The organism is Deinococcus radiopugnans ATCC 19172 (assembly GCF_006335125.1).
Lineage (GTDB): Bacteria > Deinococcota > Deinococci > Deinococcales > Deinococcaceae > Deinococcus > Deinococcus radiopugnans.
The window spans coordinates 55,332-113,002 of the sequence record NZ_VDMO01000003.1; the positions used below are offsets into that span (position 1 = coordinate 55,332).

Consider the following 57,671-nt stretch of genomic DNA (forward strand, 5'->3'; position numbering starts at 1 on the left):
GCTTGGGCCAACGGGCTGGACGGACAAAAAGCAGATGGAGTCATCTCATCACCACCGTACTTGAATAACTTCGATTATGCGGATGCAACGAGATTAGAACTCTATTTTCTTCGATATGCGAAGAGCTGGAAAGAAATGACTAATACGGTGCGTTCAAGCATGATGATTGCGACTACTCAGCAGACGAGTGGTCTGAGCGGCGTTCGACTAGAAGAGGATTTGCAAAATATTAAACCTATTCACTCAGATATCAATTTTATTGTTGAAAAGTTAGTTATAGAGCGCAAAAAGAGAGCTAAGGGGAAAGAGTATGATAGATTAGTTTATCAATACTTCAATGACATGAGCCTGATACTCGAAAATATGGCGATGAATGTTATTTCTGGTGGGAAAGTGGCTTTGGTTATAGGTGATAGCGCACCTTATGGAGTATATGTAGATACCCCAAAGCTGATTGCAATGTTGGCATCTCAGTACGGTTTTAGATTGAATAACGATCAAACGCTTAGATTACGTGGTGAACGTTGGACAGGAATCCAAACGCGACACAGTCACACTTTGTCTGAGCGACTTATTGTATTAACAGCACCTTAGCTTATTGTTAAAGCTGACGGCTTATGCTTGCTTTTAAATATTCCATGAACACATCTGCTGTTTCTGTAATCATTCGTTCTTCAATTTTTATTTTGTCTCGCAAGGCTTCCCAAGATCTTCTACGGTATTGAGTTATAAATCTCGTCACATTATCATCGATAAGTGGCGAAACCCAGTATTCAATGACTTTTTGACTGAATTGGGGGGAGTTGTACATCCTATTTAAATCAACATCACGCATGCTACAGCCAACAAAAACCCATTGGATCTTTTCACTTAGATTGAGAATTGCCTCTATAGCGTTACTCTTTTCTCTAGACAGGCCAACCTCAGTACTGCTCAATGTAGCTATAACCGATTCGAAATTATCAATGCTGCCGTGAAATTTTAGATATGGAATTTTGGCATTCGGTTGCTCCCAATACTGAGATAAATATTCGGGGAAATGCGAAAACTCTTGATCTGTCGCAAAAACCTCAAATTCATCGCTAGAGAGATGTTCAACCAGAGTGTCAAAGTTCACCCCGGCCACAATGAGTTTCTGATCGGGTGACCCGATGATATGACTTGCAATAGCTTGTAGGTTTCGTACTGCCATGCCACGAGATTGAAGGGCTTTCCGATTGTACTCCTCAAATTTCCGTAATGTAGGACTTCTGATTGGTCCTTCGCCGCGCCGATATTCCTCTGATAATACGCGCTCAAGGGTTAAAGTGCGAGCAAAATTCTGTAGATTTCCGATTGTCTCCCCGTCTTCTTCACGATTCTCCCTTAAAGCAATTAGCTCTCTGAGAAAAGCGCCAGGACGCTCTTCTGGAGACATCGTTTTACGCGGATCAATGAGCGCCTGTAATGCAATATCACGTAAGTCATTTCCCTCCATCAATTTTGATGATACAGAGAATCCAGCTCCAAGAAATAATACAATCGGTAGATCTTTTCTTAGATTTGCTAAACGGTCTATAGTTATCTTATTGACCTTAAATGAGTTTCTTTCGGATAAATATCCGGGAAATAATACAAATCGAGCTGAGTTGATGGGGTAAGTGTGTCGTGTATAGTTTAAAGCACCATCCACTATAATAAATAGCCGCTTGATATTACCCAATCCGATACTCACTAGATGTGTTACTAGAAATTGCCAAATTAAATCTTGGGCTTGATTTTCTAAAGCCGCTTCCTTATAAATTAAGCAAGCGGTGGGATAGTCAGTAGACGCAAGGAACTGTAGCGAATTTGATATTCCAGCCAATGCTTTTTCGGCTTCGCTTGAAGGTGCTGCATTTCCATTAATAAGCGTTTGCACACGCATCTGAGAATCTAACTGTACATTCAATGATAAGGTGGCAGCCAAAGGACTACTTGAAAACAATGCCTCCATGGCAGTCTTCAACTCTAGATCAACAGTTGATGCACGTCTAACTGTTGGATCGGAAGCCTCAATTAAAATGCCAGATTCAACTCTGAATATTTCTCTAAGGATTCCAATATGCTCTGCGACATCATTGATCACCAAAGGTATAACTTTGAGTGGTGATTCATCCTGTTCCTGCTCTATGGCAGCGAAAGCACCGAGTATTAAATGAATGAGCTGCTTAGTCTTCATTTTTTACTGTATTTGAAACAGCACTCTTAATTTTGTTAATAACTTTTCTTGTATTCCGCGTATCCTCAAAAAAGAATCCTAGCGCGGCAAGCGAAGATGACACATCCTGAAAATTTTTCATAAAACTGTCGAGACCATCACTGATTTCCTGATGCGTATTTTTACGTTTAGACAAATCATGAATGATGATATCTAGCACCTCCTCATCTGCTGACTCTGCAATGTATACGGACGGCTCTATTACTAGCCTCCCTCCGAGACGTCGTTTCGCTTCTGAAAGCTGCCAACCACTGTAAATAGATAGCTCCTGCCTATCTTTCTTCTCAAAGTTTTTAGATAGTGCTGAAGCAAATGCCGTGACTGGCACATCAACTAGTTTATCCATTTTCCGTCTGAATTGACTATTTTCTATGTTTTTAGGTAAAGCTCGTACAATTGAGTTGTTACGATTAATTAAAAGCCATATGAGTAGTCCTAAAGATTGAATTTGTAATGTCTTACTGCCCGAGAGATTATCTATCACTGAGACCAAGCGCTGACTATTCCATTGTTCATACCGAGAATGAAGGATACTATATGCCCATAAAAGAGTTATAGAATCCAAGATAACGTTCTCACTATTTCGATTACCAGTACTTTCAAGGATAGAAAGTGCAATTCTCCCTTCTGGGCGCAATAAATGCTTACGAGAGCTTAAATTTATGATCAATCCATCGAGAGAAAATGGTAAAGAAGGTATTTCTATGGAATTTGGCATTTTTTCCAATGCGCTTCTCAGTTTTGCACCAGTCGATATAGGATTGAAATACAATGACATCAGCGTTAGATCATCTTCTATATCTTTTGTAGGAGTTAGATAATTAGATTTCCATATAGAATCCAGAAAACGGTGTAGAATTTTAGCATCTTCCTTTCTAATGTATAATGGTAAGCCAAATAAAAGTGTTGGTGTGCTGAAGTTCATTTATTCATTCCTTTAGAAGCGGGCGGACAAAATACCCATTGACATCAATTTCCTTAACAATTCCAGTCAGTCGCTGTTTTTCATCACCATCCGCGAAAGTAAGTTGTTGATGGTAGTTTTCTGAGATCGGAAGTATAATTATAACTTGTGTGGCAATTTTATCAACTATTTTTTCTTGCAAGAACTTAGCAAGTTCTTGATACCTATCGTATTCAATAAATGCTCCGAATTCATCGAGGACAATGATACGATTTTCTACATTATCAAATTTTAAAGTTTCTAATGAAGAGAGGGTGTAGGCAAAAGCGCGCTCGCCACTGCTAAAAGCTGCAAGCGGCTTTGCAAATCTAGCTTTATTGACATCATCATAGATGATAGTCAGATTCTCAAGATCAAGCCTTTTGAAAGTGCCGTTATCGAATAAAGCCTTGCGAATCGATTGGTTCTCAAAGTTCTTCGAGAACTCGGTTTCATAATACTTAACGAAATAATCAAATGCACCTGTACGCTCTCCAGATTGTACATCTGCAAAGCCACCACGCTGCTGCTGAACATGAGCTGCAATGGTATTCAAAATACCATTAATGTTCCGCGTCGATCTTCTCATATCCTCGATGCTATCATTAGATTTTTGCAAGCGTGTGATAATGTTTGTGCATGTTCGTTGAAAGCGTTTTTGATCCAAAGAGTCAATAGTATCACTAGTATTTAAGTCTAAGATGGGTAATATCCATGGGAAATTACTACTCAAGCTGGTAAATTCATTCTTGAGTAGTTCATGATATTTCTGTTCATCAAGTTTTAAAGTACTGAGTTTACTCTCTAACTGTTCTTTTGTATCATTTAGACTTTCAACTGCAATCTGTAAAGTATGTTGCTGAGATAGCCAGGTGTTTCGATCACCCAACACTTCTTCGGCATCTTCAACTGCTTTTATCAGATCATCACGATCTCCAAAGCCTTTAAGCTGATCTATCTGCACCTGCGCTTTAGTTCTCGCAGCTAGAGCTGCATCTCGTTGAGTTGATAGAATCGCCATTTGAGATTCAAGTAACTGATACTTCTCTACCGTATTAGGTGTCAATTTATTAATGATATTTTGACTTCTTGTTGACTCTTTGAGAATTTGCGTTTTAATGCCCGATAATTCAGCAAATAGCCCCTTAATTATTGTTAGATTCTTAAGAACTTTATTTTGTATATCTATCTCGCCATTTATGCTTGAGACGTCGTCTCTCTCGGGCTGCTCAAGTAAAAAATCACGTCTATCACTTAATTGAGTTCGTATCTCTAAAAAATTCAAACTCTCATTGTTCACTGACATCGCTATTTCGCTGAGAACACCTCTAAACTGTGGCGACTTCATGGGCTCGATGACTCTATTAATCAATAAAATCACTTGAGGAGTGAGATCCAGGGCCGACAAACGAGTTTGTAGCCCAGCAATTTTCTCACGCGTCTGTATAATTATGTGTTCTAATCTGCTTTTATTAGCTCCACTAAGTCCCATAGTTGTAAGCAATTGCTCAATTCTAGCGTTGGTTTCAGTTTCACTATCCATCCTCTCATCTAATTTTTTGCGTAATCTTGCGAGATCATTTAGTAGCCTCTTCTCCTCAGTTACTTTAGACTGCAAATCTCTCATCGTTTGCTGATTCGATGTTATAGCACTTCTCAAGTCAATCAACTTTTTATCGTTATCTGATATTTCCAGCAAAAGATGTGGCAGCTCCTTGTCAATATTATTGAGTAAGATTAAATTATTTATTGAAGTATTTAAAAAGCCTAATTTGAATACCGATTTCTCCAAATCGGCTTCCAGATCCTTTTTTACCTTTTCGGAATTTCTAATTAAGTCCCGAGATGTTTCTAGAGGGGTGAAAGACATTTTTAGTAGACTAGATATAAGTGCATCGAATTTTTTAGATAAATTTGACACTCGTTCATCGATTTTCTTCTCAAGTAGTGAAATCTTTTCAGAATCCTCGTTAATAAGTGTGGATATGATTTCTGATAACGTTTGATCTCCTGCTTGACGACGAATTCCCACGATTTTTCTAACGTCATCTAATGTTGCAGGTGCACTATTAATTTCATAGCTGCCAATCCAACTTGAACGGTCAAGTTGATCTGGTTTCGCAGGCCAATCCCTAGTATTGGTGGTCCAGGTAATACTATGACCACCTCGCAATTCTGTAAATTCTACTTTTACTTCACTCATGTGATGCTTGAGTGTTCCCCATGAGCTGAGATCCGTCTCGTAAGGATTATCGCCAGTGGCAAGTTGTAGAATTTTGACAGCAAGACTCTTGCCAATCCCGTTCCGGCCCTCCAGTTTCGCTAATGATAGACCGGGGATCTTTTGAATAATTTTAATTTGTCCATCGTGTTTCGCGGTAATATTAATCATTGTTAATCAGATTTTTTATCATCTCGACGTCATCGAGGGAGTCATCCATAATAATACGTATAACTTGCCCTACGATTTCCTCTTTCGTTGCCGTACTGGCAGCAACAGCGCCAATCAGGAGTTCGAGGCGGTCATCCCGGTGGGATGTGTCTAAGGTTCTAAGCGGGGTATCACCATGCTGCATCATTCGTCTCCTACTTTACAGGGTGGGCTTGCCTGGTGTTCAGGGAAGCAACTCCCGGCGAATTCAACATGCACCTTGTCCGTTCCAGACCTGAAGTCGCGCGGTTGTAGATTGGTCAACGGTCACCACAGTGTTCCAGTTACAGGCCGCTCCACATCTTCACTCCCTTCCAGATCTGGATAGTTGACCAAAACTTTGTGTCAGGCTGAGACTATTTCCAGTTTTTTTTGTACGCCCATTTTATAGCACCAGACATACGCCCTAACCATCAACCTTGGACAGCAACAGGGCCAGAGAGACATCGAGTGCGGCTGCCAGCGCTGCCATATTGTCAATGCCGATGTTCCGGGTGCCCCGCTCCACCTGGGCGATGTAAGACCAGTTCATGTCTGCTGACTCGGCCACATCTTCGAGAGTTAGTCCTTGGGCGTGTCGCTCGGCCCTCAGCCGCTGTCCAAACAAAATGCGCTCCGCGCTGGGGGGCCGGGGTTTCGTGGGCATCCCTACAGCGTCACCAATCCTGTTGTTTGCGGTACAGTGATTATCAGAACTGTGACTATCAGAACTGGGAGGGATGTAGATGGTTAAGAGTCGGCTGAATCACATCAAGTGCGGTTGCCCAGGAGGAATGGATGGATACTGAGGCTACCTTTGTTCCGCCCATCCACATCCCGTTGCAACGTCTCCGCGTGACCTATCGCGCGCCTTTCCTGAACTTCTTGGAAGCGGCTCAGCAGGCAGCCGGTCTGTTGGCTCAGCCAAAGCAGCCCCAGTGGCAGGTGGACGGTTACAAGAGCGACACGTTGTTTCTAATCTGCCGGTATCCAACAGGTGAAGGGATGCCAGGCCAGATCACCGCCGAGTTCGAGCTGGACTTTACGGACGACACCGTGACTGTGGGCGTCTTCAGCCGCTGGGACAGCGCCCTGACGTTCTACCGCCAGTTCATCTGGCACCTCGATACGCTGCTGCCCCGGAGGCTAGCCTGATGCGTTCCCTGCCCGTCTTTTCCCTGATGCTCCCGCTGCTGCTGGGGGCCTGCAAGAACGGCCCGGACACTGGGCAGCTCACCTCGTCCGCCGAGATCTTCCTGGGCAACGGCGGTGCAAGCCTGTTCGACACGTCGGCCCGCAGTTATGGCCGTCCCTGTCTGGACGGCCTGAACCTGAACAGCACCCAGCTCGGCGGCGGTGGCCTCTTCGGGGACGACAGCAATCTGATCCGCTTCATCGAGAAGCACAAGCTGGCAAATACCTTTCATGCACCGCAGCCCAATGGCACGGACCTCGTGACCCTGATGCCCATTGCCCCCTACGAGGCCAACTGGTCCAGCGGCCAGGCGGGCTTTTCGAGCTTTTGCTTTGGCAAAATCACGTTGATCAAAGCGGAAGCTGTCCCGGATGCCAAACCCATCACAGCGGGGGCCAGTGAGCCTTACATCATCCAGGGAACCGAGGCCATTTCTACCCGGCTCACCTTCAAACTCACCGATGTACCGGCGGGGGATTTTGTGGCCGATCTGAAGGAGCGCCCCAGCCTGCTGGCGCGCGGAGCCATGAAACCCGACGACTACGGCCAGGAATTGACGGTGGTGGTTCCTTTGCCCCTCAAGCCTGAAAACTTCGTTCCAGCCGTCAATCAGAATCCATAGGAGACTTTGAAATGCGCCGACTGCTTCCCCTGCTGATCCTCCCCGTTCTGGGGGCCTGCACGCTCCTGCCTGCCCGGAGCGCTCCCCCTGCGGCTCATACGGCTCCCGTTGCCACCCGCGTGACCACCTCGGTCACGTACAACACAGGCGTTCCTAAGCTTGGTGAAGACAACCCAGTGCTGGCCGCCGTGGTGTCAATTGCCCCTACCGCTCCGGTGGCGCAGGGCCGTCAGCCGTGGCGTGCCGAGGAAATTGGAGCCAACTCGGTCGTGTTGCGATCCAATGCCACCGCTGTCGACAACGCGAGCTTTGAGACGTTCGTGGCGACGTTGCCGCTAGAGATGTCATTCGGAGCCATTCGTTCCGGCGACGCGACGACGGTGACGGCCACCTACAGCAGCGCATATGCGGCCAGCGCGCAGGACATCTTCGACAAGCTGGACAAGCGATTTGGCCGGGCAAAATGAACGTTGAAAGCTGCTTCTGACGGGCAGCGTGAACCCGTGTCCAGGGCCGAGCGCACGCGGCAACTGGCCCGCTGGATTTACCTGCACCTGCCGCTGTTGATGGGCATCGCGGCCATCGGGGCCATGCTCGAATATGCCGTGGCTGATCCGTCAACGGGCAGCGAGAACGGCCACGGCACGCCGCAGGCTGCGGTGGGCTGGATCATGTCGGGGGCTTTTGCGCTGGTCTACGCCAGTCTGGCGGCGCTGGAATCGACACTCGAACCGGAAAAGACGCCGCTGCTGGATGTGGCCCGGACGGTGTGGATGCGGCTGGCGACGGCGGTGGCCGCGCTGATACTGCCACTGCTCAGCTTGGCCCCGGTGGGGATGGCTCTGGGGCTGGAGGGCATACAAGCACTCAATGGCTGGGTGGACGTGCGGGGCTGGTTTGCCAGCGAGCATGCCGGACGCACGGACGTGCATTGACAGATCAATACAAAGGGCTTCCAGAGAAAATCTGCATATGACCTATCCTGACGGGCGATGCCCTTCCAAAGCCGCTACCGCCCCAAGGATCCATGCCCCTGCGGCAGTCAAAAACAGGCCCGTAATTGCTGCCTGAATAACAAGAAGCAGTGGAATTTAAGGCCAGCACGGCTGAATCTTGACCAGCGTGCCATCACGGACCAGCCCTATTCGCATCCGAGGTGCTACATGGCGGCGTTGGGGAGTTGCAGCGACAAGATTACACGGGAACACTACATCTCCAAAACAGTTATAGAAGCTGTGGCTGGAAACAGAAACCAAGTTATGACTCGCGGATTTCCATTTCTTCAGGATGAAGAGAAGTTGCTTTCCGAATCTGCCATGACCTCTAAAATGCTCTGCGGGAAGCACAATAATGATCTTTCGCCTTTGGATGAAACTGCTGGGCGGCTTATTCGTTTGCTCCAGAACTATCACTCTAATGCTTTGAGCGGGAGCAGTGAGAAACATATCGAGGTTATTTGTGGAGAAAATCTAGAACGATGGGCGCTCAAAACGTTATGTGGATTTCTGGCATCCGGCAGCCTCACGGATGAAGCAGATGTTTCCTACACTGCGAGTGTTCCATTATTCTGGCTTGAAATTCTCGGATCGCGCGTAAAATGGCCTCCCCATTGGGGTATTTACCTGCATTCTCAGCATGGGCAGGACAACTATGCTCATCAAGCCTTCGCTTTTCAAGGATGGTTCAACGCAGCAGGAGATGTCATGGGGGCGCGCTTCTGGCTTCATGGTATACCTTTCTATTTGGCGCTTCACACACCAGAAAATCCTGAGAGATTTGGAAGCCATTTGCCTGGCCGAATAATCTTTAGAAAAGCAGGAATAGATCAAATAGTGGAATTTAGCTGGTTGAGGCACACGACACTGGAATCACACATTTTTGAACATCAAAAAGACGGGATAGGTCTACCACCTTTAGGGCGCATAGACTCTCCTGGTGAGCGTATGTCCCGTCAAGCTGAAAAGTTGCTTCAAGAACGCGACGAAAAGATCAATAAATCCCAGTGACCACTCGTACAACTCATACAAGCGCATCAACATTCATCCCATTCAGGGCCTGACTCAAAACGCGAGAAGCTGCTGACAATACTGAGACGGCCCATTAAGGGGATGAGCGGCCCCGCCACATACTTCTTCCTAACGGCTGCTTCGTCGCTAACTGGAAAAATGATTTTCCCAAATATCCCGGCTGAAACCAAATTTTTAGGACCGTCCAGCATTGCCAATTCCGATATGTCCCACCATCCAACCGTGAATCTGAACATCTCTCGCCGCAAGGACGATTGAGACATCATCCAGCCAGTTTGTGTAAAGTGAAATACGTTGTCCAACACGCTTCCAGCGCTTGAGCGTGGCCGTCGGCATCTGGGGCCATGAAACCAGGACGACATGACCTGACGGTGGTTCTTCCTGTGTAGGCCGAATTGCCACTAAATCATGTTCAAAGATGCCCACGCCAGTCAAGCTGTCATCGCACGTCCGCAGTAGAAAGTCTCCTTCATGCAAATCCAGTGCATCGCGGAGCAGCGTGGCGTGACCCAGCACTTGGGTTTGATCATACGTGGCCTGCCCTGCCCCGACTTCACCAATAATGGGAAAGCCCAATCTCGTCTGTGTCAGTGCGTGTCCCGCTTCGGTCAGCGAAACGCTGGCCCGCTGGCGGACGCGGGCATCGTAATTGACCAGGCCCTTTTCCTGAAGAATAAGCAGGTATTGCCGGACGCTCTGGCGGGGGAGTCCCAAATCCTGAGCAAGTTTGCTGGCCGAGACAGGAACACGAGCCTGCTCCAGTTCGGCCAACCGGATCAGAACATCCGATTGTCGCGGAGCATTGTCAAGCAGGGCGGCCACGCCCTGAGTGTAGACACGCTGTAGGGCGATCACAAGGGAGGGGGAGAGGCTATGGAGACGGTTGGAGCGCGTCCATGTGCTTCCGCAGACCACGGGCATAGGTTTCAGCGTTGGCGTACTGGTGGCGGATGTGCGTGAGGTTCCAACCGTTGAATGCTTTCGGCCAGGTGCGCTGATGAACACGGGTATTCATGAGGGCATTGACCTCAGCCGCGCTGGCCTGTACGAAACCCGTTTTGTGGGCCAGAATCAGCGGGCCGTAAGGTTCGTGAACCAGCTCTTTGTCTAGGAGGTAAAGGAAGGCTGCATCCTTCTGAACTTCGATGACCAGACAGCCGATTCGCTGCCCACTGTCGCGCCGCCAGTGTTCAAAGCGGGCTTCCTGACCGCTGGGATTGTTCACGAGCAGTTCTTTGACGGTGAATTCAGCGGGGGGAAATTGCCCTACCGCTGCGCGCAACTGAACGAAATAATCCGCAAAGATGGGCGTTTCTTCTTCGCGCTGGTCATGGGCGAGAACGGCGCGTCTCAGTGGACTTGAACGGTCACTGCCAAGGCCGGTGCTGAACGCTTTGCCCGCCACGGGGGTTCGGGGCAGCAGCCGTGCGCCGCTTTGCTCTCGACTGGGCGGCAGACGCAAGACCGCTGTGAAGTCACTGAGCATGGCGGGCAACGCAGGCAGCCGGGTGGCCGTGCGGGGAGCGTGGGGTTCCTGGTTTGAATGGAGCCGGGCTTTGCTCGCATTACCTCTCCGGGTACGCGTATGTCGTGTTTGGGTGGAGTCAGTGTCCGGGGGCGGCGCATCGAATTCGATTTGAGGGGAGAGATAGACCGCGCCGAAAGGGGGAGTATCGCCTACATGCAGAACGCGGTGAACCAGATAGTGCTGGGGGTCCAGCCAACGGCCTTGCGTTGCGAAGGCCCGGAAGGGTTGACCTTCCGGTGGGCGAGCGTAGGGAAAGATGGCCCTTGGAAAGTGGTACGCCTGCCTGTTTTTTCCGGCGATAACTTGAAGGTGAACCTGCCGGGCCTGCTGGCCTGCCTGCTCATCGAGGACAAGGCGGGCCAGCAGCGGTGCGTCGGTTTCTGGGAACTCGCCTGGAACGGTCATGAAGTAATCGCGGCCTTCGAGGGTGCCGCTGGCCTTGACTTGTTCGATGACCGCGCCGATCTCGCCGGAGAGGACGGCCTGGAGAAGTCGAGAGGATGCGCCGTAACTCCAGCGGATCACTTCGAGGACAGGGGTGAGCAGCGTGCGTCCCTGATCGTCGGGCAGCGAGACGCATCCGCTGGCCGCCATCGTGGCCCAGTCTCCGGCCATCAGTGCCGTCTTTTGATCCAGTACAGGCAATTCAGTGAGCCGCAAACTCTTCTGCGCGCCGAAATCGGCGCGGAAGTGTTCAGCGGGCGTCAGGGTTTTCCGTGGCGTGACCAGCTTCCCATTGCGGAAGATCATGCCGACGCACAGCGCGGCCAGGTCACCGGAACTCAGTGCGACAGTCCTGACGCGGTGGGGACTTAGTTGATCAGGCCGTGGAAATGCCCCGTGGTTGACCTGCCGGGGTGAGCGCCGCTTAGATGGGTACAGGGTGGTCAGGTGGCAAAGCATTGCGTACTGACTGGGTGCATTCTGATCGCGGTACAGGGGACCGAGCCAGGTGAGCATCCACAGCAGATCATCCTTCGGCAATGAATCGAACTGAGTCCACCCTCGCATTTGAAGGTTGTATCACGCAGCCAGATCAACACCAGGGGTCCCGAAAACGCCAGTCGCAAATAGCATGTACGAGTCGCAATTAGTGTGTACAGTGACAGGGGCCGACGCTTCCGGCTCCGGCGCGCGGGTCAGCTCGTCCACTGTCAACCGGGGCACGCGGCACACGAGGTCCAGCCGGTCCAGCAGCGGGCCGCTGATCCTGGCCGCGTACCGCGCCCGCTCGGAGGGCGTGCAGCTGCAGCCCTTTTCCGGGTCACCCAGATGCCCACAGGGGCAGGGGTTCATCGCGGCGATCAGCTGAAAGCGGGCCGGGTACTCCACCGTGGCCCGCGCCCGGCTGATCGTGACGGTGCCGTCTTCCAGCGGCTGGCGCAGGGTTTCCAGGGCCTTGCGGCTGAACTCGGGAAACTCGTCGAGAAAAAGAATCCCCCGGTGGGCCAGACTGACCTCGCCGGGACGGGGCACGCTGCCCCCGCCAATGAGTCCGGCGTCTGAAACCGTGTGGTGCGGCGAACGGTACGGCGCGCCCAGACTCAGGCCACCGCGCAGGTTCAGCACGCCCGCCGCCGAGTGGATGCGCGTGACCTCCAGGGCCTCGGCGCGGGTCAACGGCGGCAGCAGCCCCGGCGCGCGGCGGGCCAGCATGGTCTTGCCGCTGCCCGGCGAGCCGACGAGCAGCAGGTTGTGCCCCCCGGCCAGCGAGACCTCCAGCGCCCGCCGCGCCGCCGCCTGCCCCTTCAGGTCTGCCAGATCGAGATGCAGGCCTTCGTCGTCCTCGGCCTCAGGGGCGGGAGTGGCGGGCAGTTCCGCGCGGCCACTCAGGTGCGCCACCGCTTCCAGCAGGGTCCGGGCGCCGTACACGGTCAGGCCGTCGATTAAAGCGGCCTCGGGCGCGTTGCCGGCAGGCAGCAGGGCCGGCAGCCCCAGCGAGGCGGCCAGCAGGGCCAGATTAACCGCCCCGGCGATGGGCCGCAGGCTGCCGTCCAGCGCCAGTTCGCCCGCCGCGAGCAGCCCGTCGAGCGCCCGCGCGGGCAGCAGGTCCTGGGCCGCCAGCACCCCCAGCGCGATGGGCAGGTCGTACAGCGGTCCCTCCTTGCGCAGGTCCGCCGGGGCCAGATTGACCGTGATGCGCGCCGCTGGAAACGGCAGCCCGGCGTTGCGCACCGCCGCCCGCACCCGCTCGCGCGCCTCGCTGACCGCTTGGTCCGGCAGCCCAACCACCGTGAAGGCGGGCAGGCCAGGAGACACGTCCACCTCGACTTCCACGGCGACGGCGTCCACGCCGATCAGGGCCACACTGCGGGCGCGGGCCAGCATCAGGGCCGCCTGGCGGAAAAGGGGAAGAGAGACACGGCGGCCAGCCTAATCGCGCCCATCTCACACGCCGCTTACAGCCGCAGCGCTTCGGCCCGGTAACGCTGGCCCGCCACCAAAAAGCCGCCCAGGACGGGCGGCCGATGAGCGAGGGGGGCAAAATTCTCCCGTCAGCTCTGGACCGTTTCCTTCTGCTGTTCCGGCATTTTCCCCAGCTCGACGGGCGCAGCCCCACCCTCGGCGGGCGGCGTCACGGCGGCGACGCTCATGGGCGGCGCCGACACGGCCTGGGCAGGCACCGAGGCGTGGATGGTCTGCGTGGGCGCTGCCTGTGGACCCTTGTCGTTCAGGCTGCCGTCCAGCTCGTCCTTGAGGCTCTGGGTGCTCTTGCGGAACTCGCGCAGGCCCGCGCCCAGGCTCTTGCCCAGCTCGGGCAGCTTGCGGGGGCCGAACACCACCAGGGCAACCAGTAAAATCACGATCAGTTCTGCGGGGCCGATGTTGGGCATGGGGGTCTCCTTGTGGGGCGCGTGGTTTCGGAGTGGCGTCTTGTCCGGCAGTCTAGCTCCGCGCGTTAAATGGGGGTTAGCTCCCTAAACACAGTGTGGAGAGCATGAAGGGTGGAGAGCATGAAGGCGGCGTCACCTTGCCGGCTCGTCCTCGTCCTGCCACGGTCTGTGCTCTCTGCCCGCCACCGCCGCCGCCAGATCGTGGGCCACCGCCAGTCCCAGCGTGTCGGCGTGCGGGCCGCCCAGCAGCAGGTGAACGCCGTCCGCCAGACGCTGGTGCAGCGGCAGGCCGTCGGCCCGTCCGCCCGGCAGCGCCAGCCACGCGCCGGGCACGTCGCTGATGCTGCGGCCCAGGCCCAGCGCCCCCGTGCCCAGCGGGGGCAGGGCCTCCATCAGGGCCACCAGATCCTCCAGCGTCTCGCGGCGCAGGCCCGTGGGAACCCCGGTCAGATGGCCGCCCGTCGGCGTGTAGCCGTGCGGATCGCGGTGGTGAACCGCCGGAATCAGGGTGAAGCCGCCGTTTTGCGGGCGCAGGGTCAGGCCGGCGGCTCGCAGCACCGGCGTGTCGTCGCTGCTGGGGGCATTCAGGCGCGGCGTCTGGCGGTAGGCGCGGGCGTGGGTGGTGTGAAGGCCCAGATCATGTTCCGCCGCGTGCGGGCCGTCCGCGCCCAGCGCCAGCACCAGGGTGGCGGCCCGCAGGCGGTGCGTCTCGTGAACGACGATCTGGTGGGTGTTGGTCACGCTCAGCCGTTCGATGGTCACGAGGCCGCCGCTGGCCTGCGGGGTCAGGGCGGCGTGGGCACGGGCGTTGAGCATCAGATCGGCCCCCGCCTTCACGGCCATCTGCGCGGCGGCCAGCGCCAGCGCGCCGGGGCGGTAGGTGGCGGCCCCAGAATCCACGCGGGCAAAGGGCAGGGCCGCCACGTCGACCAGCGCCAGCGCGTCCGGAAAGGGGGCCAGAGCGTCGGCGGTGGGGGACCGGTCCGGCCCGCCTGCCGCGAACAGCTCGATCAGCGGGCGGGTCTGGAAGCTGATGTCGCCGAAAGCCGTGTGCAGTTGCTCGCGCGTCCAGGTCGCCTGGGCCCGCCGATCTTGCGGCACGCCCCACGTCGTCCACACGCCGGGGGCCAGCAGCGTGGCGCCGTCCTCGTTGGGCAGGCCGCCTTCCTCCAGCAGCAGCAGGCGCAGGCGGGGGGCCAGTTGCCGCAGGTAAAAGGCCAAGACAGACCCCATGCGGCCCGCGCCCAGGATCACCACGTCGTAGTCCTGGGGCGTGAAAGCTTGTCCGACGTGGGCCCAGACTTGACCGGGGCTGGCCTGACCGGGGCCGGCGGGCGGCGCGGCGCTGTTTGCGGCGGTGTGCATGCCTGCCATGATGCCGCGTGCCGCGCGCCTTAACCGGGGGCTTCTCACGCCGCTGTGAGAAGGGCGCACATGCGGGATGTTTATACTCGGCCCCAACGATGTCCCAGTCCTTCCCCTCTCTGCTGACCGCCCTGCTGGCTTTGCCGACAGGGCCGCGGACGCGGCCTGGACGGCCCGTGTGGCTGGGCCCCAATGCCGCACTGGGTGCCGCGCTGTGCGGCGCGCTGGTCTGCGCTGCCCCCGCCTCTGCCCTGAACGTGCGCGTGCTGGTGGCCGCCGCGCCGCAGCTGACCGTGCGCGTGCCGGTGGCGCCGGCCCAGCCTGGCGCGGTGCGCGACGCCCTGACGCCGCCGGGTCTGCCCGCCGCGCCGCCGCAGATGACGGTGTGGACCGTGGGGGTGTCCGGCGGGCAACTCACGCTGAACGGGCAGGCGGCGGGCAACCCCACGCTGTACCTGCCGCCCAGTCCCGGCAGTGTGGTGGAGATTGCGGGCAAACCGTACCGGGGCGGCGTGCTGCTGCGCGTGCAGGACGGCGGCGTGCAGGGCGTGAACGTGGTGGATGTGGAGGATTACCTGCGCGGCGTGGTGCCTGCCGAGATGCCCGCCTCGTGGCCCGCCGCCGCGCTCGCGGCCCAGGCGGTGATCGCCCGGACCTATGTGGCGGCGCGCATCAACCCGGCGGCCCCTTTCGACACCTGCGCCACCGAGAGCTGTCAGGTCTACCCTGGCCTGAAGGCCGAGAAGCCCGAGGCCAGCGCGGCCATCGACGCCACCCGCGCGCAGGTCGTGGCCTACGCGGGACGGCCCGCCAGCACCTATTTCAGCAGCGATTCGGGAGGCTTCACGGCCTCCAGCGCGGAGGTCTGGGGCAAGGAGCTGCCGTACCTGCGCGCCCAGGCCGATCCGTACTCGGCCGGCAGTCCGCGCGCCGGGTGGCGGGTGGAGGTCACGGCGGCGCAGGTGCAGACGGTGGCGGCCCGCTACGGCGCGCGCGTCGGGAGCCTGCGGGCGGTGAGCGTCACGCGCCTCAGTCCCTCGGGAAGGCCCGCCGAGATCACGGTCAGCGGCGATGGCGGCACGGCCCGCATCACGGGCGCGAATGCGGGCGGCTTCGTGCGTTCGCTGGGTGCCCCGGGCACGCGGATCAGCCTGAGTGGCCTGAACCCGCTGGTCATCAGCGGCAGCGGCGCGGGGCACGGCGTGGGGCTGTCGCAGTACGGCGCGCTGGGACTGGCACGGGCGGGGCAGGATCACCTGAAGATTCTGGGCTTCTACTACCCCGGCACCAGCCTGAGCGTGCTGGCGGGCCAGCGGAACGGGGGAGGGGCGGTGCTGGCCGGTTCATTCCCGCTGCCCTCGGCCGCGCAGACCCTGGCGCTGGCCCTTCACTCCAGGGGGGAGGTCCAGTGAGCTTCGGCAGCCGGCGGGGGCGGGCCGGGGCGCGACAGCCCGTCAAGAATCAGCCGTCCAGGAAGGGGAAACTGCGCACCCTGGCCCGCAACACGGTCCTCACCCTGGGCCTGCTGGGAACCGCCGTGCTGGGCGGCGCCGAGGCCCGCACGGTCAAGATCGTCTCGGCGGATACGCTGGAACTGCGGCAGGTGGACGGCCAGGAACTGGTGATCATCAGCGGCGCGAACGTGGAACTGCGCGTGGACGACGACGTGGTGCGGGCCAGACGCGTGGAATACAACCGCACCCGCCGCACCCTGACGCTGGTGGGCGCGGCCAGTTACCGCAGCGCCAGGGACGGCCAGGACCTCAGCGGCGAGAACCTGGTGGTGGAGCTGGGCGACGAGCAGATCACCGGGCAGGACGTGCTGATCAGCGACGCCGATCTGGAGATTCAGGGGCAGGAGGTCGAGCGCATTCCGGGGCAGCTGCGTGCCACGGGGGGCTACTTCACCACCTGCGCCAAGTGCGGGCGCACGCCCAACGACTACGCCTTCCGCGCCGAACGGCTGATCGTCTACCCCGGTGACCGGCTGGTGGCCTACCGCGCGCAGCTGCTGCTGGCCGACGTGCCGGTGCTGTTCCTGCCGGTGATCGTGATTCCCCTGAACGACCCCGAACGCCAGCCCCGCGTGCTGATCGGGCAGGACTCGGCCGACGGCTACACCGTGGAGGCCGACTTGCCGTTCTCGGTGGGCAGCAGCACGCTGGGCACCACGCTGCTGCGCTTCTACCAGAACCGCAGCCCCAGCGTGGGGGCGGGCGTGGCGCTGCGCTCGTACGCGCCGCTGCCCTTCGTGGACCGCGCCGACCTGTACACGCTGGCGGACCCCAAACCGCTGAATCCGGACGGCAGCGCCAACCCCGGCTACGACGTGGACCTCAATTTCGGCGTGACCGGCCGGGTGCCGCTGTCGCTGGCAACGCGCGATCTGGACTACCGCCTGAACGTGACCCGCAAGGACATCGGCCTGAGCGAGACGGCGGCCGAGCGCGGCGTGACGCGGGTGGATTTCGGGGCGAAGGTGGAATACCCGCTGTTCTCGGCGGAATTCGCCTACCTGAACCGCTTCGGCCCGGAGCCGACGACCGGGATCTACACGCCGTACCGCAAGACCGAGGCGGTGCTGGACCCCAGGCCGTACACCAACGGCACCTTCAGCGCCGACACGCGCCTGACGGCGGGGCGCTACACCGCCCAGAGCAATCCGCTGTCGCCCAGCGCCACCGCGCAGGGGCCGAACATCAGCACCACCCGCCTCGAAGAGCAGCACGCCCTGGCGTACACCGCTCAGCCGTGGAAGGACGCCGATCTGGCGCTGGGCAACACCTTTACGGGGCGCTATTACGGCACCGGGGCCAGAACCGTGGACCTGAACCTGAACGCCGGGCTGACCCAGCGTTTCAACACCACCAACACCGTGACCTTCGGGGTGGGCTACCTGCGGCGCGAGGGCACCAGCCCCTTCGCCTTCGACGCCCTGGGGGGCCGCCTGTTGAGCGCGCCGCTGAGCCTGAACCTCAGCACCGTGCCGGTCCCGGACGTGCGGTTCGGCGTCTCGCTCAAGCGCGACCTGTTCCTGGCCCCGGACCTGCAGGACCCCGCCGTCTTCACGGTCAGCGTCAACCGCCTGCCGCTGAACCTGAACGCGCAACTGGGCTACCAGCCGTTTACCAAGGAGCTGGAAACCTTCTCGTACAACGCGACGGTGGGCGACCCCGGCTCCGGCACGCTGACCCCGGTGGACGCCCAGCCGGCCCGCCTGGCCACCGAGTACGGCCCCGCCGTGCCGGCCCGGCCCGCGTACCTGCGCCGCAGCAGCGCGTGGCCCGCGCCGGACCTGACGCTGAGCGCCTCGGGCGGCTACTCGCGCGTGACCGGTTACTCGCCTTTCACGCTGCGGGCCACCGTCACCGGGGCCACACGCGCGGACTCGATCAGCGTCTACGCCACCCACAACATCGAAAAGCCGCAGATCGACGAGGTGGGCGCCACCATCAACGCCACCGTGGGGCGCGACGCGGTCCTCAACCCCCTGACCTTCTCGGCCCGCGAGACGCTGTACCCGCCCACCGGACGAATCTCCGGCAACGCCACCCTGACGTGGCGGGCGCGCTATCAGCTGTCGACCACCCATGACCTGCTGCTGAACCGCGTGGTGGAGGACAACCCAGCGCCCGGCAGTGCCCCGAACAGCGGCACGCTGACTTTCAGCGTCGGCACGGTGAACGGCAGCGCCAACGACTGGCAGCTGACCTACGGCGGCCCCTACGATCTGGTGCGCGGCGGCTGGACCCGCCCCACTGCTTCCGGCAGCCTGAGCGTGACCCGGCCTGGCCAGCGGCTGGCGCTGTCGGCCACGGTGGCCACCCCGGGTCTGGACCAGTTCCGCACCGAGCTGACGCGGGCGGACCTGGACGCCAACATCGGGTTCGGCAGCCGCGCGGCGCTGTCGGGCCGGGTACAGTACTACCGCACCCGCAGCGGCTTTTACCCGGACGACACGGCCACCGACTACCTCAGCATCGATCCGCTGCGCGTCAGCGTGGGCATCGGACGTAAAGGGCAGGTGCCCGGCGCGTACCTGACGGGCAGCCTGCGCCAGACCTTCGTCTGGAAAGACGGCGTGCGCCAGGATCCCGCGCCGCTGTCCCCAGTGATCGGGCTGACCATCGACCGCTGCTGCTGGGCCGTCCAGGCCGAGGCCGACCTAGTGCAGCGCCGCTACCGCCTGTCGGTGGGCCTGCCCGGCCAGAGCCAGTACCCCCTCTTTGACCTGACGCCGGACGGAACCAAAGTGCCGCTGCTGAACCCCGACTCGCCCTGAGCCGTGGGCGTTGCGTTCGCCGCGCTGTGTCCGCCGCCCGCTCCCCCCTGTTGACCGTCCGAGGAGGCCCATGACCCCCCAGCCCAACCCACAACGACTCAGACCACAGCCCAGACCCCTGGCCCGCCTGTCTGCCCTGGTTCTGCTGCCTGCCCTTCTGGCGGCCTGCACCGGCACCGAGGAGCCACAGGTGGCCCTGCGCGTGGCGCTGCTGACCGATGGCGGCGCGACGCTGCGCACCGTGACCCCCAACGCCGACAGCAACTCCGCGCCGGTCAACGCCGACAAGACCGTGGCCGTGACCGACGGCGTGACCCTGAATTCGCTGTCCGGTGGCCAGCGGCTGGCCCTGACGCTCAGCACCGGAATCGAAAGCCGCGACAGTGATCTGGCCGACGTCCAGCCGTTTGCGGCGCTGCCCTTCGCGCAGACCTGTCTGGTCCAGACGGCCAGCAGCGCCTCGCGGGACCGTCTGCTGGCCCTGAGTCAGTGCCCCAACGGGCCGCAGCAACTGGCGCTGTACAACGCCAGCGGCTCCCTGGTCTGGACCGCCCTGCTGAGGGCCTACCTGCCGCCCACGCCGGGGCAGGACGTGCCTCCGGTCAGCCTGGCGGTGCTCGGGGACGTGGGGCTGGTGGCCCGCCCGCGCGTGGGCGGCGGCAGCGAGGTGCTGCGCGCCGCACCGAGGAATTCAGGCGACACGGTGGCCGAGGTCAGTGACCCGCTGCCGACCCCGGCCATCCGCGCCCTGGTGGCCTACAACCAGGGCATCCTGGCCGCCACCGACGGCGGAGTGCAGAAGGTGGACGCGGCGGGAGTTCCGGACGGCACGGCGCTGGCCGCCTTCGGCGCGCGGCGTTTCGACCGGTTGTGGAGCGGCACCGCCGGCAGCCAGAACCTGCTGGCCGCGTGGCGCAGCAACGTTCTGAGCAACCAGAGTGCCCAGCCGTTGCTGGTCTGGGACGGCAACACCAGCCGCACGGCCGCCACCGTCGCGTCCGTCTCGGACCTGCGCGACCTGACCCTGGCCCCCGACGGCAACCTGTACACCCTGACTGCCAGCACCCTGACCCGTTACAACACCGCCCTGGGCCTGCAATCCGGCAACTTCACCCCTCGTGTGCTGCTGACCGGTCTGAATGATGCCCGCGCGGTGGTCTGGCTGGTGCCCCCCGTCACGGCCACGGCAGACTGAGACTGCGCTTGCTCCCTATTCCAGCGCGGAGTGAATTTAGGCTGAATTTATCCTCAGCGCGGCGGGGTGCGGGGGCGGGCGCAGAGCCACGCCCCCACCTGTCACGGCACCGGCACGGCCCGCCGCCTGGCATTCGGCAGGTCGGTGGCGCGTCAGGGCGTTATAAACAACGTCCTGCATGAAAATGCACCCCACTGTATGGTGATTCCATGAAGGCTCGCCCACGCCGGGCGGGACTGTCATGACCAGACAGGAGCGTGCCTATGCCGAACAACACCAGCCGGAATCTTCCGGGCCTGCCTCAGCCCCAGAGACAAATGCAGACTCCTCCCCAGGGCGTGCCTCCCTCCCGGCCGCCCTCGCGCGGAGAGGTCGAGGCGGCGCGGCAGCACGGCTTGTACGCGGGCCGCGAGCATGACGCCTGCGGCGTGGGCTTCGTGGCGCACATCAAGGGGCTTAAACAGCACTCGATCATCACACAGGGCCTGAAGATTCTGGAAAATCTCGATCACCGGGGCGCGGTGGGGGCTGATCCTTTGATGGGCGACGGCGCGGGATTGCTGATCCAGATCCCCGACGCCTTCTACCGCGCGCAGATGGCGCTTCAGGACGTGACCCTGCCTCCCGCCGGGGATTACGGCGTGGGCATGATCTTCCTGCCCAAGGAAATCGCCTCGCGCCGCGCCTGCGAGCAGGAGCTGGAGCGGGCGGTGGTGGCCGAGGGCCAGCTCGTGCTGGGCTGGCGCGATGTTCCCGTCAACCGCGAGATGCCGATGAGTCCCACCGTGCGCGAGAAAGAGCCGGTCATTCGGCAAATTTTCATCGGGGCCGGGCCAGACACCCTCGTCCCAGACGCGCTGGAGCGCAAGCTGTACGTGATCCGCCGCCGCGCCAGCAATGCCATCCGCGCCCTGAATTTCACGCACGGGGCGGAGTATTACGTTCCCAGCATGTCGTGCCGCACGGTGATCTATAAGGGACTGCTGCTGGCGACGCAGGTGGGCGAGTATTACCTGGATTTGCAGGATCAATCTGTCGTTTCGGCGCTGGCCCTCGTTCACCAGCGCTTTTCCACCAACACTTTCCCCGAATGGCAACTGGCGCACCCGTACCGCATGGTGGCCCACAACGGCGAGATCAACACCGTCAAGGGCAACTTCAACTGGATGCGGGCGCGCGAGGGCGTGATGTCCTCTCCGGTGCTGGGCGACGACCTGAAAAAGATCTACCCGGTGTCCTTCGAGGGCGAGTCCGACACCGCCACCTTCGACAACGCGCTGGAACTGCTGACCCTGGCGGGCTACCCGATGGCCCACGCCGCGATGATGATGATTCCCGAGGCGTGGGAGGACAACCCCCTGCTGGATGACCGCCGCCGCGCGTTTTACGAGTACCACGCGGCCCTGATGGAGCCGTGGGACGGCCCCGCCGCGATGGTCTTCACCGACGGGCGGCAGGTGGGCGCGATGCTGGATCGCAACGGCCTGCGCCCCGCGCGCTATGTCCAGACCCGCGACGATCTGGTGATCCTGGCCTCCGAATCCGGGGTGCTGCCGATTCCCGAGAGCCGCATTGTTAAGAAATGGCGGCTCCAGCCGGGCAAGATGTTCATGGTGGATCTGGAGGCCGGGCGCATCGTGGAGGACGCCGAGCTGAAAAACCAGTACGCCTCGGCCAAGCCGTACCGCCAGTGGGTGGACAACACCCGCGTTCCGCTGGCCGACGCCGGGGACACCGGCACCGTGGGCCAGTTCTCCGAAACGCTGCTCGACCGGCAGCAGGCCTTCGGCTACAGCCAGGAAGACCTCAAATTCCTCATGGGGCCAATGGCGAAGTCCGGCGAGGAGGGCCTGGGTTCGATGGGCAACGACTCGCCGTTGGCCGTGCTGTCGGCGCGCAGCAAGCCGCTGTACTCGTACTTCCGGCAGCTGTTCGCGCAGGTCACCAACCCGCCGATTGACCCGATCCGCGAATCGGTGGTCATGAGCCTGCGCTCCTTCGTCGGGCCGCGCCCCAACCTGCTGGACATCAACGCCGTCAATCCGCAGATGCGTCTGGAAGTCTCGCAGCCGATTCTGGACTTCGACGACATGGCCCGCGTCCGTTCCATCAGCGAGCACACGCGCGGCAAGTTCAGCGCCTACGAGCTGGACATCACCTACCCCGCCGAGTGGGGCGCGCGCGGCATCGAGGCCAAGCTCGCCACCATCAACGCCTGGGCGGTGGACGCCATCGACAACGGCCACAACATCATCATCATCAGTGACCGCCGGGTGGACCGGGAGCGTGTGGCGATTCCGGCGCTGCTGGCGCTGTCCAGCGTGCATCACCATCTGGTGAAAGCTGGATTACGGATGAAAGTCGGGCTGGTGGTGGAAACGGGCGACGCCCGCGAGGTGCATCACTTCGCCGCGCTGGCGGGCTACGGGGCGGAGGCGATTCATCCGTATCTGGCCCTGGAAACCCTGATTGACCTGCACGCCGAAATCCCCGGCATGCCCAACCTGAGCGACATCGGCCCCGCCAAGGCCATGCGCAACTACATCAAGGCGGTCGGCAAGGGCCTGAGCAAGATCATGTCCAAGATGGGCGTCAGCACCTACATGTCGTACTGCGGCGCGCAACTGTTCGAGGCGATGGGCCTGCAAACCGACTTCGTGGAGAAGTATTTCCGGGGCACCGCCACGCAGATCGGCGGCATCGGCATCTTCGAGGTGGCCGAGGAAGCGTTGCGGACGCACGCGGCGGCTTACGGCGCAGACCCGCTGCTGGCGCGCGGGCTGGACGCGGGCGGCGAGTACGCCTGGCGCGTGCGCGGCGAGGAACACATGTGGACGCCCGACGCCATCGCCAAGCTGCAACACGCCACCCGCAGCGGTTCGGCCAGCACCTACGAGGAATACGCCCGCATCATCAACGATCAGAGCAAGCGCCACATGACCCTGCGCGGCCTGTTTGAGTTCAGGATGGATGGCGCGACGCCCATTCCTATCGAGGAAGTCGAACCTGCCGCCGAGATCGTCAAACGCTTCGCCACCGGGGCAATGAGCCTCGGATCCATCTCCACCGAGGCGCACACCACGCTGGCCGTCGCCATGAACCGGATTGGCGGCAAGTCCAACACGGGGGAAGGCGGCGAAGACCCAGCCCGCTACGAGCGCGAACTGCGCGGCGAAAGCATCGGCGAGGGCGAAACCCTGGCCGGAATCCTGGGGGCCAGCCGCGTCGAAGTGGATTACCCGCTGGAACCCAGCGATTCGCTGCGTTCCAGGATCAAGCAGGTGGCCTCCGGGCGCTTCGGCGTCACCACCGGCTACCTGGGCAGCGCCGATCAAATCCAGATCAAGATGGCGCAGGGGGCCAAGCCCGGCGAGGGCGGGCAGCTTCCCGGCGGCAAGGTCAGCGAGTACATCGGCTACCTGCGCCACAGCGTCCCCGGTGTGGGCTTGATCAGCCCGCCGCCGCACCACGACATCTATTCCATCGAGGACCTCAAGCAACTGATCCACGATCTCAAGAACGTCAACCCGCGCGCAGACATCTCGGTCAAGCTGGTCTCAGAGGTGGGCGTCGGCACCATTGCCGCCGGGGTTGCCAAGTGCAAGGCCGATCACATCGTGATCGCGGGGCATGACGGCGGCACTGGGGCGTCCCCCTGGAGCAGCATCAAGCACGCCGGGACGCCGTGGGAAATGGGGCTGGCCGAGACACAGCAAACCCTCGTGCTGAACCGCCTGCGGGACCGCGTGCGCGTGCAGACCGACGGGCAGCTCAAGACCGGGCGCGACGTGGTGGTGGCGGCGCTGCTGGGCGCGGACGAGTTCGGCTTTGCCACCGCGCCGCTGGTGGTGCAGGGCTGCATCATGATGCGCAAATGCCACCTGAACACCTGTCCGGTGGGCGTGGCGACGCAGGACCCGGTGCTGCGCGCCCGCTTCACCGGCAAGCCAGAACACGTCATCAACTACTTCTTCTTCGTGGCCGAGGAAGTGCGCGCCATCATGGCCTCGCTGGGCCTGCGCACCTTCGACGAGCTGATCGGGCGCTCGGATCTGCTCGACACCCGCGCGGGCGTGGCGCACTGGAAGGCGCAGGGCCTGGACTTCAGCCGCCTGTTCTTCCGCGCTGACCTCCCCGGCGTGGGCCACCGCCACACCGGGACGCAGGATCACGGTTTGGAGGGTGCCCTAGATCGCGTGCTGATCGAGAAGTGCCGCCCCGCCATCGAGAAGGGCGAGCGGGTGCATTTCCTTCAGGACGTGCGAAACGTGAACCGCTCGGTGGGCGCGATGCTGTCCGGCGAGCTGATCCGCGTGCGCCCGGAAGGGCTGCCCGATCAGACCGTGTTCATCCAGATGGAAGGCACCGGGGGCCAGAGCTTCGGCGCGTTCCTGGCTCCGGGCCTGACCCTGTACCTGATCGGCGACGCCAACGACTACGCGGGCAAAGGCCTCAGCGGCGGGCGCGTGGTGGTGCGGCCCAGCATCGAATTCCGGGGCGACGCGCGGCAGAACATCATCACCGGCAACACCGCCCTGTACGGCGCAACGGCGGGCGAGGCGTTCCTGCGCGGCGTGGCCGGCGAGCGCTTCGCCGTGCGCCTCAGCGGGGCGCGGGCCGTGGTGGAAGGCACCGGAGACCACGGCTGCGAGTACATGACCGGCGGCACCGTGGTGGTGCTGGGCCAGACCGGACGCAATTTCGCGGCGGGCATGAGCGGCGGCGTCGCCTATGTCTACGACGAGGACGGCAGCTTCGAGAAGAAATGCAACCTCAGCATGGTCAGCCTGCACCGCGTTCAGCCCGCCGACGAGCAGATGCAGAGCGCTGACGCCCGCAGCCTGCACGGCGGCCAGGCCGACGAAACCCAGCTCCGCGAGCTGATCGAGAGCCACCACCGCTGGACGGGTTCGGCCATCGCCAGCGACATCCTCGACGACTGGGACAGCGCCCGCAAGCGTTTCGTCAAGGTCTTCCCGCTGGAGTACCAGCGCGCGTTGAAGGAGCAAGCAGCCCGTCAGCCCGCGCCCGGCACGGTGGAGGCCGCCGACACGACGAGCATGGAGGCCGGGCCGGGCCGCAAAGGTGGGCAGGGGACGTTGACGACGTAGATGGGCGATGGTTGATGGAGAGGGCCAGGGTAACTTGCTTGAGTTTTGGCCTGCCCGGTGGCCCCCTCTGCTCCGCAGCTTTGCAAGTCACCCCCGCCGCTGCGCGGCTCCACCCTCTGCTTCGCAGCTCTACGAGTCACACACAGGGGGAGAGGGGAGAAGAGCGCAGAAGCCTTTCAAACTTCGTGCAAATCCCAGAAACATGGGCATTTAGCCCCTCCTCCCTTGCGGGGGAGGCCGGGACTGGGACAGCTCCGCAGGAGAGGGGGGAACGCAAACGCCCTCCCAGCGCGGCCCGGACGAAACATCCCCCCTCTTTTCCCGCGCACCGCGTACCGCCTCCCGCCCACCCCTCTTTTCCCACACGCCACAAGCCACATCCCGCTCGGAGGCCCTCCATGTCCAAAATCACCGGCTTTCTCGAACAGCCCCGCGTCAAAGAGAAGTCCCAGCCCGTCGATACTCGCCTCAAGAATTACGCCGAGTTCGTGCTGCCGCTGGCGAATGAGGCGGCGCAGAAACAGGCGGTGCGCTGCATGGACTGCGGCATTCCGTTTTGCAACAACGGCTGCCCGGTGGGCAATATCATCCCCGATTTCAACAATCTGGTGTACGAGAACGACTGGCTCTCGGCCATTGAAACGCTGCACAGCACGAATAATTTTCCCGAGTTCACGGGCCGCATCTGCCCCGCGCCGTGCGAGGCGGCCTGCACGCTGAACATCAACGACGATCCGGTGGGCATCAAGTCCATTGAGCTGGCGATCATCGAGCGGGCGTGGCAGGAGGGCTGGGTCAGGCCGCAGCCGCCGCAGGTGAAGACGGGCAAAACCGTGGCCGTGATCGGCAGCGGCCCGGCGGGACTGGCAGCAGCGCAGCAACTGGCCCGCGCCGGACACGCCGTGACGGTCTTTGAGAAAAATGACCGCGTGGGCGGCCTGCTGCGCTACGGCATCCCCGATTTCAAGATGGAAAAGCACCACATTGACCGCCGTGTCCAGCAGATGGAAGCCGAGGGCGTGACCTTCAGAACCGGCGTGCTGGTGGGCACGTGGGACAGGAAAAGCACGGTGACCAACCTCGCCAAGTCCGCTGTAACGCCCGACGAGCTGCGCGCCGAATTCGACGCCGTGCTGCTGTGCGGCGGCGCGGAGCAGCCCCGCGACTTGCCGGTGCCGGGGCGCGAGCTGGACGGCGTGCATTTCGCGATGGAATTCCTGCCGGGGCAGAACCGCGTGAATGCGGGCGACAGGCTCAAAAAGCAACTGCGTGCCGATGGCAAACACGTCGTCGTGATCGGCGGCGGCGACACCGGCAGCGATTGCGTCGGCACCAGCAACCGCCACGGCGCCGTCTCGGTGACCCAGTTCGAGGTGATGCCCCAGCCGCCCGAACACGAGAACAAGCCGCTGGTCTGGCCGTACTGGCCCCTCAAGCTTCGCACCAGCTCCAGCCACGAGGAGGGGGTGACCCGCGAATTTGCGATTGCCACCAAGGAATTCATCGGCGAGGGTGGCAAGGTCACCGGGGTCAAGACCGTGCGTATCGAGCTGGTAGACGGCCACCTTAAGGAAATCGAGGGCAGCGAGGAAATCCATCCGGCGGAACTGGTGCTGCTGGCGATGGGCTTCGTCAGCCCGGTGGGCAGCGTCCTGGATGCCTTCGGCATCGAAAAGGACACGCGCGGCAACGCTTTGGCGGGAACGGAGGAGGAGGGCGGTTACGTGACCAATCTCCCCGGCGTCTTTGCGGCAGGCGATATGCGCCGGGGGCAGAGCCTGGTGGTCTGGGCCATCCGTGAGGGGCGGCAGGCGGCGCGGGCGCTGGATCAGTATTTGATGGGCACGAGCGTCTTGCCGAGGTAGAGAGGGCGCGGACGGTGAGGAGGGGAGGCCTGAGCTGTCCCTTCCCATCATGCAGATGACACCACGCTTCCGGCCATTATGCAGACGTTTTCATGATTCGGGCTGAATTTCTGAACACGAAAAAACCCCGTCCAGGACGGGGTTCTCACTTGGCTGGTGCGGATGCCCAGACTTGAACTGGGGACCTCACGCTTATCAGGCGTGCGCTCTAACCAACTGAGCTACACCCGCGCACCATTTGACTTCGCGCGTCCGCAACCGGACAGGCGGCAGTCAATGTAGCAAGGGGGCGGCGGGGTGTCAATGCACGCCATATAGCCCACGATAGACAGCGGGTCTGCCCAACGGCACACATATAAAGCAAAAACCCCCGCCGAAGCGGAGGTTAAAGTTGGTGACCCCAACGGGATTCGAACCCGTATCGCTACCTTGAAAGGGTAGTGTCCTAACCGTTAGACGATGGGGCCACACCCTCAGCATTCACTTTTTTCAGTGTGTCCGCCGCCCTTTCAAGGGGTGCTTTTCAGCACGGCGTGAATCATAGCCCAGCACAGGTGATACGTCAATGGGCAACCCTGCGGACGGCGCACCGGGCTGCCCTGCCGCTGCCGGAGTCCTGTCAGACCCATCCTGCTACGCTGTGGCCCGGAGACTCCTGACATGCCCATTCAATTCGGAACAGACGGCTGGCGCGACATTATCGCCGATGACTTTACCTACGCCAACGTGCGAATGGTGGCGCAGGCCCATGCCCAGGCGCTGCGTCAGGCGGGGGGCGGCTCGGTGGTGGTGGGCTTCGATCCCCGATTTCAGGGCGCGAACTTTGCCCGCGTGGTGGCCGAGACGATGGCCGAGGGCGGGCTGGACGTGTGGCTGGCGGGCGAGTATCTGCCCACCCCGGCGCTGTCTTTCGCGGTGGTCCACCACGGCGCGGCCGGGGGCGTGATGGTCACGGCCAGCCACAACCCGCCCCAGTACAGCGGCTACAAGCTCAAGGGCCATTACGGCGGCAGCGCCACCCCGGCCCTGGTGGCCCAGGTGGAAGCGGCGCTGGCCGTGCCCGAACCCTACAACGGGCCGCGCGGCACGGTACGGCCTCTGGACATCCGGCAGGCGTACTACGAGCAGCTGGACCGCCAACTGGACCTGGAGGTGCTGCGCGCCTACCGGGGCCGTGTGATCCATGATCCGATGGGCGGCGCGGCCTGCGGCTGGCTGACTGGTTACGCCGCGCACGCTGGCTTGAAGCTGCAGCTGAGCGAGCTGCATGGACGCCCCGATCCGCTGTTTCACGGCGTCAATCCGGAACCCGTCCCGGCCAGCCTGGGCGAACTGATGGGGCTGCTGGCCGGAGAAGAAGGGCAGACCCTGGGCGCGGTCACCGACGGCGACGCCGACCGGGTGGGCGCGGTCACGGCGGGCGGGCAGTTTTTCAACAGTCACCAGATCTTCGCCGTGCTGACCGCGCACCTGTACCGCGTGCGCGGCCTGCGCGGGCGGGTGGTCAAGACGGTGTCGGGCAGCCGCGTGATCGAACTGCTGGCCCGCAGGCTGGGCCTGGAGGTGCTGGAGACGCCGGTGGGCTTCAAGTACATCACCGACGCCTTTCTAGAGGGGCAGGAGGACGAATCAAAGGCTGTGCTGATCGGCGGCGAGGAATCCGGCGGGCTGTCCTCGCGCGGGCACATTCCGGAGCGCGACGGTCTGCTCAACAGCCTGCTGATGATCGAGGCGATGGCCGCCAGCGGCAAGAGCCTGCCGGAACTGTTCGCCGACATTGAGCGGGAGGTGGGCTTCCGGCACCACTATGACCGCGCCGACCTGCACCTGAGTGAACAGTTCGACAAGGCGGCGCTGCTGGCCGAGGCCCAGGCTTTTGCCGAGGTGGCGGGCCGGGTGGTGGAGGGGGCCAACACCCGCGACGGTGTCAAGCTGTCGCTGGCGGGCGGTGCGTCGGCGATGTTCCGCGCGTCGGGCACCGAGCCGGTGGTGCGCGTGTACGTGGAGGCCCAGAGCGAGGAAGACCTGCGGGCCATTCTGGACGAGGCCACCCGGCGGGTCTACCGCCACGATCCGGCCCACCGCCCTGGCTGAAGCGCCGCGTCCATGCTCTGGCTACCGCCGCCCGCTGCCCCTGGGGCGGAGGGCGGTTTTCTCATCCTCGGGGCAGTTACAAAGTGAGGTCAATCGCTGCCGAACAATCGCTTCCCGCCCATACGCCGACAGGAGGACAGATCCATGCCGCTCCCGAATCCACGCGTTCCACACGTCCTGTTTCTCGTTGCCCTGACCCTGCCAGCCTGGGCGGAGGCCGCCACGCCCCGTTACGCGGGGGTGAACTGGAAAGACCCCGCCGGCATGAAGGCTTCAGCGCTGTCCGGGAATTGCCCCGGCCGCTGCGTGGTCTACGAGGGCCAGGACCAGCCGTATCCGCTGCTGCGCGTGCATGAAGCGGTGGTGGGCCGCGCTCCGCAGACCCTGAAAACGCTGCTGGCCTGGATGAAAGACAGCCAGGGCGAAACGGTCAGGGTGATCGAGAACGCCTTCAAGGAGGACGTGATCAGGGACGGCGCCACCACCGCCTATCTGTACCTGCTGGAGCGGGGCGACAGTCCCAAAGACAGCCGCCCGGACGTGTCGTTCTTGGTGCTGCTGGAGCAGGGCGGCGTGACCCTGCCGCTGGAACAGTTCGGCCGCAGCCGGGAGCAACTGGAAGACCACCTGAAAACCATGCTGGCGGTGGTCAATTCGGTCAACCTTGATCCGGCAGCGGTCAAGAAGGAACTTGCGGCCCGCGACACCGCATTCACGCAGGCCGCCCAGGCGATCAAGAACGGGTACGCGCGCGGCGAGCGGGTCAGGCTGTACCTCTGGTCTGAGTCGGGGGTGAGGAACGTCTACACCCCCAGTGGGCTGCAACTTCAGGCCTTCACCCACACGGATGCCCTGGCCTTTTTACCCGGCGGCGTCTTTCTGAAGAATGCCAGGACGAATTACCGCATCCCAAATCTGAGGGCCATCGGGGGGGGCGAGTTGCCCGCGCGCTGGAAGAACGTCGGGAGCAACTTCCAGGTGACCTCTGCGGACGGGAAGACCACGCTGTATTCCGTTCAGAAACTCAGTGGGGGCCAGACCCGCATCGCGGTGGGAGGCCGGACCTACTATGAGATTCCCGCGCTGACCGCCGCGGACGTGATCGGCACCTTCAGCACCAAATACGCCCGCACGTCCGGAACCGGCGACACGACGGTTAATTCCAGCGGCAGCAAGGATCTGCGGCTGCTGCCGAACGGGCGCTACGAGGACACCGGGCAGAGTTTTACCGCCCTGACCAGTCCCAACATCACGGCAGGCTCGGGGGGCAAGCAGGCGACGGGTGGCACGTGGAGCTACGACGCGGCCTCGTACACGCTGACCCTGAAGCCGGACAGTGGCGGCAGCCGCAGCGGCCCCACCTACACCCAGGTGTTCAGTCCGGCCAACCGGCAGATCCGGGGGGACAAGAGTGTGGACTGGCTGCTGCTGGGGGCCGACAGCTGGTGGAAGAGCAAATAGGGCGCGTGGCCTGTGCGCGTCAGTCCAGCACCACCACGGACTTCCCCCTGGCGTGCCGGGTTTCGGTCTTTTTCAGGGCGGCCAATGCTTCGGCAAATGGGTACTCGTTCTCGATTACCAGCCCAATGTCACCGCTGGCGATGCTGTTCACCAGCTCGGCGAATTTCGCCTGGGTGGCCGGGCTGTGGCCGATCTGCTGCACCGTGCTGCCCCGCTCGGGCGTGACCTGGGCGCTGTCCCCGGAAACGGTCACCACCCGGCCGCCGTCCCGCACGGTTTTCAGGCTGTCGCTGCCCGTTCCCGGCTGAATCGCCAGCGCGGCGTCCAACCCGCCCCCGGCCCAGGCGCGCACCTGCTGCGGCCACTCGGCCTCGTGGTAGTCGACGGCGAGTTCCAGTCCCAGCCCCCGCATGTAGGCGTGGTTGCCCGCCGACGCCGAACCGGCCACCCGGACGCCCTGGGCCGCCGCCAACCCAATCACCAGACTGCCAATCGCGCCGGAGGCCCCGGCCACGAACAGGGTCTGGCCCCGCCGCAGCCCCAGCGCGTTCAGGCTCTCCAGGGCGGCCTTGCCCGCCACCGGCAGCGCTGCCCCCTGGGCGAAGGTCAGTCCGGCGGGCAGCGGCACCAGCGCGTCGCTGCGGACGGCGGCGTACTCGGCCCACGCGCCGCCCTGCGGCTGCAGGCTGGTGGTGAACATCACCCGGTCACCCACGGCCACGCCCGTGACCTGGGGGCCGAGTTCCGCCACCGTGCCGGCACCCTCCGTGCCGATGGGATACGGGAACGCCACGCCCCGCGGAATGAAGGAGCGGTCATGAATGCCCACCCCGAAGGCGTGCACCTGAACCCGCACCTCATCCCGGCCGATGTTCGGGAGCGGCACATCCAGCAGCCTGACCTCGCCGCTGTCGGCGGCGGTTCGCGCGTAGGCTTTCATCATCGTCATCACAAACCTCCTGTCTGAAGTTCCTGAGCGTCCGGAACGCTGTTCAGGCCTCCGGATGTGTTCGTCTGCCGCCGGGTTGAGTACGGGCCGTGTTCACTCCGGCAAGCTGGAGCGCAGCAGCTCAAAGTCGCCGGACAGCCCGTAAGCGCCCACGGCGGCGGGCAGCAGCAGCGACTCGAACTGGCCCAGGGTGTGTCGCTCGCCGCCCGCTTCCACCTGCGCCTCGCCCCGCGTCACCGTCAGGACGTGGAAACTCTGCCCGGCGGTGTCGCCTGCCAGCGTGCCGCCGCCGCTGCCCAGGCGCTCCAGCACGAAGTAATCGCAGCGGGTCAGCTGCTGCACGGCGGCCCCAGCGGCTGGTGGGGGCGAGGCCGGTGCGGGCCAGGGCCGGGCCACCGCCGCACTTTTTTCAAGATGCAGGGCGCGGCCAGCGGCGGCGGGGCGGTCCCAGTCGTGGATGCGGTAGGTCAGATCGCTGGTCTGCTGGACCTCGTACAGGAAGACCCCTGGCCCCAGCGCGTGCACGGTGCCGGCGGGAATCAGGAAGGTGTCCCTGGCGTGAACCGGGGTGTACGCCACATGCTCCATCACTTTTCCGTCCAGAATTGCCGCGCGGAGAGTGTCCTGCGGGGTGCCCTCGCGGATGCCCGCGATGATCTGCGCGCCCCCATCGGCGTCCAGCACCTGCCACGCCTCGGTCTTGCCCAGAAAACCCGCGCCCTCCAGTTCGCGGGCCTGCGCGTCGTCCGGGTGCACCTGCACGCTCAGCCACTCGGCGCAGTCCAGCAGCTTGATCAGCAGCGGAAAGCGGGCAGAGGTGGCGCGGCGCCCCAGCAACTCTTCCGGAAACTGCGCCGAGAGTTCGGCCAGCGTCTGTCCGGTGTGCGGGCCACCCGACACTCGGTTGTCCTCGCCCACCACCCACGCCTCGCCGATCTTCCTGCTGGTGTCGCCGCCCGCTGGAATCAGGCGCGTGCCGCCCCACACGCGCTCGACGAGCCTGGACTCCAGCGGCAGGGGAGAGGTGAGGGTCTGGGTCATGCCCGCATGATAGGAGACGGGGGCCAGACCGCGCGGCCTGCCCCCCGTCCCTGAACGCTTGCCCAGGTTTATACGGATTCCGTCTGTTTCGTTGACAAACCGGGACAGCGCCGGTTTGCCAACTCCACGCCCGGAAGCCGTTCTCCTCCTTCTCGCGTCCGCTCGGATGTCCATCGTTTTCGCAAACGATTCCATCGGAGTCCGTATTACATGTGCAAGGCGCGCTTGTCGGCGGCCAGCGCCGCTTCCTTGACCACTTCGCTGAGGGTGGGGTGGGCGTGGATGGTGCGCGCCAGGTCTTCACTGCTGCCGCCGAATTCCATGATCGCCACCGTCTCGCCGATCAGCTCGGACACGTTGGGGCCGACCATGTGGACGCCCAGCAGCTTGTCGGTGTCGGCGTCGGCCACCACCTTCACGAAGCCGCGCGGATCGCCGTGGCCCAGCGCGCGCCCGTTGGCGCTGAAGGGGAACTGCCCGGTCTTGACCTTGTGCCCCGCGTCCTTGGCGGCCTTCTCGGTCAGCCCCGCCCAGGCGATCTCAGGGCTGGTGTAGATCACCCAGGGAATCACGTCGTAGTTGACGTGCCCGGCCTGCCCCGCCAGCATCTCGGCCAGAGCCACGCCTTCCTCTTCCGCCTTGTGCGCCAGCATCGCGCCGCCAATCACGTCGCCGATGGCGTAGATGCCCTTCAGGTTGGTGCGGTAGTGACTTTCCACCTTGACGTAACCGCGCTCGTCCAGGCCCAGCCCCACCGCGTCCGCGCCCAGGCCCGCCGTATGCGGCACGCGCCCGATGCTCACGATCAGTTTGTCGAACTGCGCGGTCACCTCTTTTTCTTTCTCGGTATAGGTGACGGTCACACCTGCGTCATTTTGCTCGACTTTAGTGATATTCACGCCGAAGTGGAAGTCCAGCCCCTGCTTCTTGAACTGCTTGAGGGCCTCCTTGGAGACGGCGTCGTCGGCGGACATCAGGAAGCCAGGCAGGGCTTCCAGGATGGTCACGTCCGCGCCCAGGCGACGCCACACGCTGCCCAACTCCACGCCGATCACGCCCGCGCCGACCACGCCCAGCTTTTTGGGGACTTCCGTGAAGTTCAGCGCGCCGCTGTTCTCCACCACGTGCCCGCCGAAGGGGGCCAGCGGCAGCTCGCGGGGGCTGCTGCCCGTCGCCACGATCACGTTTTTGGCCTTCACCTCGGTGCCGGCGGCGTCCACGATCCATTCGTCGCCGTCCTGCCGCACCAGCTTGCCCAGACCGGAAATCGAGGTGATCTTGTTCTTCTTGAACAGGTAGGCGATGCCGCCGGTCAGCTTGTCCACCACGCCGATCTTGCGCGACAGCATCTTGCCCACGTCCATGTTCAGGCCGTCCACCGCGATGCCGTGATCGGCGGCGTCGTGCTGGATCATCTCGAACTTCTCGGAGGAGTCCAGCAGCGCCTTGCTGGGAATGCAGCCCACGTTCAGGCAGGTGCCGCCCAAGGAGGGCTTGCCGTCGCGCGTGAAATCGTCCACGCAGGCGGTTTTGAAGCCCAGTTGCGCCGCACGAATGGCGGCCACGTAGCCTGCCGGGCCGCCGCCAATGACCAACACGTCATAAGAATCCATATCGCCCCTGAGCGTAGCACCGCCCGCCAAAACGGATGGTGGCGCGTTCCTGCCCTGGAGACAGTGGGGCCGATCCGCCATATTGAAGGCCATGAACCCCGCATTTGATCTGGACTACACCCTGGATGTTCTCGTGCGCCTGCTGGACACCCCCAGCCCCACCGGCTTCACGGACGCCGCCGTCGCGCTGATCGAGAAGGAAGTTCAGGCGCTGGGCCTCACGCCTCAGCGCACCCGCAAGGGCGCCCTCACCTGGGAGGTGCCGGGCACGGGGGAGGGCCACGTGACCTTCAGCGGCCACACCGACACGCTGGGGGCGATGGTCAAGGGCATCAAGCCGGGCGGCCGCCTGCTGCTGTCCATGCTGGGCGGCTACGACTGGGCCACCGTGGAAGGCGAGGACGTGCGCGTGCACACCCAGAGCGGGCGCGTCATCACCGGCACGGTGGTCAACATCCGCCAGAGCACTCACGTTCACGGCGCGGCCCTGCGTGACCTGAAGCGTGAGGCCGCCGTGATGGAGGTGCGGCTGGACGAGCAGACGACCAGCGCCGCCGAGACCCGCAGCCTGGGCGTCGGCGTCGGTGATTTCGTCAGCTTCGACGCGCGGCCGCGCGTGACGGCGGCCGGGTACATCAAATCGCGCCACCTGGACAACAAGGCGGCGGTGGCGATTTTCCTGGCCGTGACGAAGACACTGGTGAAAAACCCGCCTGCGAAAACGGTGGCCTTTCACGTCACCACCTACGAGGAAGTGGGCCACGGCGCGGCCACCGGCATTCCGCCCCACACCGACGAACTGATCGCCGTGGACATGGCGGCGGTGGGCGAGGGCCAGACCAGCAGCGAGCACGGCGTGACCCTGTGCGTGGCCGACAGCGGCGGCCCCTACGATCACGCGCTGGGCAACCGGCTGCGGGCGGCGGCGGCGGCGGCGGGCCTGGACCTGCGGGTGGACCTGTACCCGTATTACGCCTCGGACGGCACGGCGGCGTGGCGGGCCGGCGGCGACTACCCGGTGGCTTTGATCGGCCCTGGCGTGGACGCCAGCCACTCCTACGAGCGCATGCACACCGATGCCCTGCGCGATACGGCGGCGCTGATGCTGACGTACGTGAAGTAACTTTCCTGCCGTCAGGCGTCATGGCAGGCGCGTGCGGGACTGGAGGCGTCTGGGGGCCAGTCTCAATCTCCAGTGAAGCCCCCCACACATTTACTTTCTGACCCTTGTCCGCGTAAGCTGGACAGGTGCTGTCCCTCCAAAAAGCGGCGAACATCCTGTCGGCCTTCAGCGCCGAGCAGCCTGAGTGGGGCGTGCGCGCCCTGGCGGCGCATCTGGGCGTGCCACGCGCCACCGCCCACGCCTACCTGGCAGGCCTGACCGGAGCGGGCTTCCTGCGCCGCACGCCGGTGGGCAAATACCGGCTGTCGTGGCATCTGGCCGAGATGGGCGCGCAGCTGACCGCGTCTCTGCCGTGGTTCCCCGACGCCCGCGCGCTGATCACCCGGCTGGCGCTGGAGGTGCGTTCGGTGGCCTTTCTGTGCATTCTGGAGGGCGAGGAGGTGGTGGCCGCCATCCGCGAGCGCCACCCGGACGCCGACATCGATCTGCCGCTGGACATCTACCTGCCCGCCACCTCCACCGCCAGCGGCAAGATTCTGTACGCCCACGGGGACATCACGCCCAGGACCTTTGCCACCTGCACCCAGAGCAGCATCACCACGCTGGACGAGTGGCACACCGAGGTGGCGCGGGTCCAGCGGCTGGGCTACGCCTACAGCATCGAGGAATGGATTCCGGGGCAGTGCACCCTGGGCGTGCCCTACCACTACGCGGGCGCGCTGGTGGCCGCCATCGGCGTGCAGATGAGCGCCGAGCGTTACCTGCGCGAGGAACGCGCCATTCGCGAGCGGGTGCTGGACATCGTGCGCGAGGCCGAGGGCCTGGGCTGAGCCGTATGGGGCGCCAGACGCTGTCCAACACAAGACGCTGTCCAACCCTGAACCGGGTGAAAAAATCCGCCCATCGGGGCGCCGAAGCCGCTAAACTCGGCAGGCAGCCAAACGGGCGTTAGGGACGGGAAGGGAAACATTCTCAACTTCTGACCCGTCATGATGGAACGGCGCGTTGCACCCCAGCACACCCGATTGTCACCACCACAAGGAGGGGCCATGAACCCAGACGACCTGAAACAGATGCTCGATGCCCTCAAAGCCGCCGATGTCCGCGAATTCAGTCTCAAGACCGGCAGCTTTTCACTGGACCTCAAGCGCGGCCCGCAGGCCATGAGCGGCCCGGCCTTCGCGCCCAGCGCCCCCGCCGCGCCGCAGGCCCAGGCTGCCCCCAGCACCCCCGCCGAGAGTGCGCCGGCCCCGGCCCCCAGCGCCGCAGCAGCCACCGAGGCGGCCCAGGCCGCGCCCGCCGCCAGCCCGCCCCCCGCCCCAGCGGCGGCCAAGGGGGCGCCGGTCAAGGCCCCCATCGTCGGCACGTTCTACGCCAGCAGCAGCCCGGACGCCGCGCCCTACGTCAAGGTGGGCGACACTGTGGCCGCCGGGCAGGTGCTGTGCATCATCGAGGCCATGAAGCTGATGAACGAGATCGAGGCCGAGACGGGCGGCGTGGTGCGCGAGATTCTGGTCAAGAACGCCGAGCCGGTGGAATACGGCCAGACGCTGTTCCTCATCGAGTAAGGGCGGCCCTATGTTCAAGAAAATACTGATCGCCAACCGGGGCGAGATCGCCCTGCGCGTTATCCGCACGGCGCGCGAGCTGGGCGTCAAGACGGTGGTGGTGTACTCCACCGCCGACGAGAACAGCCTGCCCGTGCTGCTGGCCGACGAGTCGGTGTGCGTGGGGCCGCCGGCCAGCAACGCGTCGTACCTCAACATTCCCAACATCCTGTCGGCGGCCCTCATGACCGGCGCCGAGGGCATCCACCCCGGCTACGGCTTCATGGCCGAGAACCCCGACTTCGCCGAGATGTGCCGCGAACACGGCCTGGTCTTTATCGGCCCCACGCCGGAAAGCATGCGGGCGCTGGGGTCCAAGGCGGGCGGGCGTGAAATCGCCGCCGAGTCCAACGTGCCGGTGGTGCCTGGAACGGGCATTCTGGAAGACCTGGACGCGGCGGTGCTGGCTGCCAAGCAGATCGGCTACCCCGTGTTGCTCAAGGCCAGCGCGGGCGGCGGTGGGCGCGGCCAGAAGGTCATCCGCACGCAGGACGAGCTGAAGAAGGGCTTCGCGCAGGCGCAGGAGGAAGCGCGACTGTACTTCAGCGATCCGGCGCTGATCATGGAGAAGTTCCTCGAAGAGTTCCGGCACGTGGAAGTGCAGGTGATGGGCGACGGCAAGGGCCACGTCATCCACATCGGCGAGCGCGACTGCTCCATTCAGCGGCGCAACCAGAAGCTGATCGAGGAGGCGCCCAGCACGCTGCCCGACAGCCTGCGCCAGGAGATTCTGGCGGCGGGCGTGCGGCTGGCGCAGCACGTCAACTACGCTGGGGCCGGCACGCTGGAATTCATCGTGGACCGCGACGGGAACTACTATTTCATGGAGATGAACACCCGCATTCAGGTGGAACACTGCGTTTCCGAGATGATCAGCGGCCTGGATCTGGTGCGGATGCAGCTGGAAATCGCCAGCGGCCACGGTCTGAACCTGAAGCAGGAGGACGTGGTGCTGCGCGGCCACGCCATCGAGTGCCGCCTGAACGCCGAGGATCCGTCCAAGGATTTCCGCCCGGCGGCAGGCCGCATCGACGACGTGCATTTCGCGGGCGGCCCCGGCGTGCGCGTGGATTCTCACGCCTACACCGGCTACGTGATCCCGCCGCACTACGACAGTCTGATCGGCAAGCTGATCGTCCATCACGACAGCCGCGCCGAGGCGATTGCCCGCATGAAGCGCGCCCTGGAAGAAACGGTGATCCAGGGGCCGAAGACCACCATTCCGCTGTACATCAAGATCATGGACAACCCGTTCTACAAGCGCGGCGCGGTCATGACCAACTTCCTGAAAACGCGCATGGACATGTAGGCCTGGGGTTTACAGTGGTTCAGCAGAGAAGCACCCGCACTGAGGCGGGTGCTTTCCTTTGGTCGGGTCTGGACCCCCCGTTCAGGGCGTATTTCGCATCGGGTCCAGCGTCAGCACCGGCGCCTGGGCCAGCGCCCTCACGCCGTCATCGAGCAGGGCGTCTCGGCCCTGGGTCAGGGCGCGGATCTGTTCCTCGCCCTGCGCGAACGGCTGATCGGGGGTGATGCGGGTGGGGTACGGCGTGCCGTCGGGCTTGGCGTAATTCAGCATGGTCAGCTGCAGCGCGCCGTCGCCCACCTCAAAGATGCGGGTGGCGGTGTTGCCCACCCCGGCGGTGGTCTCGCCGATCACCGGACCGCGCCCGGCGTACTGGATCTCGTAGGCGAAAAATTCGCTGCACGAGGCGCTGCCGCCGTCCACCAGCACGGCCAGCGGCCCGGTCCACAGTTTGGGGTTGTGGACGCTGCCGGCAATGCGGCCGTCTTCCAGGCGGGTGCCCCGGCTGACCACGGTGCGGGCGTTGCCGTCCACGCTGCGGGCCACACGGGTCAGGCTGGGCACGAAGGCGCTCACGCCGCTGTCGCACTCGTACAGGCTGCCGCCGCCGTTGCCGCGCAGGTCCACGATCATGCCCGAGGCCCCGCGCCGCTGCGCCTGCCCCACCAGGTCATGCACCCGCTGCGCCACGCCGCCGCCCGACAGGAAGGTGGGAATCCGCAGCACGGCCACCTCGCTGCCCGCCGTGGTGCTGGTGGCCGCGGCGCCCGCTGCGGGGGCGCTGGCCGGCACGTAGCTCAGACGCGGCAGGTCGCGGGTGCTGCTTTCGCGGGAGGTCAGGGTCAGGGTCAGCCCGGTGCCCTGGCGGGTCAGCCCCAGGACGGTGGGTTTGCCCTCTTCCTTGGCAGCCTTCAGGCCGTTGAAGGTGTAGGGCGCACCGTCGATGGTCAGCAGCAGGTCACCGCGCCTCAATCCCCCCTCCTCGGCGGCGCTGCCCGGCACCACCTCGGTGACCACACGGTTCTCGCCGTCCAGCCGGGCCAGCTTCACGCCGAATTGCAACCGGTTGCCGCCGCTGGCACTGGCCGAGAACTCCTTGTAGTCCTCGGGGGTCTGGAAAAAGGTGTGTTCGTCGCCCAGCGCCGTGACCTCGGCCTGGATCACCGGGTAGGCCTTGGCCTCGGCGCAGTCGGCGGCCCCGTTGCACACGGCGTCCAGCCGTTTCTGGTACTCGGCGGCCAGCGCCACCCGGTCCACGGTGGACAGCCCGCCGTAATTGGTCTCGATCAACTGGCTGACCCGGTTGAAGACCTGCTGCGCCGGAGAGGACGCCGCCTGCGCCCCCGTTCCGCTCAGCAGCAGCGCGCTGCCCAGCGCCAGGGCGCGTCCCATACGGGCCAGGGGAAGGCTGCCGGAAACGACACGGCGCGGTGCGGTGGGGCGCGCGATTGGCTTCATAACTGGGTCCCATTCTGCTCCCGGCAGATGGGAAAATGGTGGGCCAGAATTGCTGTTAAAATCACGAAAGCCTGCGCCTACACGCTAAAAAGCGGGATTGGCTACAGTGGCGCCGGGGGCACTGGGGGTGGCTGGTCAAGCGCGGTGGCCCCCGCCTAGAGCATTGGTCAAAAGAGCTGTTTCCTTTTGACCGAACGGACTGGCACAACTCGCAGAGAGGGAGTGAATTTCAACGAGCAGTTGGGACTGATTCAGCTCCGAAGGAGAGAATGGAGGCATCAGAAGTCTCCTTTTCTGATGCCTCCATTCGGACAACGGCTCTAGGCCACCGGCTGCTGCTGGTACAGCTCCACCACGCGGCGCAGGAATTTCAGCCCCGGCGCCAGGCTGCTCAGCTGCACCCATTCGTCCAGACGGTGCGCGTTGCCGCCGCGGTACACGCCGATGGCGACGGCGGGCAGGCCATGCGGCGCGGCGGCGTTGGCGTCGGTGCTGCTCGACGCCGTGCGCAACTCGGTCTTGATCTCGCGGGCCGCCTCACGGATGGGGGGCAGCAGGCCCGCGCTGTGCAGGTCGCCACCGGGGCGGTCGCCCACCTGCTCGATGCGCACGCTCACGCCGGCCTCGCGCGCCGCCGCGTGCAGCGCCGAGACCGCGCGGCGGTCCAGCCTGCCCAGCACGTCGGGATCCAGCGAGCGCAGGTCCAGCAGCAGTTCGGCGCTGGCCGCGATGGAATTGACGCTGGTGCCGCCCGAGGCCAGGCCCACGTTCAGGGTCGTGCGTGGCGTGGGCGGCAGCGGCAGGGCGTACAGGGCGCTGATCGCCCGGCCCAGCGCGTGCAGGGTGCTGGGGGCCTGGTCGCCCCAGGAGTGCCCGCCCGGCCCCAGGAAGGTGGCCCGGTAGCGCCGCACCCCCACCCCGCGCGTGACCGCGATACCCAGGTAGCCGTCCACCGCGATGAAGGCGCCCAGCGCAGGGCGGTGCTGCGAGATCAGGTGCTTGCTGCCGCGCAGGTCACCCAGGCCTTCCTCGCCCACGTTGGCCGCCAGCCACAGCGGCCGGCGCAGCAGGCCGGTCTGCCCGCGCAGATCGCGCAGCAGGGCCGTGAGCACCGCCAGGCTGGCGCTGTTGTCGCCTACCCCCGGCCCGATCAGCCGTCCGCCATCCTCGCGCACCGTCACGTCGGTGCCGGCCTCGAACACGGTGTCGAGGTGCGAGGCCAGCAGCAGCGCGGGGTGGCCCTCGGTGCCGGGCGGGCTGATGCGGGTCAGCACGTTGCCCACCGCGTCGATCTCGCAGGGATAGCCCAGCTCCCGCCACAGCTCCGCGATCAACTCGGCCCGCTGTCCCTCCTGGAATGTGGGCGCAGGCGTCTGCGCGATCCGCGCCAGATAATCAAGAGGCATTGGGCGCAATTCTAGCGGCTGGCTGGGACGGGGAACAGCAGGCCCTCCGACAGGGGCGGCGGCGGGCCTGGGACGAGACCGGGCGGACGCGGCGGCAGGGGGCCGTGGCCTGAGGGTTCCCGGCAAAAAGTGCGATCTGCAGGGCGTGCTTCTCCTGCCCCGTGCTAGGTTTTCCGGTGATGCGCGTCCTTCACACCGCCGATTTCCACGCGGGCCGCAATCTGCGCGGCTTTGACCGAACCCCCGAGATCCACGCCGCCCTGACCGAGATCGCCGGGCTGGCCCGCAGCGAAAAGGCCGACGCCGTGCTGGTGTCCGGCGACCTGTTCGACACCGGCAACCCGTCGGCCGACGCCGAGGCCGCCGTGTTCGACTTTTTCCTTCGCCTGCGCGACGCGGGGATTCCAGGCATCATCATTGCCGGGAACCACGACAGTTCAGCGCGGCTGGACTCGGTGACCGGGCTGCTGGGCTGGGTGGGCATTCAGGCCGTGGCGCAGCCCAGCAGCAATCCGCAGGACATGGTGCGGACCATTGAAACGAAAGGCGGTGAGACCCTGACCGTGGGCGCGCTGCCGTACCTTTCGGAGCGGCGGCTGGTCAAGGCGGCCGACGTGATGGGCGGCGACACCGGCGCGTGGCGGCAGAAGTACCGCGAGGGCATGGGCTTTTTCCTGCGCCGCCTGGGCGAGGGCTTCCGCGCGGGCCACGTGAACATGCTGATGGCCCACGCCACCATGGACGGCGCGGTGCCCAGCGGCAGTGAACGCACCCTGCAGTTCGACCTGACCAACGCCTACACCCTGTCGGGCCTGCAACTGCCGCCGGGCGCGCAGTACGTGGCGCTGGGCCACATCCACAAGCCGCAGCAGGTGTCGGACGCGCCGCTGGCGTGCTATCCGGGCAGCATCATCCAGCTGGATTTCGGCGAGGGCGGCGAGAAGAAGCAGGTCAATCTGGTGGAGGTGGAGGCCGGACGCCCCGCCCGCGTCTACGCCCTGCCGCTGGCGAGTGGCCGCGAACTGAAGACCCTGCGCGCCGATCTGGACAGCGTGGAGGCCCGCATCCGGGCGCTGGGCAGCTTCGACGGCCTGCTGAAGGTGGTGGTGCGCGCCCCCAGCGGCACCGCCCTGCCGGGCCTGAAAGACCGCGTGCTGAAGCTGGCCCCCAACACTCTGGCGGTCGATCTGGAGGCCGCCCAGGAAGACCTGGCCCTGCCCGAACTGAAACGCGAGGGCCTGAGCCTGACCCAGCTGTACGAGCAGTACTACCGCGAGCGGCGCGGCGAATTGCCCGACGATCTGCGCGCCGCCTTCAAGGAAGCGGACGAGGCGGCGCGGATGGAGGAAATGGCATGAGGCCCCTGCGGCTGGAGGTTCAGGGCTTCACCGCCTTTCGCCAGTTCACCGAGCTGGATTTTGCCGATCTGGAACTGTTCGCGCTGGTGGGGCCGACGGGCAGCGGGAAATCCAGCCTGCTGGACGCCATGACCTTCGCGCTGTACGGGTACACCGAGCGGCTGGGCGGCTCCGGGCTGGACGCGCTGATCTCGCAGGGCGAGCGCGGCCTGAGCGTGGGCCTGACCTTCGAGACCGGGGGCGTCACCTACCGCGCCTCGCGCACCAAGGGCCGCAAGCAGGCCGAGAACGAGGTGCGTTTCGAGCGCAAGGATACGGACGGACGCTGGGCCAACCTCAGCGACGGCGGCGTCAAGGGCGTCAACGAGCGCATCCAGACGGTGGTGGGGCTGACCTTCAAGAACTTCACCCGCAGCGTGATGCTGCCGCAGGGCGAGTTTGCCCGCCTGCTGCACGGCAGCGGCAAGGAGCGGCAGGCGATTCTGGGCGAGCTGACCGGACTGGAGCACGTCGCCGCCATGCAGCGCGTGGCCTCGGAGAGGGCCAAGGAACTCAAGCACCGCGCGGGCAGCCTGAACAGCGTATTGGAGAACGAATATGCGGGCGTGACGGCAGAGGTGATCGCCGACCTGCGGGCCGAACGCGAGCGCACCGACGCCGAGGCCGAGGGCCTGCGCGACCGGCTGGAGGCGTTGCAGAACACTCTGGCCCGCCTGCGCGAGACCGAGAAGGTCTGGCGCGCGCGCGAGGACACCGTGCGCCGGATCGCCGCGCTGGACGCCCGCGCCGCCGGGGTGCAGGCCGGGGCGGCGCGGGCGGTGCAGGCCCGCCGGGTGGCCGGGGTGCTGCCGCTGCTGGACGCCGCCGAACGCGCCCGCATTGCCGCCGAGCGTGAGGCCCGCGCGCTGGCCGGAGCACAGGGGGCCGCCACTGGGGCTGCCCGCGCCGCCGAGGCTGCCCAGACCAATCTGGACGCCGCGCAGGAGGCCGAGGCCGGCATTCCCGAGCTGGAAGCCCGCGCCGACAAACTGCGCGAGGCCGAGGCCGACGCCGCCCGCCTCAAGCGTTCCGGCGGCACGCCCCAGACCACCCACCCGCAACCGCTGGAGTGGGACGAGGACGCCTTTCTGGTGGCCCGCGCCGGGGCCGAGAAGGCCGAGAGGAACCGGCAGGAGCGGGTGCAGATCGAGGCCGAGCGGCTGGGGCTGAATTCGGCGCTGGCCCGCTTTAAGGCGGAAGAAACCGCTCAGGCCCAGGAAACGGCCGAGATGGAGCGCGTCAGGCGCGAGGGAACGGAAGCGAAGGCGAACCTGGACGCCGCGCAGAAAGCCCTGGAAGAAGCCCGGCTCACCTCCGGCCTGGCCTCGTACCGCACGCACCTGCATGTGGGTGAGGACTGCCCGCTGTGCCTGCAGGAGGTCCGCGCGTTGCCCGACGCCCCGCAGGCCGATCTGAGCGCCGCGCAGGACCGCGTGAAGGTGCTGAGCGCCACCCAGGACGAGCGCCGCAACCGCTTCAGCGACCTGCGCGCTGCCTTGAAAGCCCGCGAGACGTGGCTGGCCGACAAGGAGGCCGAGAACCGCAACTGGCAAGAAGGCCTGGAGGCGCGCGAAAGAGACCTGCGCGCCGCCGAGGCGCTGGTGACGGGCGATCCCCAGACGGAAGCCCTGCGCCTGCTGGCCGGGCTGGCCGGGCGGGTGCGCGCGGCGGGGGCCGATCCTGCCGGAAAACGCCGCCAGCTTCTGAGCGACGTGACGGCCATCCGCAGGCGCGTACAGGAAGCGGGGGCGGCCCTGTCGCGTGCGGCGGGCGATCTGGCGGCGGCGAATGCCACGCTGGCGGCCGCCCAGAGTGCCTCGGCAGGCCGGGAGACGGACGCCACGGAAGCGCAGGCGGCGCTGGATACCGCCCTCGCCGCCCTGAAGATGGACGCTGCCCAGGCCCGCGCCGCCGCGCTGCCGGAGGCCGACATCGCCGCGTTGGAGGAGGCCGCGCGCACTCAGGCCGCACAACGCGCGCAGCAGGCTGAGGCGCTGGCCGAACTGGAACGACAGCTGGGCGCGGCCCCCTTCGATCCGGCGCAGCTGTCGCAGGTGGGCCGCGACCTGACCGCCACCGACGCTGCGCTAGCCGCCGCCCGCGAACGCGCCGGCAGCCTGGCCGAGCAGGAAAGAGCCGGACGCGAACGCCTGAGCCGCAAGGCCGAGATCGAGGCCCAGGCCGCCGACGCCGCCCGCACCTTCGACACCTGGCAGACGCTGACCAATTCCCTGAAGGCCAACGAGTTCCAGCAGTTCCTGCTGGCCGAGGTGGAGGCGCAGCTGCTGACCCGCGCCGGCCTGCTGCTGCACGAGATCAGCGACGGGCGCTACCGGCTGGCGCTGGCAGACGGCGACTACGTGGTGCAGGACCTGTGGAACGCGGGCGAGGTGCGCGGCGTCAAGACCCTCTCCGGCGGCGAGACGTTCCTGGCCTCGTTGTCGCTGGCCATCGCCCTGAGCGACTATCTGGCGGGCAACAAGATTCTGGGCGCACTGTTTCTGGACGAGGGCTTCGGCACCCTGGATCCGCAGGCGCTGGAAGCGGTGGCGAACGCGCTGGAAAGCCTGCGCACCCAGGGCCGCATGGTGGGCATCGTCACCCACGTCGAGAGCCTGTCTGAACGCCTGCCCAGCCGCCTGCTGGTGACCAAGAGCGTGGCCGGCAGCAGCGTGCAGCGGCTGGACTTATAAGGGCATCAGGCCAGGAGTCGTCTGCTGGTGTTCAGGGCATGGGCTTCGGCGGCGCGGGTCTTTCCAGAGTTCTTCCCTGATTCTTGAGCGGTCACTTGTAAGTGTGGCGCAAGGGTTGGGCCTGTATAACTGGGGCAGATGACCCAGCTTCGCCCGTCGCCCGTTTCCAGCCGAGGTCCGCGCCGATGACCGCGCTGCTGCTGGGCGCCCTGTTCGTGGTGGGCCTGCTGCTGCTGGTCCGCTTTCCGGAACGCGCCCTGAGCGTCCTGGCGGGTGTGCTGGCGCTGGCGCTGGTGGCCACGCTGGTGGCGCTGGCGCTGGGGGGGGCGGTCCAGGGCACCTCATGGCTGCGGGCGCTGGACCGGGCGCAGGGCGCGCTGGCCGTGCTGGCCGTGATTCTCGGCGGGAGCCTGATCTCCCTGGGCCAGGGGTCGGCGCTGCCCGCCCAGCCCGCGCGCCGCAAGGAGCTGCAACTGCCCGCTGCCGGCAAGCCTGTGCGGGTGACGCGCTCGCCCGCGCCCAGCCTGACGCGCCGCAGCACGCTGTCGTCGACCAAGTCGGATCTCAAGTTTCAGGATTACGAGGTCATGGACCGCATCGGCATCGGCGGGATGGGCAGCGTCTACCGGGCGCGCCGCAACAGTGACGGGCGCATCGTGGCCCTCAAGGTGCCGCAGGAAAAGTACCTGGCCGACGCCAAGTTCGTCAAACGTTTCTACCGCGAGGCCGAGGTGCTCAAGCGCTTCAACCACCCCAACATCGTGCGGGTCTACGACTACCGCATGCAGGACCCCGAGCACTACATCGCCATGGAGTTTCTGGACGGCGAGAGCCTGGAGACCCTGCTGGAAGACCGCAGTCTGGCCTTCACCGAGTCGGTGCAGATTATCCGCGCGCTGGCCGACGCGCTGCGGCACATCCACATGCAGAACGTGGTCCACCGCGACATCAAGCCCGGCAACGTGATGATGCTCAAGAATGCCTTTCACGAGGGCCAGCTGCGCGAGGGCGGCGTCAAACTGATGGACTTCGGCATCGCGGTGGGCAAGGTGCTGACCCGCCTGACCATGACCGGCGCGCGGGTGGGCACCCCGATCTACATGGCCCCCGAGCAGGCCAAGGGCAACCGCGTGGACGCCCGCAGCGACGTGTACTCGCTGGGCCTGCTGGCCTACGAGATGGTCAGCGGCCAGACCGCCTTCCGGGGCAGTTACGAGGCGGTGGTGCATCAGCAGGTCTTCGAGGCACCCAAGCCGCCCAAGCAGGTGCGGCTGGAAGTGCCGGGGCGCCTGAACGACCTGATCCTGAACATGATCGAGAAGGACCCGGCGCAGCGCCCCACCCTGGACGAGGTGATTACCCGCCTGGACGCGGGCGTGCTGAGCGATGAGGTGTTCAGCGATCCGCTGGCCCTGGCCCTGAGCGTGCAGGAAAAACGCGGCACCGTGCGTCTGCTGGACCTGCACGGCAAGCTGCGGGCCAGCCTGTGTGACCAGGGCGGCAGCGGGGGCGGCGCGGCGCCGGGCCTGCCCAGCGTGCCGAATGCCCTGGCCGGCGACGCGGACGGCAACCTGTACGTCACCCTGCAGGAATACCGCCAGGGCAAGTCGGGGGCGCTGATTCGCAAGCTCGGCCCGCAGGGGCAGGAACTGCTCAGCTTCGGCCCCTACGGCCTGGGCGAGGGCGAACTGCTGCAACCGCTGGATATCGCGTTTACCCAGGGCCATGTTTACGTGCTGGACGGCGAGGCGCACCACATTGTCGTATACAACAGCCTGGGCCAGTTTGTCCGGCGCTTCGGCGGGCGGGGACAGGGCCTGGGCCGCTTTGACCGGCCGCGCCGCCTGGTGGCCTCGCCGGACGGTCACCTGTACGTGCTGGACACCGGGAACAACGAGGTTCAGCGCTTCACCGCGCAGGGCGAGTACCTCAGCCGCTACGCTTTCCGGCTGGACCGCCACAGCGAGGGCCTGCGCACGCTCGAAGGCCTGGGCGTGGACCGGCACGGCGCGGTGTACATCGTGGACGGCGTGGCCCGCAAGCTGCGCAAGATCGAGGCCGACGGCACCCCCGGCGTGACCTTTGCCCTCGACACGCTGGTGGGGGAGCCCACCGAGGCGCCCTGGCTGATCAGCGTGGGGCCGGAAGGGCAGATCTACGCCGTCCGTCAGGGCGGGCAGGTGCTGCGGACCATCTCCAGCGCAGGTGATCCCGTCTCCAGCCGTGACATGTACGCCCCGGTGCAGGCCATGACGTTGCTGGACCGGCCCCAGACCGGCGCGGTGCCTTCCCATCTGGGCCGGACCATTGCCGAGAAGCTGGCCGCCGAGAAACCCAGTGCGGGCCAGTCCGCTCCGGCGCAGCCCGGCCCTGCGGCTGTGGTCAGCCACTGAGACCGCTCTCTTTCAAACTGCTTCCGTTCTTCCGTTCTTTTCGTGTATAAACCGGTACGGCTCCGGGTCAGTCACGCCGCTTCCGGAATTGCCCGCTCTTCTCGCCCCGTCTTAATCGGGGTTCGCTGGAGGTTTGCCCGTGACTCAACTTCCCCTGCTGACGCTGTACACCCGCGTGGGCTGCCACCTGTGCGAGCAGGCGCAGGAGCATCTGGCCCGGCTGGAGTTCCGGGTTCAGCTACTGGACGTGGATTCACGTCCGGAGTGGCGGCAACGCTACGGGCATGACGTGCCGGTGCTGGCCCTGGAGGACCGGGTGCTGGCGCGCGGCGTGCTGAGCCCGGCGCGTCTGAGCATGATCAAACTGCAACTGCTGCGCGGCGCGGCCCCGCCGTCCACCCACCACCCTTCCGGGACCTGATACAGAGCGCCGCCAAGGTGCTGACGCTGACTCAACCCAGGCGCAAGCAGAGCCTGAAACGACGCCTTACGTGGTCTGGTAGAACCGGGGCGTCCGCCGGTATGTTCTGACCCTGAATCCCGCGCGAATGGACGTTGGAACGGCCTGAGGTTTGCGCGCTACGTCCGAAACCCGTTCCTCTGCTCGGGTTGACGGGTGCGGTGACCGGCCGCCTTTCGCCCTGCGGGCTGACCTGGCCTCAGGGGTGGCCGGCCATGTCCCGCGCAGGGTCGTCCACCCGCGCCAGCTCGGCCCCGATGGCCTCGTCCAGGCGGTGTCGCACTGCCGGATACGGTTCGCTCAGGCTGGCTCCAGAGGCCGAGACGTGGCCGCCGCCCCCCAGGGCCACCGCCACGTTCTGTGCGCTGACCCCGCCGCGGGAGCGCAGCGACAGCTTGATCCGCTCGCCGAAGTCTTTGATCATCACCGCCAGATCCGCGCCTTCAGAGTTGCGCAGCATACCGACATAATTTTCCACGTCCTCCCAGCTGGCCCCGGCCCGCGTCAGCATGGCCTCGTCCACGCGCGCCATCACCACCCGTCCGCCGCGCAGGAATTCCATGGTGTCGAGCACCTCGCGCAGCAGCAGGTAATAGGCCCGCGGCTGCTGCCCCATCTGGTCGTTGATCCAGCCTAACTGCGCGCCGCGTTCCAGCAACTGGGCGGCGCACACAAACGTCTGAGGCGTGACGCTGTCGAACCTGAAGCTGCCGGTGTCGGTGATCAGGCCCAGCATCAGCGGCGTGGCGAGCTGCTCGGTCCAGGTGACGCCCAGCTCGTTCAGGACGTCGGCCACGATCATCACCGCGGCCGGCAGGGACGGATCGACCACCCCCGCCGTGGCCCGCCGCTGGTTGGTGCCGTGGTGATCGAGATTGACCACTTCCCCCCCGAATTGCCGCAGGTCCGCGCCGGCCACCCGGCCCGGATCGTTGTTGTCCACGTCCACCACCACGGCCAGCGCCCCTTCCGGCCACGCCGTCAGCGGACCGCTGGTCTCGCCGGGAGTCGGCAGGAAGCGCAGGTAGCGCGGCACGTCCATCGGGGCGATCACCGTCTTGCCCAGGCCCCGCAGCGCGCGCGTCAGGCCCAGCAGGCTGCCCAGGGCGTCGCCGTCCGGATTCTCGTGCGACAGGACGACCACCGGCCCCTCGTGGGCACGCAGCAGGGCCGCCACTTGCCTGACCTCCTGCTGGTATTGATGGTTGTCCCCATTAGAAACGTTCACTCTTTGACTATAACGGCTAAGGGTTAGAACGGCATCTGCGCTCCAACCGTGCATACGATGGCGGAAACGCACCCCTCTTCAATAGTGGTGTGCGTCACAGATGGTGTCAATGCGGCATCGCCCAACTGTATAGGTGAAAAGTGAAATGTATAAAACCTAACAACATATCAAATGCGAAGTCCGGTGTGCCTGTCTCTCATTTTCCGGAACCGCTTCAGGTCTGAACAGCGCCGTGCTGGAGGGTGGCCGGTGCCCCACAATCGGGGGATGGATTCTTCTGTGGCAGTGGCCCGTCACGTCGCTTTCGACTGGGGCGGTGTCTTGACCGTCGGAACTTTCGATGGGCGCAGCACCCAGAACGTGGCCGAGCGCAGCGGTGTGCCGGTGGAGCGCGTGCGGGAGAGCTATTTCCGCCACGTCCGGCAGCTGGAAGTGGGGGCGTGGACCCTGGACCACTTCTGGGCGGTGATGGGGCAGGAAACCGGGGCGGCGCTGTCCTACGCCGATTTCGAGGCGCTGTATCTGGGCAGCATCGTCGATCACGCGCCCATGTACGCGACGCTGGCCGCCCTGCCCGCCGGGGTGCGCGTGGGCCTGCTGAGCAACAACTACCCGGTGGTCAGCGCCCACCTGCGCCGTGACCCGCGTTTTGCCCGTTTCGATGCCCTGGTCTTCAGCAACGAACTGGGCCACAAGAAGCCCGCGCCCGAGGCTTTTGCGGCGCTGGAGGCAGCGATGGACTGCCCGGCCGCCCAGATTGCCTTTGTGGACGACGTGCAGGAAAACATCGACGCCGCCAACGCGGCCGGCTTCCACGGCATCCTGTACCACCACGAGGCGCACGCGGCCTTCGAGCGGGAGCTGGCCGTGTGGCTGGGGCTGGACGCCCGCGGCAGCTGACCCGGGCAACAACCTGCTTCCAGGCCACCCTCCCCTCACCGGGAGGGCTTTTTCGTTGGAACGCGCCAGATAAATCGTGTGGTTTACCTGTCGGAGTGGTTTACCCCGCTGTGCCGCAGGTAAACCGCCGCTTTGACTGGTCAGGCTCCGGCACACTGTCTCCACGCACCACCGGGAAGCCCTCCCGCCAGACCAGCCCACCAGCCGCCTCTCCCGCAAGGGACGAGGACCGCCCCGCACACCCTCAGGAGACCCACCATGACCCAGACCCACAGCCCGCGCACGCCCGCCGAGATTCTGGAAAAGACCTGGCAGACCGAGGACCGCTGGAAGGGGATCAAGCGCAACTACGGGGCCGAGGAGGTCGTCAAGCTGCGCGGCAGCCTGCCCATCGAACACACGCTGGCCCGCCACGGCGCGAACAAGCTGTGGAAGCTGATGAAGACCGAGCCGTTCGTGAACGCGCTGGGCGCCCTGACCGGCAACCAGGCCATGCAGCAGGTCAAGGCGGGCCTCAAGGCCATCTACCTGAGCGGCTGGCAGGTGGCCGGGGACGCCAACAACGCCGGGCAGATGTACCCGGATCAGAGCCTGTACCCCGCGTCCAGCGTGCCGGATGTCGTCAAGCGCATCAACAACACCCTGCGCCGCGCCGACCAGATTCAGACCAGCGAGGGCCGGGACGACATCGACTACTTCGCGCCCATCGTCGCCGACGCCGAGGCCGGGTTTGGCGGCCCGCTGAACGCCTTTGAGCTGATGAAGGCCATGATCGAGGCCGGGGCGGCGGGGGTGCATTTCGAGGACCAGCTGGCCTCCGAGAAGAAGTGCGGTCACCTGGGCGGCAAGGTGCTGGTGCCCACCAGCCAGTTCATCCGCACGCTGAACGCCGCGCGGCTGGCCGCCGACGTGAGCGGCGTGCCCACCGTGCTGATCGCCCGCACCGACGCCGACGCCGCCAACCTGCTGACCAGCGACATCGACGACAACGACAAGCCCTTCTGCACCGGCGAGCGCACCCCCGAAGGCTTCTACTTCGTCAAGCCAGGGATTGAACAGGCCATCTCCCGCGCCCTGGCCTACGCCCCCTACGCCGACGTGATCTGGTGCGAGACCTCGGTCCCGAATCTGGAGGACGCCCGCCGCTTCGCCGAGGCCATCCATGCCGAATTTCCCGGCAAGCTGCTGGCGTACAACTGCTCGCCCAGCTTCAACTGGAAGAAGAATCTGGACGACGAGACGATTGCCAAATTTCAGGTGGAGCTGGGCAAGTTGGGCTACAAGTTCCAGTTCATCACGCTGGCCGGCTTCCACAGCCTGAACCACGCCATGTTCGAGCTGGCGCACGGCTACGCCCGCAACCAGATGGTCAGCTTCGTGGAGTTGCAGGAAAAGGAATTCGCGGCCCAGGAACGCGGCTTCACAGCGGTCAAGCACCAGCGCGAGGTGGGCACCGGTTACTTCGACGCCGTGTCCAACGCCGCTGCCGGGGGAGTGAGCAGCACCAACGCCCTGGCCGGCAGCACCGAGGCGCAGCAGTTCGGGCAGCGCGAACTGGCCGGCGCGCACGACTGAAGTTCAGCGGGTGATCGCCAGGGGAAGCCAGAGAGGGGCTTCCCTTTTCGGCGTGTCGTCAGGGCAGGGAATTCAGGACTCCGTTCTGGCCGCCCCCGCGCGCACGCGCCGCAGGCCCACCGTCAGCACGGCGGCGGCCAGTGGCCCCAGCCCCCGCACGCCTCCGCCGACCAGGCCCAGGGCCAGCGAGACCACGGCGGCCTGCCGGGCCCGCTGAACCTCGCCGGCCCGGACGGTGCGGGGGGCGCGGTCACACGGGCTGCCCACAGGTTCGGGGGCGGTGAAGGCGGGCGTCAGGGCCACGGCTCCCAGGCCCAGCAGGGCGGCGGGGGTCGTGCTCAGGCCCGACGCGTGGTCCCGCCACAGCCGGGGCATCAGCACGCCCAGCATGGGCTGCCACGAGCGGGCCTCAGGGGTGAGGAGCGGGGCCGCCGCGCTCAGCAGCGCCGCCGAACGGTTGCCGGTGGCCGAGGCCAGCGCCGATTGCACCAGCAATCCCAGGTGATCGGCCGGCGTGGCGGCCTGCCCGGTGGTTCCGGCGATCATTCGCAGGCCACTCAGCGCGGCAAAGGCCGCCAGCGGGTTGCCCGGCCCGCCCAAGAGGGCGGCGGCGGCGGCCACCGGCAGCGCGGTATTGGCCGTCTGGGGCGAGTCCGGGTCCAGTTCCCGCGCGATGGCCCAGGCGCTGAAGGCCGCGCCGCCCACGCCCAGCGCCTGCCCCCAGTTGCCGCGCACCACGCGGCCCAGCAGCGTTGCCCCCACCGCCCCCGCCACCGCGATCCGGTTGGACGGAAACGAGAAATCCAGGGGCCGGGCCAGCGCGGGCTGTGGGGCAGGAGCTGTGTTCATGCTGGCAGGGTAGGCCAGTCCACTGGCGCAGAACCCGGTTCTGAAGATTGGCTCAAGCGGGGGTGGACCTGCTCCCGGCCACCCGCACGGTTACGTCGTGTAATCCGCGTTGATGCTCACGTATTCGGCGCTCAGATCACAGCCCCAGGCCTCGCCGGACGCGCCGCCCACCCCCAGATCAATCTCGAAAACGACTTCCTCGGCCCGCATGCTCTGGCTGACCGCCGCGTCGTCGTAGGGCAGCGGCTTGCCGGCAAACACCGGGTGGCCCTGCACGGCCACGGTCATGCCCTCGATGTTCACGGCCGCGCCGCTGCGGCCCACCGCCATGATCACGCGGCCCCAGTTGGGGTCAAAGCCGTGGACGGCGCTCTTGAGCAGCGGGCTGACGCAGCAGGTGCGGGCGGCGGTGAGCGCCTCGGCCTCAGTCAGGGCGCCGGAGACCTTTACGGTCAGCAGGCGGGTGGCTCCCTCGCCGTCGCGGGCGATCTGGCGGGCCAGATCTCGCATCACGCCCTCCAGCGCGGGCAGGAAGTCATGCAGGGCCACCTCGCCGGCCTGCCCGTTCGCCAGGACCATCGCCATGTCGTTGGTGCTGGTGTCGCCGTCCACCGTCACGGCGTTGAAGGTGCGGGCCACCACGGCGGAAAAGGCCGCACGCAGGCCGGGACCGTCCAGCGCGGCGTCGGTGAACACGAAAGCGAACATGGTGGCCATATCGGGGTGGATCATGCCGCTGCCCTTGGCGACGCCCACGATGCGCGCTCCGCCGGGCAGGTCGGCCGAGGCGGTTTTTGGCCGCAAGTCGGTGGTCATGATCGCGCCCGCGAAGGTGGCGGCGGCGTCTGTCAGGTCTTCGGGCAGGTGTTCGATGCCGCTCAGGACGCGGTCCATCGGCAGCGGGTGGCCGATGATGCCGGTGCTGGCGGTCAGCACGCCGTCCATGTTCACGTTCAGCACGCTGCCCAGCGCGTCGGCCAGATCGGCGTTGTCGCGCTCCCCCCGCCTGCCGGTGGCCGCGTTGGCGTTGCCAGCGTTCACCAGCAGCGCCCGCACCGGGCCGCCCGCCGCGTACAGTTCACGGTTGCGGCCCACGCAGGCGGCGGCGGTGGTGCTGCGCGTGCCCGCGAAGGCCCACACGCAGTCGGTCTCGGAAACCACGGTACTCAGGTCCGTTTTGCCGCTGGGCTTGATGCCGGCGGCCAGCGCGGCGGTCTGAAAGCCCTTGGGCAGCGGCAGGAGAGAGGAGGCAGGGGCGCTCATGGGTCCGAGTCTAGAGCGGCGCGCGCTGGGGGGCCAGCAGCGTCATAGGCAGCCGGGGGGGGGCGGCCTCACCCGGCGCATCAAGCCCCGGCCAAGGCTGGCCGTAAGCCCCCGCACCATCCGGCCCCAGGCCCCGGAGCAGCATGGGTCAATGCCCTTCGCCCGTCTGCTGCTTGTTTCCGCCCTGCTGGCCGCCTGCGCCCCCGCCCAACAGACCGCCAGACCGGCCTCCGCCCCGGTGACCACCCCCAGCGACGCGGTTCTGGCGGGGGTGCCGGCCGTGCGCGTGGTGAGGCCCAGTCTCGTGGTGCCCGGCACGCCGCCCGAGCTGAACGCGAGCATCACGGTCCGCTACGGCCCGGCCCGGCCGAAGACCGTGCTGCTGCTGATGCCGGGCTTTCTGGGCGGTGCGGGCAGCTTTGACCGGTTGGCACGGCAGATTGTGGCCCTGGGGCCGAACACGGCGGTCTGGGCAGTGGACCGCCGCAGCAACCTGCTGGAACCCCAGGCCCAGATCGCGGCGGCGGGTCCGGCAGAGCTGGCGCGGATCGTGCAGGACGGGCTGCCTCCGCGTTCCAAACAGAGCGTGTCGTACATGCGCGACTGGGGCCTGGACGTGACCCTGCGCGACTGGCGGGTGGCCGTGCAGGAGGCCCGCCGCCTGACGCCCGACGTGTTCATCGGCGGCCACTCGATGGGCGGCAGCCTGACCGGGCTGTACGCGGCCTACGATTTTGGTGGCCTGACGGGCGACGGTGAGGCTGAGGGCGGGGCCGGGCGCGAGGAACGCGGTGCGGACGACGTGCGCGGCCTGGTTATGCTGGACGGTGCGCCGGGCCTGCTGAGCAATCAGCCGCTCACGCCGCAGAATTACGCCGATGGCACCGAGGGCGTGCTGGGACCGCTGACCGGCCTGAAGAAACTGCCCGAGGACCCTTACGTGGACGCGGTGTACTTTGGCCCCAAACTGGCCAGCCGCGCCGCCGCCCAGGCCCGACTGGCCGCCACGCAGCCGAACGCCCTGGCCCCGGCAGACGGTCTGGTGGGCTATCCGGCCACCAATCTGGCGGCGGCGATGGTGCAATTGGAACAGCGTTACGCCCTGCTGCCGTTCCTGACCCTGAAGACCGGGCGGGCCACCAACGCCGTGGAGGGCAACAACCTGATCGCCGCTGTCCTGGGCGGCAAGAACAGCTACTGGGTGGCCGGCCAGAAGGACCGCAGCAAGCCCGTTGGCTGGCAGGCGAACCCGTCGGCGCCCACGGACCCGCAGGACTTCGTGAAACGTTTCTGGACCCCACTCAGCGACTTCAGCGAGTGGTACTTTCCCAACCGGCTGACGCTGGATCTGGCTGCTGTGCGCCAGGGCACGCGGGGCACTCCCTTCGAGCAGGAACTGCGCGTGTGGCACGAGGTCCGGCTGCCCGCGCTGGGCGTCGTGGCGGCCGAGGGCGTGTCCAGTGCCGACGAGTACCGCGACTACGCCGCCCTGACCAAAGCGGACATGACGGTCAGGACCCTGCCGGGGGCCGCCCACCTGGACATCACCGCCGCCCGCAGCGATCAGGTGGCGCGCTGGATTCTGGACTGGATGGCGGGCGTGAAGGCCAGGCAATAACGGCTGCTCCGCGCCTGTTGTTGGGGTGTCTGCAGCGGGATCTGGGTTATTCCGGCCCGGACCCGTCCAGATACTTCTTTTCCAGGTAGCGCCCGTGTGCCTTCAGCGCGCGGCTTTTCTGGGCCTCGCGGTCCCGGACGACGGCGGCCATGCGCCCCTCGATCAGGCCCAGCTGCCGCTGCAGTTCAGCCTGATTGGCGGGGGTGGGCGGCACCGTGCGGTACGTTTCCAGCAACTCGGGCAGGTCCTCGCGGGCGGCCTGCCGCACGTCGAAGCTGTCGCGGTCCAGCACGGCGTCGTCCTGTGAGGCGCGCAGGGCGTCGCGGGTGGCGATCACGGCGGCGTGAAAGGCCACCCGGCTGGCCGGGGGCAGCGCCCGCTCGTGCGTCCGCAGGGTGCCCAGCAGCCGGGTTTCATCGGCCTGGACGCTGGCGGGTAGGGCCGCTTGCGAGGCGGCTGGCGTTACCTCCTCGTCCGGAGCGTTCAGCAGGCGGGTGGCGCGAACCGCCGTGCGGACCAGCCCCAGCAGACCCAGCAGCAGCGTGAGGCCCAGCAGCCAGCCGGCCGCGTCGATGCCCAGCGCAAACAGCACGCCGAAGATCAGCAGCAGCGGGAAAATCACCACCGCTCCCAGCACGCTTTGCAGCGTCAGCTTGCCCCAGCCTGTGCCGCGCCGCGCCAGTCGGGCGGCCTGACGGCGCAGACCCTCCGGCCCATCCGGCGTCAGCCACGGATCATGGCCCAGATCGCGCACGCCGCGCAGACCGCTGTGCCCCGGCCCCCGCTGGGGAGGCTGGATCAGGGAACGCACCACGCGCGAGCCGGTGCGGGCCACAGTCAGAAGGGTGGTGACACGGGGCGCCATATCATCCCAGCATACGGCGCGTGCCTGAGGAAAGTTCCCGCGCGCCTGCCTCCCAGCGTTCAGCGTTCGCTCAGCTTCTCCCGCACCTCCGCCACCCGCGCCCCCAGCGCCTGCCACGGCCCCAGCTGAAAATAGTTGTGGCCCAGCGGGCTGGTGCTGGGCAGCACCCAGACCTCCGCGCCTTCCAGCGCCGTATCCTGTGGGCCGTAGGGCAGCCGGCCGGTGGGGAGGCCCAGCGTCTCGGCCGCGCCGCGCTTGCTGGTAAAGGCCACGATCTGCGGGCGGTACGTCCTGAGCTTGGCGCGCAGTTCGTCCGGTTGCCACGCCTCGCCGGGCAGGGCCGCGTCCACGCCGCTGTGCCGCTTGGCCACGTCGGTCAGGCCGATGCCGTAGTCCAGCACCTGCGGGTACTCCTGCGGCGACAGCTGCCGGGGCGTCAGGCCCGCCTCATGCAGCGTGCGCCAGAACTTGTTGACCGGGTTGGCGTAGTACGCCCGCGCAGCCGCGCTGATGCGGCTGGGTGCGGTGCCCACCAGCACCAGGGCCAGGCCGGGCCGCAGCACGTCCGGAACGAGGTGGCCCTCTGCCGTGGGCGTCTGGTCTGCCCCCATCAGTCGTCGTCGTAGCGCTGTTCTGCCCAGGGATCGCCGCGCATGTGGTAGCCGTTCTTTTCCCAGAAACCGGGTTGGTCGGCGGCCATGAATTCCAGCCCGGTCAGCCATTTGGCACTCTTCCAGAAGTACAGGTGCGGCACCA

At 64.8% G+C, this 57,671-nt stretch carries 44 protein-coding genes and 2 tRNA genes (2 of these 46 cut by a window edge); 24 read left to right on the plus strand and 22 right to left on the minus strand.

The features are described from left to right. A protein-coding gene (locus FHR04_RS03360; RefSeq protein ID WP_139400810.1) for a hypothetical protein crosses the window boundary here: on the plus strand, positions 1-594 show its 3' portion. It extends 555 nt beyond the left edge of the window; 594 of the gene's 1,149 nt are visible here — the last part of the coding sequence; its start codon lies beyond the left edge, outside the window; its stop codon occupies positions 592-594. A 7-nt stretch (positions 595-601) separates the two neighbouring features. Here the strand turns inward: FHR04_RS03360 and FHR04_RS03365 are convergent, their stop codons facing one another. The 4 genes from FHR04_RS03365 to FHR04_RS03380 all read right to left on the minus strand — a co-directional run bounded on the left by FHR04_RS03365 (position 602) and on the right by FHR04_RS03380 (position 6,259). Further along, positions 602-2,200, minus strand: coding sequence for an SIR2 family protein (locus FHR04_RS03365; RefSeq protein ID WP_139400812.1), 1,599 nt, complete (start codon positions 2,198-2,200; stop codon positions 602-604). Next, complete coding sequence (locus FHR04_RS03370; protein WP_139400814.1) at positions 2,190-3,164, minus strand: hypothetical protein; 975 nt, start codon at positions 3,162-3,164, stop codon at positions 2,190-2,192. Before FHR04_RS03370 ends, FHR04_RS03365 begins: the two co-directional genes overlap by 11 nt. Before the next feature lie 4 nt (positions 3,165-3,168). Continuing rightward, positions 3,169-5,574 (minus strand): AAA family ATPase, encoded by a 2,406-nt coding sequence (locus FHR04_RS03375; RefSeq protein WP_139400816.1) that lies wholly within the window; start codon positions 5,572-5,574, stop codon positions 3,169-3,171. Positions 5,575-6,019: 445 nt separating this feature from the next. Then, a complete protein-coding gene (locus tag FHR04_RS03380; protein WP_139400818.1) occupies positions 6,020-6,259 on the minus strand; it encodes a helix-turn-helix domain-containing protein in 240 nt (79 codons plus the stop codon). 338 nt (positions 6,260-6,597) lie between these two features. On the opposite strand from FHR04_RS03380, the gene FHR04_RS20860 reads away from it, so the two are divergent. The 5 genes from FHR04_RS20860 to FHR04_RS03400 are packed head-to-tail and all read left to right on the plus strand — an operon-like array spanning position 6,598 to position 9,415. After that, on the plus strand, positions 6,598-6,747 hold the full coding sequence (locus FHR04_RS20860; protein ID WP_170213840.1) for a hypothetical protein: 150 nt from the start codon (positions 6,598-6,600) through the stop codon (positions 6,745-6,747). Continuing rightward, positions 6,747-7,409 carry a hypothetical protein gene (locus FHR04_RS03385; RefSeq protein WP_139400820.1) on the plus strand — a complete coding sequence of 221 codons (663 nt, stop codon included), beginning with the start codon at positions 6,747-6,749 and terminating at the stop codon, positions 7,407-7,409. Before FHR04_RS20860 ends, FHR04_RS03385 begins: the two co-directional genes overlap by 1 nt. A gap of 11 nt (positions 7,410-7,420) precedes the next feature. Continuing rightward, positions 7,421-7,876 (plus strand): hypothetical protein, encoded by a 456-nt coding sequence (locus FHR04_RS03390; protein ID WP_139400821.1) that lies wholly within the window; start codon positions 7,421-7,423, stop codon positions 7,874-7,876. A gap of 3 nt (positions 7,877-7,879) precedes the next feature. Beyond that, positions 7,880-8,344: a low temperature requirement protein A gene (locus FHR04_RS03395; RefSeq protein WP_139400823.1), complete on the plus strand. Its 465-nt coding sequence runs from the start codon at positions 7,880-7,882 to the stop codon at positions 8,342-8,344. 57 nt (positions 8,345-8,401) lie between these two features. Next, positions 8,402-9,415 carry a hypothetical protein gene (locus FHR04_RS03400; RefSeq protein ID WP_139400825.1) on the plus strand — a complete coding sequence of 338 codons (1,014 nt, stop codon included), beginning with the start codon at positions 8,402-8,404 and terminating at the stop codon, positions 9,413-9,415. A 195-nt stretch (positions 9,416-9,610) separates the two neighbouring features. Here the strand turns inward: FHR04_RS03400 and FHR04_RS03405 are convergent, their stop codons facing one another. The 5 genes from FHR04_RS03405 to FHR04_RS03425 form a co-directional block, all read right to left on the minus strand. Continuing rightward, a complete protein-coding gene (locus FHR04_RS03405; protein ID WP_170213841.1) occupies positions 9,611-10,258 on the minus strand; it encodes a LexA family protein in 648 nt (215 codons plus the stop codon). Positions 10,259-10,307: 49 nt separating this feature from the next. Continuing rightward, positions 10,308-11,975: a hypothetical protein gene (locus FHR04_RS03410; protein ID WP_139400829.1), complete on the minus strand. Its 1,668-nt coding sequence runs from the start codon at positions 11,973-11,975 to the stop codon at positions 10,308-10,310. 12 nt (positions 11,976-11,987) lie between these two features. Next, complete coding sequence (locus FHR04_RS03415) at positions 11,988-13,292, minus strand: YifB family Mg chelatase-like AAA ATPase (RefSeq protein ID WP_139400831.1); 1,305 nt, start codon at positions 13,290-13,292, stop codon at positions 11,988-11,990. A gap of 167 nt (positions 13,293-13,459) precedes the next feature. Further along, entirely contained in the window at positions 13,460-13,798 is a 339-nt protein-coding gene (locus FHR04_RS03420; protein WP_139400833.1) for a Sec-independent protein translocase subunit TatA/TatB, read from the minus strand. A 132-nt stretch (positions 13,799-13,930) separates the two neighbouring features. Then, the gene (locus FHR04_RS03425) at positions 13,931-15,163 is read right to left on the minus strand and encodes an FAD-dependent oxidoreductase (protein WP_139400835.1); all 1,233 of its coding nucleotides are present in this window, start codon (positions 15,161-15,163) and stop codon (positions 13,931-13,933) included. A gap of 98 nt (positions 15,164-15,261) precedes the next feature. Between FHR04_RS03425 and FHR04_RS03430 the strand changes: the two genes are divergently transcribed. The 5 genes from FHR04_RS03430 (at position 15,262) to FHR04_RS03450 (ending at position 27,616) form a co-directional block, all read left to right on the plus strand. Continuing rightward, complete coding sequence (locus FHR04_RS03430; RefSeq protein ID WP_139400837.1) at positions 15,262-16,575, plus strand: SpoIID/LytB domain-containing protein; 1,314 nt, start codon at positions 15,262-15,264, stop codon at positions 16,573-16,575. Continuing rightward, a complete protein-coding gene (locus tag FHR04_RS03435) occupies positions 16,572-19,445 on the plus strand; it encodes an LPS-assembly protein LptD (protein WP_249038951.1) in 2,874 nt (957 codons plus the stop codon). The genes FHR04_RS03430 and FHR04_RS03435 overlap by 4 nt, the downstream gene beginning before the upstream one ends. 70 nt (positions 19,446-19,515) lie before the next feature. Further along, positions 19,516-20,640: a hypothetical protein gene (locus FHR04_RS03440; RefSeq protein WP_249038952.1), complete on the plus strand. Its 1,125-nt coding sequence runs from the start codon at positions 19,516-19,518 to the stop codon at positions 20,638-20,640. 317 nt (positions 20,641-20,957) lie between these two features. Continuing rightward, on the plus strand, positions 20,958-25,751 hold the full coding sequence (locus tag FHR04_RS03445) for a glutamate synthase-related protein (protein WP_139400839.1): 4,794 nt from the start codon (positions 20,958-20,960) through the stop codon (positions 25,749-25,751). A gap of 398 nt (positions 25,752-26,149) precedes the next feature. Continuing rightward, positions 26,150-27,616, plus strand: a complete 1,467-nt coding sequence (locus tag FHR04_RS03450) for a glutamate synthase subunit beta (protein WP_139400841.1) — start codon at positions 26,150-26,152, stop codon at positions 27,614-27,616. 154 nt (positions 27,617-27,770) lie between these two features. Here FHR04_RS03450 and FHR04_RS03455 read toward each other — a convergent pair. Both FHR04_RS03455 and FHR04_RS03460 read right to left on the minus strand, forming a co-directional pair. Beyond that, positions 27,771-27,847 (minus strand) — tRNA-Ile (locus tag FHR04_RS03455). Between the two features lie 161 nt (positions 27,848-28,008). Beyond that, a tRNA-Glu gene (locus FHR04_RS03460) sits at positions 28,009-28,083 on the minus strand. A 193-nt stretch (positions 28,084-28,276) separates the two neighbouring features. Here FHR04_RS03460 and FHR04_RS03465 point away from each other — a divergent pair. Both FHR04_RS03465 and FHR04_RS03470 read left to right on the plus strand, forming a co-directional pair. Continuing rightward, positions 28,277-29,710: a phosphoglucomutase/phosphomannomutase family protein gene (locus FHR04_RS03465; RefSeq protein ID WP_139400843.1), complete on the plus strand. Its 1,434-nt coding sequence runs from the start codon at positions 28,277-28,279 to the stop codon at positions 29,708-29,710. A gap of 144 nt (positions 29,711-29,854) precedes the next feature. Continuing rightward, positions 29,855-31,171 carry a hypothetical protein gene (locus FHR04_RS03470; protein ID WP_139400845.1) on the plus strand — a complete coding sequence of 439 codons (1,317 nt, stop codon included), beginning with the start codon at positions 29,855-29,857 and terminating at the stop codon, positions 31,169-31,171. A 19-nt stretch (positions 31,172-31,190) separates the two neighbouring features. Here the strand turns inward: FHR04_RS03470 and FHR04_RS03475 are convergent, their stop codons facing one another. The 3 genes from FHR04_RS03475 to lpdA all read right to left on the minus strand — a co-directional run bounded on the left by FHR04_RS03475 (position 31,191) and on the right by lpdA (position 34,774). Beyond that, positions 31,191-32,120: an NADP-dependent oxidoreductase gene (locus tag FHR04_RS03475; RefSeq protein ID WP_139400846.1), complete on the minus strand. Its 930-nt coding sequence runs from the start codon at positions 32,118-32,120 to the stop codon at positions 31,191-31,193. A gap of 93 nt (positions 32,121-32,213) precedes the next feature. Next, the gene (locus tag FHR04_RS03480) at positions 32,214-33,161 is read right to left on the minus strand and encodes a type I phosphomannose isomerase catalytic subunit (RefSeq protein ID WP_139400848.1); all 948 of its coding nucleotides are present in this window, start codon (positions 33,159-33,161) and stop codon (positions 32,214-32,216) included. Positions 33,162-33,367: 206 nt separating this feature from the next. Next, on the minus strand, positions 33,368-34,774 hold the full coding sequence (gene lpdA, locus FHR04_RS03485) for a dihydrolipoyl dehydrogenase (protein WP_139400850.1): 1,407 nt from the start codon (positions 34,772-34,774) through the stop codon (positions 33,368-33,370). 91 nt (positions 34,775-34,865) lie between these two features. Between lpdA and FHR04_RS03490 the strand changes: the two genes are divergently transcribed. The 4 genes from FHR04_RS03490 to accC all read left to right on the plus strand — a co-directional run bounded on the left by FHR04_RS03490 (position 34,866) and on the right by accC (position 38,813). Beyond that, positions 34,866-35,897 carry a M42 family metallopeptidase gene (locus FHR04_RS03490; RefSeq protein WP_039685390.1) on the plus strand — a complete coding sequence of 344 codons (1,032 nt, stop codon included), beginning with the start codon at positions 34,866-34,868 and terminating at the stop codon, positions 35,895-35,897. Positions 35,898-36,022: 125 nt separating this feature from the next. Then, positions 36,023-36,727 (plus strand): IclR family transcriptional regulator, encoded by a 705-nt coding sequence (locus FHR04_RS03495; RefSeq protein WP_039685388.1) that lies wholly within the window; start codon positions 36,023-36,025, stop codon positions 36,725-36,727. Between the two features lie 219 nt (positions 36,728-36,946). Then, entirely contained in the window at positions 36,947-37,465 is a 519-nt protein-coding gene (gene accB, locus FHR04_RS03500) for an acetyl-CoA carboxylase biotin carboxyl carrier protein (RefSeq protein WP_139400852.1), read from the plus strand. Positions 37,466-37,475: 10 nt separating this feature from the next. Beyond that, a complete protein-coding gene (accC, locus tag FHR04_RS03505) occupies positions 37,476-38,813 on the plus strand; it encodes an acetyl-CoA carboxylase biotin carboxylase subunit (protein WP_139400854.1) in 1,338 nt (445 codons plus the stop codon). Between the two features lie 81 nt (positions 38,814-38,894). Here accC and FHR04_RS03510 read toward each other — a convergent pair whose 3' ends face one another. Together FHR04_RS03510 and FHR04_RS03515 are read right to left on the minus strand one after the other, a co-directional pair. Further along, positions 38,895-40,268: a S41 family peptidase gene (locus FHR04_RS03510; RefSeq protein ID WP_249038953.1), complete on the minus strand. Its 1,374-nt coding sequence runs from the start codon at positions 40,266-40,268 to the stop codon at positions 38,895-38,897. A 320-nt stretch (positions 40,269-40,588) separates the two neighbouring features. Next, positions 40,589-41,674: a M20/M25/M40 family metallo-hydrolase gene (locus tag FHR04_RS03515; protein WP_139400855.1), complete on the minus strand. Its 1,086-nt coding sequence runs from the start codon at positions 41,672-41,674 to the stop codon at positions 40,589-40,591. Positions 41,675-41,853: 179 nt separating this feature from the next. Here FHR04_RS03515 and FHR04_RS03520 point away from each other — a divergent pair, with 179 nt between their 5' ends. The 4 genes from FHR04_RS03520 (at position 41,854) to FHR04_RS03535 (ending at position 48,578) form a co-directional block, all read left to right on the plus strand. Beyond that, the gene (locus FHR04_RS03520) at positions 41,854-43,032 is read left to right on the plus strand and encodes an exonuclease SbcCD subunit D (RefSeq protein WP_139400857.1); all 1,179 of its coding nucleotides are present in this window, start codon (positions 41,854-41,856) and stop codon (positions 43,030-43,032) included. Then, on the plus strand, positions 43,029-45,764 hold the full coding sequence (locus tag FHR04_RS03525) for an AAA family ATPase (protein ID WP_139400859.1): 2,736 nt from the start codon (positions 43,029-43,031) through the stop codon (positions 45,762-45,764). Before FHR04_RS03520 ends, FHR04_RS03525 begins: the two co-directional genes overlap by 4 nt. A 185-nt stretch (positions 45,765-45,949) precedes the next feature. After that, positions 45,950-48,157, plus strand: a complete 2,208-nt coding sequence (locus tag FHR04_RS03530; RefSeq protein WP_139400861.1) for a protein kinase domain-containing protein — start codon at positions 45,950-45,952, stop codon at positions 48,155-48,157. Between the two features lie 139 nt (positions 48,158-48,296). Beyond that, positions 48,297-48,578 (plus strand): glutaredoxin family protein, encoded by a 282-nt coding sequence (locus tag FHR04_RS03535; protein WP_139400863.1) that lies wholly within the window; start codon positions 48,297-48,299, stop codon positions 48,576-48,578. A gap of 238 nt (positions 48,579-48,816) precedes the next feature. Here the strand turns inward: FHR04_RS03535 and FHR04_RS03540 are convergent, their stop codons facing one another. After that, positions 48,817-49,845, minus strand: coding sequence for a DHH family phosphoesterase (locus tag FHR04_RS03540; protein ID WP_249038954.1), 1,029 nt, complete (start codon positions 49,843-49,845; stop codon positions 48,817-48,819). Between the two features lie 267 nt (positions 49,846-50,112). Between FHR04_RS03540 and FHR04_RS03545 the strand changes: the two genes are divergently transcribed. Together FHR04_RS03545 and aceA are read left to right on the plus strand one after the other, a co-directional pair. Further along, entirely contained in the window at positions 50,113-50,745 is a 633-nt protein-coding gene (locus FHR04_RS03545) for an HAD family hydrolase (RefSeq protein ID WP_039685376.1), read from the plus strand. A 258-nt stretch (positions 50,746-51,003) separates the two neighbouring features. Further along, positions 51,004-52,320, plus strand: a complete 1,317-nt coding sequence (gene aceA, locus FHR04_RS03550) for an isocitrate lyase (RefSeq protein ID WP_139400867.1) — start codon at positions 51,004-51,006, stop codon at positions 52,318-52,320. Positions 52,321-52,392: 72 nt separating this feature from the next. Here the strand turns inward: aceA and FHR04_RS03555 are convergent, their stop codons facing one another. Next, entirely contained in the window at positions 52,393-53,169 is a 777-nt protein-coding gene (locus tag FHR04_RS03555; protein WP_139400869.1) for a hypothetical protein, read from the minus strand. A gap of 90 nt (positions 53,170-53,259) precedes the next feature. Next, positions 53,260-54,432: a bifunctional glutamate N-acetyltransferase/amino-acid acetyltransferase ArgJ gene (gene argJ, locus FHR04_RS03560; protein ID WP_139400871.1), complete on the minus strand. Its 1,173-nt coding sequence runs from the start codon at positions 54,430-54,432 to the stop codon at positions 53,260-53,262. A gap of 151 nt (positions 54,433-54,583) precedes the next feature. Between argJ and FHR04_RS03565 the strand changes: the two genes are divergently transcribed. After that, positions 54,584-56,050 carry an alpha/beta fold hydrolase gene (locus tag FHR04_RS03565; RefSeq protein WP_139400873.1) on the plus strand — a complete coding sequence of 489 codons (1,467 nt, stop codon included), beginning with the start codon at positions 54,584-54,586 and terminating at the stop codon, positions 56,048-56,050. A 46-nt stretch (positions 56,051-56,096) separates the two neighbouring features. Here the strand turns inward: FHR04_RS03565 and FHR04_RS03570 are convergent, their stop codons facing one another. The 3 genes in view from FHR04_RS03570 to FHR04_RS03580 are tightly spaced (at most 59 nt apart) and all read right to left on the minus strand, a layout consistent with a single transcriptional unit that may run on beyond the window. After that, on the minus strand, positions 56,097-56,915 hold the full coding sequence (locus FHR04_RS03570) for a hypothetical protein (RefSeq protein WP_039685370.1): 819 nt from the start codon (positions 56,913-56,915) through the stop codon (positions 56,097-56,099). 59 nt (positions 56,916-56,974) lie between these two features. Then, complete coding sequence (locus tag FHR04_RS03575; protein ID WP_139400875.1) at positions 56,975-57,526, minus strand: mismatch-specific DNA-glycosylase; 552 nt, start codon at positions 57,524-57,526, stop codon at positions 56,975-56,977. Continuing rightward, positions 57,526-57,671: the 3' portion of a sulfite oxidase-like oxidoreductase gene (locus tag FHR04_RS03580; RefSeq protein ID WP_139400877.1), read on the minus strand. Its footprint extends 451 nt past the window's final position; only the last 146 of its 597 coding nucleotides appear in the window; its start codon lies beyond the right edge, outside the window; it ends in the stop codon at positions 57,526-57,528. The genes FHR04_RS03575 and FHR04_RS03580 overlap by 1 nt, the downstream gene beginning before the upstream one ends.

Coding starts and splice junctions, on each gene's coding strand:
- FHR04_RS20860 (WP_170213840.1), top strand. CDS start 6,598: ATGCCAGGCCAGATCACCGCCGAGTTCGAGCTGGACTTTACGGACGAC.
- FHR04_RS03440 (WP_249038952.1), top strand. CDS start 19,516: ATGACCCCCCAGCCCAACCCACAACGACTCAGACCACAGCCCAGACCC.
- FHR04_RS03380 (WP_139400818.1), bottom strand. CDS start 6,259: ATGCCCACGAAACCCCGGCCCCCCAGCGCGGAGCGCATTTTGTTTGGA.
- FHR04_RS03570 (WP_039685370.1), bottom strand. CDS start 56,915: ATGGCGCCCCGTGTCACCACCCTTCTGACTGTGGCCCGCACCGGCTCG.
- accB (WP_139400852.1), top strand. CDS start 36,947: ATGAACCCAGACGACCTGAAACAGATGCTCGATGCCCTCAAAGCCGCC.
- FHR04_RS03470 (WP_139400845.1), top strand. CDS start 29,855: ATGCCGCTCCCGAATCCACGCGTTCCACACGTCCTGTTTCTCGTTGCC.
- FHR04_RS03375 (WP_139400816.1), bottom strand. CDS start 5,574: ATGATTAATATTACCGCGAAACACGATGGACAAATTAAAATTATTCAA.
- FHR04_RS03365 (WP_139400812.1), bottom strand. CDS start 2,200: ATGAAGACTAAGCAGCTCATTCATTTAATACTCGGTGCTTTCGCTGCC.
- FHR04_RS03420 (WP_139400833.1), bottom strand. CDS start 13,798: ATGCCCAACATCGGCCCCGCAGAACTGATCGTGATTTTACTGGTTGCC.
- FHR04_RS03475 (WP_139400846.1), bottom strand. CDS start 32,120: ATGACGATGATGAAAGCCTACGCGCGAACCGCCGCCGACAGCGGCGAG.
- FHR04_RS03400 (WP_139400825.1), top strand. CDS start 8,402: ATGCCCTTCCAAAGCCGCTACCGCCCCAAGGATCCATGCCCCTGCGGC.
- FHR04_RS03530 (WP_139400861.1), top strand. CDS start 45,950: ATGACCGCGCTGCTGCTGGGCGCCCTGTTCGTGGTGGGCCTGCTGCTG.
- FHR04_RS03415 (WP_139400831.1), bottom strand. CDS start 13,292: ATGCTGGCCCGCGCCCGCAGTGTGGCCCTGATCGGCGTGGACGCCGTC.
- FHR04_RS03480 (WP_139400848.1), bottom strand. CDS start 33,161: ATGACCCAGACCCTCACCTCTCCCCTGCCGCTGGAGTCCAGGCTCGTC.
- FHR04_RS03490 (WP_039685390.1), top strand. CDS start 34,866: ATGAACCCCGCATTTGATCTGGACTACACCCTGGATGTTCTCGTGCGC.
- aceA (WP_139400867.1), top strand. CDS start 51,004: ATGACCCAGACCCACAGCCCGCGCACGCCCGCCGAGATTCTGGAAAAG.
- lpdA (WP_139400850.1), bottom strand. CDS start 34,774: ATGGATTCTTATGACGTGTTGGTCATTGGCGGCGGCCCGGCAGGCTAC.
- FHR04_RS03465 (WP_139400843.1), top strand. CDS start 28,277: ATGCCCATTCAATTCGGAACAGACGGCTGGCGCGACATTATCGCCGAT.
- FHR04_RS03390 (WP_139400821.1), top strand. CDS start 7,421: ATGCGCCGACTGCTTCCCCTGCTGATCCTCCCCGTTCTGGGGGCCTGC.
- FHR04_RS03410 (WP_139400829.1), bottom strand. CDS start 11,975: ATGCGAGGGTGGACTCAGTTCGATTCATTGCCGAAGGATGATCTGCTG.
- FHR04_RS03450 (WP_139400841.1), top strand. CDS start 26,150: ATGTCCAAAATCACCGGCTTTCTCGAACAGCCCCGCGTCAAAGAGAAG.
- FHR04_RS03425 (WP_139400835.1), bottom strand. CDS start 15,163: ATGCACACCGCCGCAAACAGCGCCGCGCCGCCCGCCGGCCCCGGTCAG.
- FHR04_RS03545 (WP_039685376.1), top strand. CDS start 50,113: ATGGATTCTTCTGTGGCAGTGGCCCGTCACGTCGCTTTCGACTGGGGC.
- FHR04_RS03370 (WP_139400814.1), bottom strand. CDS start 3,164: ATGAACTTCAGCACACCAACACTTTTATTTGGCTTACCATTATACATT.
- argJ (WP_139400871.1), bottom strand. CDS start 54,432: ATGAGCGCCCCTGCCTCCTCTCTCCTGCCGCTGCCCAAGGGCTTTCAG.
- FHR04_RS03385 (WP_139400820.1), top strand. CDS start 6,747: ATGCGTTCCCTGCCCGTCTTTTCCCTGATGCTCCCGCTGCTGCTGGGG.
- accC (WP_139400854.1), top strand. CDS start 37,476: ATGTTCAAGAAAATACTGATCGCCAACCGGGGCGAGATCGCCCTGCGC.
- FHR04_RS03555 (WP_139400869.1), bottom strand. CDS start 53,169: ATGAACACAGCTCCTGCCCCACAGCCCGCGCTGGCCCGGCCCCTGGAT.
- FHR04_RS03430 (WP_139400837.1), top strand. CDS start 15,262: ATGTCCCAGTCCTTCCCCTCTCTGCTGACCGCCCTGCTGGCTTTGCCG.
- FHR04_RS03525 (WP_139400859.1), top strand. CDS start 43,029: ATGAGGCCCCTGCGGCTGGAGGTTCAGGGCTTCACCGCCTTTCGCCAG.
- FHR04_RS03515 (WP_139400855.1), bottom strand. CDS start 41,674: ATGCCTCTTGATTATCTGGCGCGGATCGCGCAGACGCCTGCGCCCACA.
- FHR04_RS03565 (WP_139400873.1), top strand. CDS start 54,584: ATGCCCTTCGCCCGTCTGCTGCTTGTTTCCGCCCTGCTGGCCGCCTGC.
- FHR04_RS03575 (WP_139400875.1), bottom strand. CDS start 57,526: ATGGGGGCAGACCAGACGCCCACGGCAGAGGGCCACCTCGTTCCGGAC.
- FHR04_RS03510 (WP_249038953.1), bottom strand. CDS start 40,268: ATGAAGCCAATCGCGCGCCCCACCGCACCGCGCCGTGTCGTTTCCGGC.
- FHR04_RS03520 (WP_139400857.1), top strand. CDS start 41,854: ATGCGCGTCCTTCACACCGCCGATTTCCACGCGGGCCGCAATCTGCGC.
- FHR04_RS03445 (WP_139400839.1), top strand. CDS start 20,958: ATGCAGACTCCTCCCCAGGGCGTGCCTCCCTCCCGGCCGCCCTCGCGC.